The organism is Paraburkholderia unamae, from assembly GCF_003096875.1.
GTDB classification, from domain to species: Bacteria; Pseudomonadota; Gammaproteobacteria; order Burkholderiales; family Burkholderiaceae; genus Paraburkholderia; species Paraburkholderia unamae.
The window spans coordinates 57,672-113,653 of the sequence record NZ_QEOB01000024.1; the positions used below are offsets into that span (position 1 = coordinate 57,672).

Here is a 55,982-nt window from a genome sequence, read left to right on the forward strand (position 1 = left end):
AACTGTTCCACGGCTACACCTACTCGGCGCACCCGCTCGCCGCCGCCGCCGCGATCGCGACGCAGGACCTGTATCGCCGTGAAGGCCTGTTCGAGCGCGCCAACGCCCTCGCGCCGAAGTTCGAGGCCGCCGCGCACGCGCTGCGCGGCGAGAAGCACGTGAAGGACGTGCGCAACCTCGGCCTCGTGGCCGGCATCGAACTCGATTCGCGCGACGGCGCGCCCGGTGCACGCGCTTACGAAGTTTTCGTGAAGTGCTTCGAGGCGGGCGTGCTGATCCGCTTCACGGGCGACATCCTGGCGTTCTCGCCGCCGCTGATCGTGACCGAGGAAGAAATTGCGCGCCTGTTCGGCACGGTGCGCGACGTGCTCGCCACGGTGCAGTAAGCGGCGCCACGCGTGCAAGGGCGGCCCGGGTTCGGGCCGCTTTTTTTTTGCGGACGCCGATCGTGCGGCGGCGCTTCGTACGTGCGCCCTGTTTCGCGGCAACCGCGCCACTCGCCGCGCTGCGCCACTCATCAAGCACGGAACACGCCATCGGCGTATCGTTTCCCTATCTGCCAGGCGAGCGCGCCATTCACGCGCGCTTAGCCCATTGTGCGAGGAGGGAATCCCATGAAGATGCCAGTGCGCACCGGCGCCCATATCGAGGGCGTCCACTGGATCGCCGAATATTCGGAAGCGACCCAGCAGATCCGTGTTTTCCGCGACGGCCGCGAGGTCGATACGATCCCGGCGCCCGCGTCCATGTTCGGTGAGGAACGCGACGCGGGCTCGGCCAGCGACGCCGCGAGCCGCGCCGAGGAAGCCGCGCTGCTCGCCTGCCTGCGCCGTTACGTGGCCGACGTGCAGCCCGAAGAGTAGGAGTCTTGAACGTTTTCCCCTTCGTCTAGCAAGGAGAGCTCGCCGATGAACGAGCGCAACGCTCATCTTCCCCCGCCCACCGGAACGACCGAAGCCACCGAAACCATTGAAACCGATGCGCTCATTATTGGCGCGGGGCCGGTGGGCCTGTTCCAGGTGTTCGAGCTAGGCTTGCAGGACATTCACGCGCACGTGGTCGATTCGCTGCCCGTGGCGGGCGGCCAGTGCGCGGAGCTCTACCCCGACAAGCCGATCTACGACATTCCCGCCGTCACCATGTGCACGGGGCAGCAACTCGTCGACGCACTGATGAAGCAGATCGAGCCGTTTGGCGCAACGTTTCATCTTGGTCAGGAAGTGCAGGTCGTCGAGCGGCGCGGCGACGGCCGCTTTTTCGTGCAGACGAGCAAAGGCACGCGCTTTCTCGCGAAGACCGTATTCATCGCGGCGGGCGTGGGCTCGTTCCAGCCGCGCACGCTCAAGGTGAGCGGCATCGACCAGTATCGCGACACGCAGCTTTTCTATCGCGTGCGCGACCCCGAACGCTTTCGCGACAAGGATATCGTGGTGTGCGGCGGCGGCGATTCCGCGCTCGACTGGGCGTTGCAACTCGTGGACATCGCGCAGAGCGTGATTCTGCTGCACCGGCGCGAGTCGTTTCGCGCGGCCCCGGCAACGGTTGCGAAAATGCAGGCGTTATGCGAAGCGTGGCGCATGCAGTCGATCGTCGGCCAGGTCAGCGGGTTCGACGACGAAGGCGGCAAGCTCACGCGCATCAAGGTGACGGGCGGCGACGGCGTCACGCGCTCGCTGGAGCTCGATTGCCTGCTGGTGTTTTACGGCTTGTCGCCGCAGCTCGGGCCCATCGCGCAATGGGGCCTCGAAATCGAGCGCAAGCAGTTGCCCGTGGATACGGCGCGCTTCGAAACGAGCGTGCCCGGCATCTTCGCCGTGGGCGACATCAATACCTATCCCGGCAAGAAGAAACTGATTCTCTCGGGCTTTCACGAAGCCGCGCTCGCCGCATTCGGCGCGGCGCATCACGTCTTTCCCGAGAAGAAAATTCATCTGCAATACACGACAACCAGCACGCACCTGCACAAGGTGCTCGGCGTGGAGTCGCCGGTATTCGACTGAACGCGGAACCGTGGCCCCGCGTTCGGTCGCAGCGGGGTCAGCCCTGCTCTTCGTCCTGCTCGCGGAAAATGCGATCGGCGAGATGGAACGCCGAATTCGCCGCGGGCACGCCGCAATAGATGGCCGTTTGCAGCAGCACTTCCTTGATCTCGTCGCGCGTCACGCCATTGTTGCGGGCGGCGCGCAGATGCAGTGCAAGCTCCTCGCTGCGGTTGAGCGCGACCATCATCGAGATCGTCAGCAGGCTGCGCGTATGGCGCGGCAAGCCTTCGCGCGTCCAGATCTCGCCCCACGCGTAGCGCGTGATGAGGTTCTGGAATTCCTCGGTCACTTCCGTGCGGTTCGCGATCGAGCGATCGACGTGGGCGTCGCCCAGCACCGCGCGGCGCACCTTCATGCCCGCTTCGTAGCGATCTTCGTCGTTCATCACGCCCCCAGCAGGAAATCGACCACGAGCTTGTTGTACTCGTCGGCCAGTTCGACGTTCGAAATGTGCGACGCGTTGAGCTCGACATAGCGCGCGCCCGGCACCGACTCCGCCAGTTCGCGGCCTTGCGCGGGCGTGGCCGCGAGATCGTGCGTGCCCGAGATCACGAGCGTGGGCGCCTTGATCGAGGCCGCTTCGCCGCGCAGGTCGGCAGCGTTGATGGCGTCGCAGTTCGACGCGTAGCCTTCGTTGTCGGTATGCACGAGCACGTCGCGCGCCTGGGCGATCACGAGCGGGTTCTGCGTCATGAATTCGGCCGTGTACCAGCGCGGCAGCACGGCGTCGGCAAGCGCGAGCATGCCTTCGTTGCGCGCCTTCGCCGCACGCGGCACCCACACTTCGGGCGTGCCGATCTTCGCGGCCGTGTTGCACAGCACGAGGCGATCGATGCGATTGCCGAAACGCGCGCCCAGGCCCACGCCGGTCAGGCCGCCCATCGAAACGCCCGCGAAATGCGCGCGCTCGATGCCGAGATGATCCATCAGGCCGATCACGTCGCCCGTGAGCTGCTCGATCGTGTACGGGCCCTTCGGCGCCGCCGAGTGGCCGTGGCCGCGCGTGTCGTAGCGCAGCACGCGGAAGTGCTTCGCGAATTCGACGAGCTGCGGCGTCCACATCGACACGTCGCTACCGAGCGAATTCGACAGAACCAGCCACGGCGCCGTGGTGTTCGCCGCACCGTCGATGCGGTAAAACAATTGCGTGTCGTTGACGGCTGCGTAAGGCATGCGTGTTACTCCTCGTGTGTCTGCTTTGATCAATTGGACGCGCGTTGCTCATACGACGCGAGCACCGCGTCGACGAAAGCATGCGCCTCGCCCACGTAATTGGCCGGATCGAGCAGCGCCTTCAGGCGCGCTTCGTCCAGATGACGGGTGACGGCGGGATCCGCCGCCAGCACTTCGTAGAGCGTGCGGCCGCTTTGCACCGCCGATTTCGATGCGTGCTCAACGAGATGATGCGCGTCGAGCCGGCCGATCCGGTCGCCGAGCGCGAGCATGACCGCCTCGGCGAGAATCAGGCCGTGCGTGACGTCGAGATTCGCCGCGAGGCGCTCGGGCCGCACTTCGAGCCCGGCCGCGATTTGTTCGATCTGCGCGAGTGCGCCGCCGGCCAGGCGCGCGAGATCGGGCAGCGCGTCCCACTCGGCCTGCCAGCCGCCGAGCGCTCGCTCGTGTTCCTGGACCATGCCCGCGAATACGGTCGCGACGAGGCCCGGCGCGCGCGTCGCGGCCGTGAGGACAGCGGCGCAACCCACGGGGTTGCGCTTGTGCGGCATGGTCGAGGAGCCGCCCTTGCCCGCTGCGGCCGGTTCGGCCAGCTCGCCGATTTCGGTCTGCATTTGCAGCGAGATATCGCGCGCGATCTTGCCGAGCGTGCCGATCAGCATGCCGAAGAACGAGGCGGCTTCGGCAATGCGATCGCGCTGCGTGTGCCACGGCAAGGCGGGCTGCGCGAGGCCAAGTTCCTGTGCAAGCGCCGCGCTCACCTTGGGCGCGGCGTCGCGCAGGCTCGCGAGCGTGCCGGCCGCGCCGCCGAACTGGAGCACGAGCGCGCGCTCGCGCAGCGCGCCGAGGCGTTCGCGATGACGCAGCATCGCGTCGAGCCATTGTGCGAACTTCAGGCCGAGCGTGATGGGCAGCGCCTGCTGCAACCACGTGCGCCCCACGGCGGGCGTGGAGCGATGCGCGCGCGCGAGGTCGGCCAGCTTCGCACAGGTCGAATCGATGCCCTGCTCGACGAGCGCGAACGCGTCGCGCAATTGCAGCACGGTGGCCGTATCGATGATGTCCTGGCTCGTGGCGCCCCAGTGAACATACTTGGCGGCTTCAGGATCGGCGGCTTTCACGCGCGCCGTGAGCTGCTTGACGAGCGGGATCGCCAGATTGCCGCCGAGCGCGGCGTCGCGCGCAAGCGCGGGCGCGTCGAGCTGGTCCGCGGCGCACGCCGCGACGATCGCCGCCACCGCCGACTGCGGAATCACGCCATGCACGGCGCAGGCGCGCGCAAGCGCCGCCTCGACGTCGAGCATGCGTTGCAGCGTGGCGTCTGCCGACCACACGGCGTTCATCGGCTCGGTCCCGCAAATCAGGCTCGTCAGGCGTTCAATCATGGAATGTGGCGCGAAGAAAGTAGCAGGCGTTCAGCTGCGGATGGAACGAAGCGGGCGCGGCAACCGCAGGCGAATGCCGTTGGTTGCCGCGCCACGACCGTACGCTTGATGCGCACGCAGGCAGACAGTTTACGCCGCGCGGCGGTTTTGCGTCGCGTCGATCAGCGGCACGCCCGCGAGCTTCTGGAGCGCGTCGAAGTCGATGTCCGAGTAGATCTCGCGCACGGCGAGGCCTTCGGGCGTGACGTCGAACGCGGCGAGGTCCGTATAGATGCGGCCCACGCAGCCCACGCCCGTGACCGGGTACGAGCATTCGCTCACGAGCTTGCTTTCGCCCTGCTTCGTGAGCAGTTCCATCATGACGAACACCTGCTTCGCGCCGAGCGCGAGGTCCATTGCGCCGCCCACGGCCGGAATCGCGTCAGGCGCGCCGGTGTGCCAGTTCGCGAGGTCGCCCTTGACCGACACCTGGAATGCGCCGAGCACGCAATAGTCGAGGTGGCCGCCGCGCATCATCGCGAACGAATCCGCGTGATGGAAGAACGCGCCGCCGGTGAGCAGCGTGACGTGCTGCTTGCCTGCGTTGATGAGTTCGTCGTCTTCCTGGCCGGGCGCGGGCGCCGGGCCCATGCCGAGCAGGCCGTTCTCGCTGTGCAGGAAGATTTCCTTGCTGGGATCGAGGTGATTGGCCACCAGCGTCGGCACGCCGATGCCGAGATTCACATACGCGCCTTCGGGAATGTCCGCGGCCACGCGCTGGGCCATTTCGTCGCGATTCAGTCGTTTCATTGCCTCTCTCCGTTCCTTCAGGCTGCCTGGCCGCTTTGCTGCGTATGGGCTTGATGGGCCGCTTGCGGCACTTCCACGACGCGTTGCACGAAAATGCCGGGCGTCACGATGTTTTCCGGATCGAGCTGACCGAGTTCGACAACTTCCGAAACCTGCGCGATGGCGACCTTCGCCGCGCTCGCCATGATCGGGCCGAAGTTGCGCGCCGTCTTGCGATACACGAGATTGCCCCAGCGGTCGCCCTTGTACGCCTTGATGAGCGCGAAGTCGGCGTGCAGCGGCGCTTCGAGCACGTACTGGCGGCCGTCGATCAGGCGCGTTTCCTTGCCTTCGGCCAGCTTCGTGCCGTAGCCCGTGGGCGTGAAGAAGCCGCCGATGCCGGCGCCCGCGGCGCGGATGCGCTCGGCCAGATTGCCCTGCGGAACGAGTTCGAGCTCGATTTCGCCGGCGCGGTAGAGCGCGTCGAACACATACGAGTCGGTCTGGCGCGGGAACGAGCAGATGATCTTGCGCACGCGCTTCGCCTTGAGCAGCGCGGCCAGGCCGGTGTCGCCGTTGCCTGCGTTGTTGTTGACGATCGTGAGGTCGCGCGCGCCCTGCTCGATGAGCGCGTCGATCAGTTCGGCGGGCATACCGGCCGTGCCGAAGCCGCCGATCATGACCGTGGCGCCGTCATGCACATCGGCCACGGCGGCTTGAAGCGAGTCGAAAATCTTGTTGATCATGCCTGTTCCTGAAAGCGATGCGCATCGCGGAAGGTCCACGCCACTCAATCGCGAAAAAGTTCTATATACGAACACTGATTCGTTTAGCGAACGTCCAGCGCATTATCGGAGTGGATTCAAGCGCTTGTCAAGGCGGGTCTACCCACGGGTGTGCCAATACAAGCAATCTACTTCATGTTGGCGCGGGCAGAAATCCCTCTTCCCGATCAATGACTTAGCAACATTCCCAAAGTTTTCAATCTGGCGCTAATTACCCACTAGAATCTCAACTTTCCGTACGGATTCCGTACATCACTAGAAAGGAGAGAACGACGTGGGAACGATCAACCTCACGTCTAAGACCGCTCGCGCGGCCCTCACCCCTCGCAGGGAGCCGTATTGGGTCCGCGTGTCGGCTGGATGCTTCTTAGGTTACAGAAAAGGCGCGGCAGCGGACGGCAGCTTCATCGCCCGTACCCATCATCGATTTCAAGACCGCGTGGCGCATCTACATTCGCACCAAGACGCCTGAAGACCGAATGTCCGCCATTAAGGCGCTCAACCGGGCCACAGGTCTGGTTACGGACGAAGCGACCGCGAAGAAGCGCTGCGGCTCTTCAACGCCCCAAGTTCAAGGTCTTAATAGAGCACAAGCTGGAGAAAGGCGACACGCTGATCGTCACGAAAATCGACCGCTTGGGGCGCAACCTGCTAGACGTCAAGCAGACGATAGATGCCCTAATGTCGCGCGGCGTGAAGATTCACGTACTCCAGATGGGCGGCATGGACATTACGTCTCCAGCAGGCGCGCTGATGCTGAACATGCTTGCTATGTTCGCGGAGTTTGAGCGCGGCTTGCTCATCGAGCGCACGAAGTCCGGTTTGGAACGCGCGAAGGCTCAAGGCAAGACACTAGGCCGCAGGCCCAGCCTTACCGAAGAGCAGCAGAACGAGGTCATGGACCGTCTCACGCGTGGCGAGTCGATCAACGGTATCGCGCGGCTGTTCAAAACGACCGCACAAACGATTCTCCGTGTCCGAGAACGCCGCGCGGCTGCAATTACCAACGCGAACGAATAGCCCGCTATGACATTCGTGGACACAAGTTGAAGGGCTCTACTATTGCGCCGTCGCGCGGCGCGCCCAATCGCGTTTTTAACACATTCTTCGATTCGCTTTCCAAGTAAATACCCGCTATAGAGTGTTCGCACGGTATCGTTTCGCGCCCCTTCGACTTGCGAAGAATATCGCGCCGACAAAGATAGCCCCACCTACCCAATATGCAACTAATGCGTTGTGTACCGCTTGTTCTGAGTTTAGTGAAGCAAAAGCGCGCGACACAAAGGGGACAAAGGCGATTGCGGCGCACTCCAAAATCCACCCGCCAATAAGCGAAGCCGTAAGAAGCAACCACAGCCGCTGATTACGTGAGCAAAGATACCCTTTGCCCGTTAGCAGCAGTACGCCAAATAGCACGGACGAAACGAGCCAATACAAGAGCATGGCTAACACTTCCATATCGTCTGGATTCGCTAAATCGTTCAATCCAAATAACGACAAGAGCCCGCGCAAGAAAGAATCCACGCCATACGGCATATTCATCGGGATAAAGTCGTACAGATGGGCGATATACCACCCTGCGATCAGGCACAGAATGGAAAATATCGTCCAATGTAAGATTTTTCTCATTTAACTTCTAATGTTCCGTAGGCTTTTAAATCCGAACCGGGGACAGGAATGGATGGTTTCTGTGAGCGGATAAAATTCTGTAGCCGGTCAAACTCATAAGGACTGACGACAGTAATACACCCTTCGCTCAAACGGCGCGGCCCCATCGGATGCAAACGGAAATTGCCGCGTGTAATGCCATCGATATTTGTTTGATCGCCTGAGACTGGATTCCATAGCATGAACCATTTAGTTCTATCCGTGGTCCCATAACCGTGAGCGTCCCAAAAATCGCGAATTGGTCCGAGAATTCCGCCTGATTGCCGGTCCACAAGATAATATCGGCCTTTAGGCAATGGGCCAATATCCTCTTTAGCGGTATCGGCTGGATTGTCGCGGCCTTCTTTCTGCCCCGAAAATGCGGTAACTGGCGTTGTTCCGTCGCACGACAAAATTGACGTGGTTTTCCTATTTAGAATAAACGTACAACTTATCGGCATATCGCCCCCGCTTTAGGTTGTTTGATTGGACTTAACATCAATCAACGCCGTTACCGTTCCGCCCGTTCCACCAAGAGGATTTTGGAGGATATATTCATGCTTCATTCTAGCGAACGACAGTTTCACTTCTTCGCTGCAAAACTCTCCGCCAGCCACTGGCTCAACGTGAGAAATAATCACGTCATACATCGTGATTCGAATAAATTCGTGCGGCAAGCCACCTGATTTTCGCATCGTGAGTCTTGCTTCTGGAATGTGTTTTCCAGTAAAGCAATATTTCGCAAGATTTGGACTAGCCCGATCCATCATATGGGTGAATTCTAAATCCGACACTGAAGCTTTAGCCGCGCCACCGCCCGAACCTGAATGCATTCTAGATTGCTGCGTGACTCGCCAACGCCATGAGATGACGTCAATTTCATTCATGTGAGTCACATCTTGCGACTCGCCATCTATCCCATTAATCTTCATAAAGATATCTTGCGCCATATTTTATCCCAAATCATAAAATTAATTTAAAGATTATCGTGCCCGCTCAACTTTCGAGAAGGCATGATATGGCGCGGCAAAGGTAAAATGCAAGGAATTAATCAGATGATTTATTTTGAGATAATCGGTTTGTGTAATTTCGCGTCAAACAACCGCAGCGCGGCTGGCCATCTACCACGAGGAGGGATGAGCCTGTGTGTCGAGCGGTCGCCAGTCGCCACGCGTCCGCGCGGCCCATTTTCCGTACGTTTTCCGTACAGCCGCCCGCCCGCAAACGCCAAGCTGCGCTAACCATATGAAAACGCAAATTATTTAGCGTTGCTCACTCGCACACTGCAATTGATTAGTTGGCGTTGTCAAGGCGGGTCTACCCACGGGTTTGCCAATACAAGCAATCTACTTCATGTCTGCGCGGGTGCAGCGCGGTTTGCACGCGGGCGCGCTTTCCTGCCGCTCTTTCAAGCCAGGCGCGGCCGTGGGCACATACCCCAATATCCGGAATTTCAATTGATCGACTAGTCTTTATCTGAATTCGGCATAGTTCGCCTCCACGCCCTCCCTGTGCGCCGCTTCATGCAAGAGCTCGATCTCAATCTCATCCCCTATCTCGTGGCCATGGAGGAAACGCGCAACGTGAGCCGCGCCGCCGAGCGCCTCGGCGTGAGCCAGCCGCGCGTGAGTACGGCACTCGGCAAGCTGCGCGAGTTTTTCGGCGATCCGCTGTTCGTGCGCACCTCGCGCGGCATGGAGCCGACGCCGCGGGCGCTCGGCCTGATTCCCGCCGCGCGCGACGCGCTGGTGCGTATCGAGAAAGGCATGTTGCAGGCGCAGGACTTCGATCCCGCCACGAGCACGCACACCTTTTCCATCGCGCTTTCCGACGTGGGTGAAATCGTCTTCCTGCCGCGTCTCTTGCAGGTGTTCGCCGAGCGCGCGCCCAACGCGAACCTGCGCTCGGTGTCGCTGCCGCCAAGCCAGGTCGAACGCGGGCTCGAATCGGGCGATATCGATCTCGCGGTCGGCTATTTTCCCGACCTGGGCGGCAACAACTTCTTTCAGCAGCGCCTCTTCACGCACCGCTTCATCTGCATGATGCGCAGCGGCCATCCGCTCGCGGGCAAAACCATGACCACGGAGCAGTTCCTCGCCATGGGCCACGCCGTCGTGCGCGCCGAGGGGCGCAGCCAGGAGGTGCTGGAGCAGTATCTGGAGAAAAGGCGCATGCGCCGGCGCGCCGTGCTCGAAACGCCTCACTTCATGAGCCTGCCGTTCATTCTCACGCGCTCCGACCTCATCGCGACCGTGCCGCATGCAATCGGCTTCGCCTATGTGTCGGAGCACGCGTCGATCACGCTCGTCGAGCCGCCGCTGGCGTTGCCGCGCTTCGACCTCAAGCAGCACTGGCATCGCAAGTATCACAACACGCCGCGCGGCGAGTGGCTGCGCGGCGTGGTGGCGGAACTCTTCAACGACGCCATGGACGAGTGGCCGAAGTAACCCGCGACGCAGACAATTGCCCACGCAACGGCGGCGCTGCGCGTGGCGCGACAAAACATGAAACAATGCGCGTTCGTGGTGCGCGCCCCGGCGGCGCCCTGCCACATGACCGGAGCCCATGCATGAGCGAAATAAAAAAAGCGGGAAAAGCGAAGCAGCGCAAAAGCCAGACGAGCCAGGACGTACGCGCGTCGCGCCCCTCACGCGATGAAGCCGAGGACGCCGTGCGCGTGCTGCTACGCTGGGCCGGCGACGACCCTTCGCGCGAAGGACTGATCGATACGCCCTCGCGCGTCGTGCGCGCCTATGAAGAGTTCTTCGCGGGCTATGACGTCGATCCGCGCGACATCCTCTCGCGCACCTTCTCCGAGGTGGACGGCTACGACGAAATGATCGTGCTGAAGGACATCCGCTTCGAGAGCTACTGCGAGCATCACATGGTGCCCATCATCGGGCGCGCGCACGTGGCGTATCTGCCCGAGCATCGGGTGGTGGGGATCTCGAAGCTCGCGCGCCTCGTCGACGCCTTCGCGAAGCGCTTGCAGATTCAGGAGAAGATGACCGCGCAGATCGCCGACACGCTCAACGAGGTGCTGCAACCGAAGGGCGTGGGCGTGATACTCGAAGCGGCGCATCAATGCATGTCCACGCGCGGCGTGCACAAGGCGGGTGTGTCGATGGTCACGTCGCGCATGCTCGGCACCTTCCGCACCGACCCCTCCACGCGCCGCGAGTTTCTCGCCATCGTGGGCAATCCGGGTGCGATGAGCGTCGCGAACACCTGAGACGTCGGTCGCGCGCGATGAACGGGGCAGTACGCCCCGTTACCCCGTGTCGCGTTCGTTATGCGAGAGACTTCACGTGCTCTCGTCGCCGCGCTCGATCTCGCGAATCTTGCCCTGGCGCACGCTGCTGCCCGGCGGCACGCTGTGCGTGAGCCACACATTCCCGCCAATCACCGAGCCACGGCCGATCGTCACGCGGCCGAGAATGGTCGCGCCCGCGTAGATCACCACGTCGTCCTCGACGATCGGGTGGCGCGCATTGCCCTTCACGAGCGTGCCGTCGAGATCGGCCGCGAAACTCTTCGCGCCGAGCGTGACCGCCTGATACACGCGCACGCGCTCGCCGATGATCGCCGTTTCGCCGATCACGACGCCCGTGCCGTGATCGATGAAGAAGCTCGAACCGATCTGCGCGCCGGGGTGAATGTCGATGCCCGTTGCCGAATGGGCGATCTCGTTGATGAAGCGCGCGAGCAGCGGCACGCCGAGACGATGCAAGGCATGGGCGAGCCGATGATGCGTCATGGCCCACACGCCCGGATAGCACAGCAGGATTTCGGTGATGTGTTGCGCGGCCGGGTCGCCGGTGAACGCCGCCTGAATGTCGCTCACGAGCAGCGCGCGAATGCCGGGCAACTGCCGCCCGAACTCGCGCGCGACTTCGAAGGCGCGCGTGCGCAGCGCGTCATCGCTCAGCTTTGCGCTTTCGGGCAGGAAGCGCAGCGCGCGGCGAATCTGCTCCCCGAGCAATCGCAAGGTGCTGTCGAGGGTATGGCCGACGTAGTAGTCGATGCTCTCGTCGGTCAGGTCGGGCGCGCCGTAATGCGTGGGAAAGAGCGCGGCGCGCAGGCCGGCCACGATGTTGACGACTGCGTCGCGCGAAGGCAATTCGCGAATGCCGAGAGGATGGCGGGTGCGGTGCCGCTCTTCACGTGACGCACGCAGATCGGCGACGATCTGTTCGAGACCCCAATCGGGGGAAGCAGCATTGGACATGGTGATGCGGCAGCGGACGCACGGTCCGCGAAGGAATGGTTCGACCCCAGAGATTACCGCGTTTTGGGCGAGTTCGCCGAGGCGCCCGTGGAGCCGGCCGCGGCGTGGGATGCAGTTTTATGCAGGTTTGGGAGGGCGGAAAATCTGGCGGCCCGGCGGGCCCGTCAAAGCGTGACCGTGCTCGCGTCGATCCATCGCACAGCCCAGTCGCGGGCATGGGCGATGGCGGCCCCTTCGTCGGCAAAGCGCAGATCGGCGGGAAAAAACCGGTTGGCGACGAGCTCACCATCGCTCGATCGCGAAATCACGACATAAGGTTGATACATCCCGTCACCGGCGCGCGCCGGGGCGCAATTCAGCAAGTAGCCGCGATGCGTAAATGCAGCGTCGAAGTGCATGTGTGTCACCCGCCCCTGACTGCCTCGTCCGTTTTTTGTGGCGCGTGCATTCAGGATCGCGCGGCAAAGCCGCAGCGTGGGCCCTCGCCCGGCCCATTAATCGAAAGCGCGCCAACTCGTTGAAAGAGGATCATACTCCTGGGAAAAAGGCCGATCCAAAGAAAAAAATGCAAAATCGCTGGAGGCGTTCTCCTGGCGAACCGGCTTGCTTTTCAACCCGATTCAAGGGTCGCGGCGCCGTACCGGAACGGCGCTTGCTGATTTATCGATACCTGGTCTTCCAAGGAGGAAGCATCATGAATCGTACCGAGGACATGCCCAAAGCTGGCGCAGGCGACGTCAGCGCGCCGCACGCCCGGCCGCGCAGCGCCGAACTCCACAACGACCGCACGCACGACAGTTCGGTCGACACCGATGGCAAGAACCGCGAGGCAGCGCGCCTCGCCGGCGACGGCTACATCAGCCCCGACGAGGTGACGACATCCAACGCGACGCTCGTGAACAGCGTGGCCGAAGCCAATGACGGACTGGCGGGCTTCGACAGCCGCACGAGCGGGCACAGGCTGCCGTTCGCGCTCCAGTCGGGCTTCGAGGCGATCGACAAAGGCATGACCGCGCCCGAGGAGCCCTACGACTTCGAGAGCCAGTTCGCCGATGCGCGCGAGCCTGGCGTGCGGCGCAGCCCCGGGCGCCTCCACTTCGCGCTCAACCACATGCGCCCCACGCGCGTGATCGAGTTGCAGCGCAAGCCCTGAATCGCGTACGGCGCATCGGTGCGTGCGAAGCGAGGGACGGCATCCGGCGATGGGCGCGCAAGCGCCCTCGCCCTGCGCTCCAGCCGTTTTAGAACGGGTCCGCTTCCGATTATTCCGGCCAAATCATGTCAATCTGTCGGAATCAAACGGTATTCAGTCGAATGCCTATAAAAGCGAAATGAAAAGCCGCGTGGAAAATCGAAAGCCGATAAATCGACAGTCATATTCGCCAGCGTGCCGGGTGTTTTTTCCGCTTTTGAAATAGAGCGCGGCTTTATTACTGCTGGGTGACGCAGAACGAAATAGGCGCTCCCTCGACCTGCACTCCTGTTCAGGGTCTGCTGAACTTCTCTTCACTGTCGGTCAAATCTGACAGAAATGGCCCCAGCCAATCCATCGGATTGCGAACCTGGCGCTATCAAAGCGGGATTTAGTGATAAATTCTTACATCATAAGAAGCGAGGAGCGGATATCACAGGGTTTTGCCCCCGGATCTCGCCCAGCGCTGATGGAGAGTGTTGAACGTGCCTCTACATTTCATAGAGCAGATGTCGCCCGTGCTCGACGCGCCCGAAGAGGCCGCGTGGTTCGACGCGGTGACGAAGCTCGCCAGTTCGTGGGGATTCAGCCAGCTCATGCTGGCTATCCTGCCGCGCCCGGGCATGAGGCTCGAAGACGCGTTCATTCGCACGAACTATTCGGCCGCGTGGCGTCAGACGTACAACGACCACGGCATGGCCTACTTCGACCCAACCGTGACGCACTGCACAACGCGTTCGTCGCCGCTCATCTGGTCGCCGGAGTTGTTCGCGACCGAGCAGCAGCAGTCGATGTATGAGGAGGCCCGCGCGTACGGGTTGCGCGCCGGCATTACGTTGCCGATTCACGGGCCGCGCCAGGAAGTGGGCATGCTGTGCTTCGTCAACGACGCGAGCCCGAGCGACGGATTCTGGGACGATGTGAACCGCGCGCTGCCGAATCTCGTTCTGCTGCGCGATCTGGTGCTCGACACGAGCCACCGGCACCTGACCGACCACGCCCAGTCACTGATCCCGAAGCTCACGCCGCGCGAAAAGGAATGCCTCAAGTGGACTGCCCTCGGCAAGTCCACTTGGGAAATTTCTCACATCCTGAATTGCTCGGAAGCCGTCGTGAACTTCCACATGAAGAACATTCGCGGGAAGTTCGGCGTGAATTCACGGCGAGCGGCAGCCGTGATCGCAACCCAGATGGGTCTTATAGACCCGGGCTAAACACCATCGGTGCATCGGGACGGCGCAGCACGCGCTCGGCGCGGCCGAGATCCCCGTCCGAAATCGTCTTGTTGAAATACAGCCCGAGCAGGATCGACACCGGCGGCGGAATCTCCGCGCCCGACTCGAACCGGCTGCCGCGCGACTGCGTTACGCCAAAGCGCGCCCAGAAGCGGCGCTGGCTCTCCTTCTTCTTCTTCCGGTAAGCAATGATCAGGACGCGGTCGATGACCGAAGACAGATCCCCGGAAGACGAAATGGTACTCGCACCCGAGTGCCATTGATTTTCCATAAGTTCCATGATGACTCTCGCTGTCAGATATGCCTGATGAGTGACTGCCGCCGAAGTGATTCTCCTTAAGACACCCTCTCTGCGCACCTACCTATCTAGATAGGTGTTTTTTTATATTCATAACGCATAGCTTTCGAACCGTACTGCCGCGCTTCCACACAAATCGGGAGAGTTGTCATGCAAGCTGCGATACGGATCGGTCTGAGACAGGACTTCGACAACGAGGACATCAACGAGATGTACCGGCTACGCGCGCGGGTGTTCCGCGACCGCCTCGGCTGGGACATCCCCACCATTGCCGGCATGGAAATCGACGGTTACGACGCGCTCGGGCCCCATTACATGCTGATTCAGGACGGCGGCGGCCAGGTGCGCGGCTGCTGGCGCCTGATGCCCACCGAAGGCCCGAACATGTTGCGCGACACCTTCCCGCAACTGCTCCAGGGCAAGGCCGCGCCCACGGCCCGCAACATCTGGGAGCTGAGCCGCTTCGCGATCGAGTCGGGCAACGACCAGTCGTTTGGCTTCGCCGACCTGACCTTGAGCGCGATGCGCGCCGTCGTGACGTACGCCGACCGCGCGGGCATCAACAGCTACGTGACGGTGACCACGACGCCGATGGAGCGCCTGCTGCGACGCACGGGCATCGAGATGACGCGCCTGGGTGCGCCGATGCGCATTGGCGTGGAGAACGCCGTCGCGCTGGAAATCGCTATGAGCCAGCAGACCCACACGGCGCTGTTCGGGCCCATGGCACACGCGGCATGAAGGCGGCATGACGGCAGACTGAGGACGGCCGGAAGGCAGTCGAAGGAAGACAATCGCCGGCCGGGCGAACCATTGCGCGGCAGCCAGCCAGGCCTTAAGTTGTCTAACAAATTCAACCCAAAAAGGTGACTTGCCGGCCGCTGCCCCTTAGTCGGCCTTGGCTTCTTCCGCTTTTGGCTCGTCGCTTTTCGGCGTCGCGGCGCTGCGGCCGAAGCGAATATGAGAAATGCGCCCCACGCACAGCGCCGCCACGAGCGCCGCGCAACCCGTCAGGCCGATGCCCAGGTGGATCGCGTCGACCAGCACGTGGCGCACCGCATCGATCAGCGCGGCGCCGTCCAGCCCCGCCGCCTTCATCTGCGCGACGAGACCGTCGCGCAGCGCCGGGTCGATCAGCACCCGCGGATCGGCGAGCTGGGGGCGCCAGCGCTCCTGCAAAGGCGCGCCGAGCACCGCCAGCGCGTCGCCGACACCGGCCGCATAGCGGTGGTTGACGATGGTCGCGACGATACTGGTGCCGAGCATGCCGCCCACCATGCGCGTGGATTGCAGCAAGGCGGTCGTGATGCCGAAGCGCTCGCGCCCGGCGATCTCCTGGCCGAATACGTTGAGATTGTTCAGGATGAACCCGAGCCCGATGCCCACCGCCGACATCGCCAGTTCGAGCCACAGGTGGTCCGTGTTGCGGGACGCGAAGGCGAGGCCTGTCGAAGCCGCCACCAGCAGGCTGAAGCCCACCGTCAGGATCATCGTGGGCTTGCGCAACCGGATCACGATACGCGTGTTGATGAGGCTGCCGAGCGCGATGCACGCCGCGATGGGCGTGGCGAGCAGGCCCGCCTCCTGGGGTGACAGCCCGAAGCCGCCCTGTAGCAGGAGCGGCGCGAAGAAGATCAGCGAAAACATCACGAAGCCGGACAGCGTCGAGAGCATAAACAGCGTGACGAGCTGCCGGTCGCGGAACAGATCGAGCGGAATCATCGGGTGCGTCGCGCGCCGCTCGCACACCAGCAGCGCGACGGCACCCACCAGCACGGCCGCGGCGAGCACCAGGTTGCCGGTGGTCAGGCCGTCCTTCGGCACCGCCTCGATGAAGGTCTGGAAACCGCCCAGCACCAGCGCGACGAGTGCGGCGCCGGTCCAGTCAATGCGAACCTCGCCGGTCCGCGCAGGCTGGTAGCGCGGCAGGTGCGCCCAGATGAAATAAAGTGCAAGCGCGCCGACAGGCAAATTGACGAGAAAGGTCGAGCGCCAGCCGAAATGCTCGCTGAGCCAGCCGCCCAGCGACGGCCCCGCCGCCGTGCCGATGCCATAGGCGGCGGCCATCACGACCTGCCAGCGCACCCGCGCGCGCGGGTCCGGAAAGAGATCGGGGATCGAGGCAAACGCCGTGCCCACCATCATGCCGCCGCCCACCCCTTGCAGCGCGCGCGCCACCGCGAGAAAGCGCATGTCGGTCGCGAGCCCGCAGAGCACGGAGGCCACCGTGAACACGATGACCGCGGCGATCACGAAGCGCTTGCGCCCGAAGTAGTCGCCAAGCCGGCCGAACACGGGCACCGTCACGACCGAGGCCAGCAGGTAGGCGCTGGCGATCCAGGCGTAAAACTCGAAGCCGTGCAGTTCGGCGACGATCGAGGGCAAGGCGGTGCTGACGACGGTCTGATCGAGCGCGACGAGCATATTGACGAGGCCGATGCCGAGCATGGCCAGCAGCGCGTCGCGAAACGGCAGATTGGCGGAGGAAGGTTTCACGGGAGGGGGGCGACTGCGAGGGGCGAAAAAGACGCAACGATAGCGGGATGACGGTGTGGGCGCAACCAAACGAAAAAATCGGCGAAAGCGCCTGCGCAAGCGTGGGCGAAAAGCCGGGCGCCGGAGAGGACTACGCGATATTCCGACGCAGCCCCTTGATCTTCCCTTCGACTCCTTCCATCTTTCATACAGTCCGACTGCATATTCACTCGCGATCCATTAAGCTTCTCGCCAGTCACATACATGCCGCACGCGGCCCGGCAAGACATAACCAGAGGCCGCGCGAATCTCGATCCCACTTGAAGAGGAGGTCTTATGTACAAACGCATCCTTGTCGCCGTCGACGGCAGTGCAACGTCGCGCCGCGCTTTCGCCGCCGCGCTCGATCTGGCGAAGGCAATGGGCTCGACGCTCCAGCCGTACTACGTGATCGAGAACACGCCCATGTACTTCGACGCGCCGGGCTACGATCCGTCGATCCTGCGCAACCAGATGATCGCGCAGGGCAACGAACTCGCCGAAGAGATGAACAAGGCGATGAGCGAGCGCGGCGTCCAGGGCGCCATGCTCACGGGCGAGGCCTCCTCGCTCGACGACGTCCCGACGCTCGTGCTCAACGCCGCGAAGTCCGAAGGCGCCGACCTGATCGTGATGGGCACGCACGGCCGCCGCGGCTTCCAGCGCCTCATCCTCGGCAGCGTCGCCGAACGCTGCGTACGGCAATCCGCCCTCCCCGTGCTGCTGATCCCCTCCGCAGCCGGCAATGCCGCAGAAAACAGCCCGGAGTAAGGCCTCGACGACACGCCATTTTTGCGTGTTATTGAAAAGTCGCTTGCGCTCCGTCAGACGCCGCGCAAGCGGCCTCTGACAAGGCTCAACACTCTTCATCTCGAAAGCGCGTCACTTTGCCACCAATTCGAGATTCGACCCCGGTAGACAATGCTTAGACACAGATCAAAGGAGCATTGTCGATGCTGAACCCTACTGTCGTTTCCCACTCCACCGTGCGCCGCAGCAGCCGTACGCCCGTGGCGACGCCGCGCACGACCACACGCTGTTCGGTCTGCGCCATGCGCCACCTGTGCATGCCGCAGGGCCTCACGCTCGACGATCTGCCCAAACTCGAAGCGCTGATCTGCTCCGCGCGCAGCGTGCGGCGCGGCGAGGCCGTGTACCGCGCCGGCGACCCGTTCGACAACCTCTACGTCGCGCGCTCGGGCTCGCTCAAGACCGTCATGGCGCACCGTGACGGCCGCGAGCAGGTCACCGGCCTGCGGCTCGCGGGCGACCCGCTCGGCCTCGACGGCATCAGCACCGGCGCTCACACGTGCAGCGCCATCGCGCTCGAAGACAGCTCGGTCTGCATCATCCCCTACTCGGCGCTCAAGCACATGTGCCGCGAAACCGGCGCCATGCAGGACCGGCTGCACCGCCTCATGAGCGAACAGCTCATTCGCGAGTCGTCGCAAATGATGGTGCTCGGTTCGCTCTCCGCCGACGAGCGCGTGGCCGCATTCCTGCTCGACGTTTCCGAACGCAACGGCCAGCGCGGCTATTCGCACGCGGAATTCAACCTGCGCATGACGCGCGAGGACATGGGCAGCTATCTTGGCATGACGCTCGAAACGGTAAGCCGTACCCTGTCAAGATTTCAAAAGCGCGGCCTGATCGACGCACAGGGCAAGCTGATCCGCATCATCGACCTCGAAGGTCTGCGCCACCTGTAATCCGGGCGCGCCCCGGCTGGCCCGCCGGGTCCGCCCGCAGCAGCGCCCCCAGGCCCCACATAAGCCGCGCCTCGCCAGCGCGGCTTTTCCGTTGGCACAACTCCTGCGCAGGGATAGAGTTTCGTATTACGCCCTGGCAAGGAGAATCGCCGAAATGCCTCTCCCGCAACAACCCACGCTCGCCGCTCGCCTCGCCCAGGCGCGCGCCGCGAGCGACGCGCTTTTCGACGTCGTCAAGCCCGAGTTCCTGTACGAGCGGCCGATTCGCGAGCGTCACCGCATCGTGTTCTATATCGGCCACCTGGAGGCGTTCGACCGTAACCTCTTCGACAAGCGCTTGTTCGATCTGCCCTCGCCCGATCAGCGCCTCGACCAGTTGTTCGCATTCGGCATCGATCCCGTGGATGGCGGGTTGCCGACCGACATGCCCGCCGACTGGCCCGCGCTCGCGGAAGTCCACGGGTACGGACGCGAGGTGCGCGACCACATCGACGAGCGGCTCGCGGCCCTCGACCTGCCGCCCGAGACGCCGAATCACGACACGGTGGGCCAATTGCTGAACGTCGCCATCGAGCATCGCCTGATGCACGTCGAGACGCTCGCCTACATGCTCCATCAGCTGCCGTTCGCGCAGAAGCGCGCGCCCGACGCGCCACGCCTGCACGCCGATCACCTTTACGCCGTCGAGCCCGGCATGGTGCCGGTGCCCGCGGGCCGCACGGAACTCGGCATGACCGCCGAGCGCGGCGTGTTCGGCTGGGACAACGAATTCGGCGAGCAGCAGGTGGACGTGCCCGCGTTCGAGATCGACCGCTACATGGTCACGAACGGCGCGTTTCTCGAGTTCGTGGAGGACGGCGGCTACCGCAGGCGCGACCTCTGGAACGACGCCGACTGGGCATGGAAGGACAGCACACAGGTCGCGCACCCCGTTTTCTGGTCGCGCGACGCCGTGGGCTGGCGACTGCGCACGATGTTCGACGACATCCCGCTGCCGCTTGCCTGGCCCGTGTATGTGAGCCATGCCGAAGCGAGCGCCTTTGCGCGCTGGCGCGGCGCGAAACTGCCGAGCGAGGCGCAATGGCAGCGCGCGGCGCACGGCGCGCTGCCGGGCCCGACCGACAACTTCGACTTCCGCGACTGGAACCCGGTGGCCGTGGACGCGACGCCGGACAGCGCCAGCACCTGGGGTGTCGAGGGACTGTACGGCAACGGCTGGGAATGGACTTCGACGCTCTTCGCACCGCTACCGGGGTTCAAGGCCTTCCCGTTCTACGAAGGCTATTCGGCCAACTTTTTCGACGGCCAGCACTACGCAATGAAAGGCGGCTCGCCGCGCACGGCGCAATGCATGTTGCGGCCGACGTTTCGCAACTGGTTTCAACCGCGCTACCAGTATGTTTATGCGGGCTTTCGCTGCGTTCGGGATTGAGCGGATCAGGCGCGCGCCGGGCGGAGAACCCGGCTCGCGCGAGGCATCTCACGCCTCCAGCGTGGCGCGGGTAAACATTTCGACGTTGTCGATCAGGTTGTCCAGCCCGTCTCTCGCCGCTTCGACGTTGCCCGCGGCGATCGCGGTCGCGATGTCGGCGTGAAGCGACGCCGTTTGGGCGAGATTGGCGAAGCGCTGATAGTGCGCGTACCAGAAGCGGCGCGACAACCCGTACATCAGCTTCATGGTGGACGTGCCGTACTCGTTGTTGGCGCTATCGAGCAGGAGCTTGTTGAATTGCCGGTCGTAGGCGAGGAACTCCACGCCTTCGTTCGCCTTCCCGGCCGTCGTCATGAGGTCGGCCAGCAATCCGAACTGCGTTCGCTGGGCGGGCGTGGCATTCTTCGCCGCCGCGCCCACCAGCAAGCGCTCGACCTCGCGGCGCACTTCGAGCAGGCGCAACTGCTTGCGCACGTCGATTTCCGAGACCATGATGCCGAGCTTCGGCATGATGACGACGAGACCTTCGCGCGAAAGCTGCTGCAATGCTTCGCGCACCGGCGTGCGGCCGAGTCCGAGCAGCTTCGACAAGCCGTTCTCGGACACGATCTGCCCCGGACGCAGGCTCAACGTGGCAATCCGCTCCTCGATCTGCGAGTAAGCCTGATCGGCAAGCGTCTGCTCTGCCGAAGCATCGGGAGAAGGAAGCGGATTGGGTCCATTCATAGCTACATCCAGTCAATTACATTCGGCAGTGCTTGCTCATTCAAGCACGCTCAGCCTCGTTCGCCCAGCACGGCGCCCTTCGAAAGCGGCTGCACCAGTTGCCGGTACATCGCGAGCCAGCCCTTCTCGTGCGTGGGCGGGAGCGCAGGCAATCGGGCGATCCGTTCCTCAAGCTGCGCCTGCGGCAACTCCAGATCGATCGTTTTGCGGTTCAGGTCGATCACGATCGTGTCGCCGGCCTCGATCGCCGCGAGCGGGCCGCCTTCGGCCGCTTCGGGCATGACCTGACCGATCGTGATGCCGCTGTTCAACCCGGACAGTTCGCCGTCGGTCACGACCGCGACGTACTCGCCAAGCCCCGCACCCACCAGCGCCGCCATGAAGCTCGCGGCGAACACCGTGCCGGGGCCGCCCTTCGGACCGAGCATGCGCAGCACGACGACCGAGCCTCGTGCGATTTTACCTTGCTCGATCGCGTTGATCGCGTCGTTTTCGTTTTCGAACACGATTGCCGGGCCGATGAAGCGCCGCACGCTGGCCGGCACCGCCGAGAGCTTGACGACCGCGCCGTCGGGCGCGACGTTGCCGCGAATGACGACGAGGCCCGGCTCCGCGCGCATGGGTTGCGCGAGCGGCGCAATCACGCGCTCGTCCGGCGCGGGCCGGCCAGCGAGATTGTCGGCGAGCGTCTTGCCCGTGACGGTCAGCACCGACGTGTCGAGCACGCTGGCGAGTTGCGTCATCGCCCCCGCGCAACCGCCCGCCGCCGCGAAGTCCTCGATACGGTCCGGGCCGTTCGGGCGCACCTGCGTGATCTGCGGAACGATATCGGCGGCAAGTTCGAATTCGCGAATGATGTCGACGTCGCATTCGCTCTCGATCGCCGCCGCGATCAGGTGGCGCATCACGTTGACCGATGCGCCGATCGCAACCGCCGTGCGCACGGCGTTGCGAAACGCGGCGGCCGTCATGATCTGGCGCGGCCGCAGATCCTGTTCGACGAGCGCCATGATCGCCTCGCCCGCGCGCGCCGCGTAGCCGTTGAGTTCGTCGCTGCCGGCGCGGATCGGCGCGTTGCCCGTGAGCGCCATGCCAAGCGCTTCGGCCATGCAATGCATGGAGTTGGCCGTGGCCAGGCCCGCGCACACGCCGGGCCCCTTGATCGCGTGGCACGTCATGTCGGTGAGCGTTTCGAGCGTGATCATGCGCGCCTTGTACGCGCCCACCGACTTGTAGACCTCCTCGATGTCCACGTGATGGTCGCCGCATTGCGAACCGAGCTGAAAGCCGCACGTCACGATGAGCGAGGGCACGTTCAGGCGTCCCGCCGCCATCAACTGCGCGGGCGTGGTCTTGTCGCACGACGCGAGCAGCACCATGCCGTCGAGCTCGGCGCCTTCGACCTGCACTTCGACGTCGTTGACGAGCAGATCGCGCGTGGGCATCAGATAGCGGCCCTGCTTGCCCGCGCTCGTCACGAAGTCCGAGGGTGCTACCGTGCGGATTTCGAGCGGCACGCCGCCTGCGGCGCGCACGGCGTCCTGCACGACCTGCGAGACGCCGTCGAGATGCTGGTAGCAGACCGAAAGTTTGCTCGACGAATTGACGATCGCGATCTTCGGCTTGTCGAAGTCCTCTTCGGAGAGGCCCATGGCGAGCCACTGCGCGCGGCGCACGGCCCAGCGCGTGGTGCCCGGCGTGAATTGGCTGCGAAGTTTCGGCTTGTTCATCTGGAATCCTTAGTTATGACTCAAGTATCACTTAATTATCGAGTTGGGCGCCGTCGCGATTCAGTTGCAGGCGGACATCGGCGCCGTCGATACGGCGCACGTCGATACGTTCCTTCACCGCGAGCGTCGCGGCATGGCCAATGGCGTGGCCGTACGAAAAGCACTGGGCGGTCACGCGCGCCGAAGCCACCGCCTCGTGCTCGGCCGACAGGCAGCGTCCGGCCACGAGCAGGTTCTCGCCCGCCTCCGGCACGAAGCAGCCGAACGGAACCTCGTAGTAGTCGTTGAGCAGCCACTCCACGCGCGGCTTGCTGCCGCTATGCAGTTCGATGGGCCACGGCGATCGCGCGATGCCGTCGCGAAACTTGCTGCCCGCGAGAATATCCGCATTGCGCAGCGTGCTCACGCCCGCCGCCTGACGCGTTTGCCGCACGCCCACCTGCATGCCGGTATCGATCACGAAGCTCGCTTCGCAGCCGCTCAGATGTTCGCGGAAAAAGCGCGCATAGTCGCGCACCTGGCGGCGGCCTTCGAATTCCGCCTCGGTGAAATCGCGGTGAATCACGGGATTGAGCTCGCGGCCGTCGGCGCCCGTCACGCGCGTGCAGTTGCACAACAACTCGTTGGGCTGCGGCGTCGGGAACATCCAGATCTTGGCGCGCGGCAAGCGGTAGCCCGCTTCGTTCGCCTGCGCGATCTGCGCGGAAACGGCGGGCGGCATGATGGTGTCCTCGCCATGCGCGGCGAGAAATCTTGCGACGTCCACACCCCCGAGCCGGAAGATCATCGTCGGGTTCTGCACGCGGCCGTGGTCGCCGACAACGGTGCGCCACCCCGCCATCGTCACGAGATCGGCGTCGCCGCTCGCGTCGATCGTCACGGGCGCGAGCACGCGCACCTTGCCCTGCTTCGTATAGAGCTGCGCGCCGCGAATCGCTTCGCCCTCCTTGAGCACCTCCGTGACGAGCGCGTGGTAGATGACGGTGACGCCCGCCTCCCGCAGCATGCCGTCGGCGACTTCGCGCCATACCAGCGGGTCGTGCACGAGCGTCCACGTCTTGCCGTATTTGACCGGCGCGCCCAGGCCGTTGCGCGCATTCATCCGCGCGATGAAGTCATCGACGAAACCATGCACGACCTGATTCGGCCCCACACCGGAATCGGTCGCCTCGTAAAGCCCGCAAACCGTGCCCGACAGTCCGGCCACGGCGCCGCCGCCGCAGAATCCGTAGCGCTCGGCAAGCACCACGCGCAAGCCCTGCCGCGCGGCGGTCACGGCCGCCGCGAGGCCCGCCGCGCCGCCGCCCGCCACGAACACATCGGCGTCCAGCGTTTCCATTGCGCGGTCGTCCACGACCGCGATTCCACCCTGATTCATGTCCCCTCCACGTCGAAATCCGTGGTTGACACTTTATATATACGACCGATACTCTGTCAACATGCCGCTGACATACTAGAAAGATACAACACCGGTTCAACCAGGAGACTCAGATGAAGCAACGCGTGGCCTACCGCTGGATCATCGCGATCGTTCTATTCGTCGCGTACAGCATCCAGTACCTCGATCGCGTGAAAAGCAGTGTGCTCAACCCCGCCATCGCCCACGACCTCGGGCTCAGCACGGCCGACATCGGTACGGGCGCGTTCCTGATGCTGCTGTTCTACGGTCCTTCGCAATACGTGTCGGGGCTGCTCACCGACCGCTTCGGCGCGAAGAAAATGCTGATCTTTTCGGTGATCGCATGGTCAGTCATGACGATGTTCATGGGCCTGATCCAGACGCGAGAGGAATACTTGTGGCGAATGGCCATCTTCGGCGTACTGGTCGGCACCGAATACGTGCCGTCCGCGCGCGTGCTGATGCGCTGGTTCAACAAGGAAGGCCGCGCCCGCGCGCAATCGCTGCTCGCATGGGCCTGGATTCTCACGCCCGCATGGGCGAGCGTGCTGGCCACGCAATTCGCCGCTCACGCCAATAGCTGGCGCATTGTGTTCTTCGTGACGGGCGCGCTGGGCGTCGTGCCGCTGCTCATGATCGTGCTGCTCGTGTTCGATCGCCCCGAGCAATACCGGCATGCGACCGAGGCCGATCTGGAGTACGCGTATCGCGACGAAATCGAGGCGGGCACCCTGAAACGCGGTCAATACGCGCAGGCGCAAAGCGTGATCCTCAAGAACGGCGGCGTTCGCTTTCTCGATCTGTTCAAGAACCAGACGTATGTGGCAGTGGTGTTCGTCGATATCGTCATGCAGATCACGCTTTATGGCGCGCTGACCTGGATTCCGCTTTATCTCTCCGACGCTTTCGGATTCAAGCTGCAAACCATGGGCTGGTGGAGCGGCCTTTATTTCGCGGCGGGCGCGATCGGCAGTTTCATTTCGTCGTATATGTCGGACAAGGTATTCAACGGCAACCGCAAGATCATGATTCTCGTGTGCTTTATCGGTCTCGCGCCGTTCGTCGTGATGCTCGGCACGCTCCAGCATGCGAGCCACGCGCTGCTCGCCGTTGCGCTCTGCGGCATGGGCTTCTTCGGCAATATGGCATGGGGGCCGTTCCTTGCGCTGCCCGCCGAGATTTTCTCGCCCGAGGTGTACGGCAAGGCAATGGGATTCGTGAACGGCGCCGGTTATTTCGTGGCGGCATTCTCGGCCAAGATTTTCGCCGCGCTGGTTACGGTGGATGCACTCGGCCACAAGAACTACACGAACGGCTGGTACTTCATCGCGTTCTGCGTGGTTGCCGGCATTTTCGCGGCGAGCAGAATCAGGAGTCCGAATAACCCGGAATCCGGAGCGATCCGGCAGGCGACGCCTGGCTAGCCGAGCCATGGAAGGCGCCGTGCGCAAAGAGCACGGCGCCGGTTTCACGCGCCATGCCGGTATCCTCGAGTATACCTACGCACTTCGCGGTGCGTAATTGACCGTAGATAGCCAGCGTATACCATTCGTTTCAGGCCAATGGCTTCGAGCCCGAACTCGCAGCGAAACAGATCGACGGGCTCGATCATCACGGAGAATACCGAATGGCAGCAGGCACGAAAACGACACAGCCCAACCTGGACGTTCTATTTCGTCCTTATCGTCTGAATACACTCGATTTGCCGAACCGCGTGGTCATGGCGCCGATGACACGGTCCTTGTCGCCGGCCGGCGTGCCCACCGCCGAAACGGCCGCCTATTACCGCCGCCGCGCCGGGCACGGCGTGGGTCTCATCATCACGGAGGCCGCGGGCATCGGCCGCCCTGCCGCGCGCAACGAGCCGGACATGCCGCAGCTTCATGGTGAGGCGGCGCTGGCAAGCTGGAAAACGATCGTCGACGAGGTCCACGCAGCGGGCGGACGTATCGCGCCGCAACTGATACACGTGGGGCAGAAACGCTCGATGCTGGGTGCCGACTGGACGCCACCCGCGCCCTACGAGAGTCCTTCGGGTCTTGCCTTGACGGGCCAGCCGGCAGGCCGCCCGATGAGCGATGCCGAGGTGGCGGCGACCATCGACGCCTTCGCGCGCGCGGCGGCCGACGCCGAAAGAACCGGTTTCGACGGCATCGAATTGCACGGTGCGCACAACTACCTGATCAACCAGTTTTTCTCCGAGGATTTGAATCAGCGCAGCGACCGCTATGGCGGTTCGACACTGCTCGATCGCTCGCGCTTTGCGATCGAGATCCTGCAAGCGATTCGCGCCGTGGTGAGCCCCGGCTTTCCCGTCATTCTTCGCCTGTCGCAATGGAAGCCCAAGGATTTCAATGCGCGCCTCGCGCCCACGCCTCAAGTGCTCGAAACGTGGCTCGGCGCGCTCGTCGATGCCGGTGCGGATGCGTTCCATCTCTCCCAACAGCGATTCTCGCAAGCGGCCTTCCCCGAGTTCGATGCGCAATTGAATCTGGCGGGCTGGGCGAAGAAGCTCACCGGCGTCACCGCCATCACGGTGGGCTCCGTTGGCCTGATCGGTGACGTCTACGAGTCGATGGCGGGCAAGAACGCGCAAGCGACTTCGCTGGACGACATGCTGGCGCGACTGGAGCGCGACGAATTCGACCTGGTCGCAGTCGGCCGTCCGTTGCTTCAGGACCCTGCGTGGCTGGACAAGATTCGCAATAATCGCGTGGATACGATTGCCGATTTCACGCCCGCGGCCTTCGCCACGCTGAGCTAGTCGCCCCCCCCGAGCGGCGGCCCGACCCTCCCCACAGGGTCGAACACGGCCGCCCTCGCGTCTGCCGGCCGTCGATCCCCCATCGACACGCGCCCATCCCTGCCTCTGAGAGGCCGCCCCCCCTGCCTTGCCCCCGTTTCTGGTAATGTCACGCACATGCAAACGATCCTATCCGTCGAGAATCTCTCGAAAGTCTATGCATCGGGATTCCGCGCGCTCACGCGCATCAGCCTGGACATCCAGCGCGGCGAGATTTTCGCGCTGCTGGGCCCGAATGGCGCCGGCAAGACCACGCTGATCAGCATCATCTGCGGCATCGTCAACGCGAGCGAAGGCAGTGTGCGCGTGGCCGGTCACGATATCGTCACCGACTATCGCGCCGCGCGCTCGCTGATCGGCCTCGTGCCTCAGGAACTGACAACGGACGCGTTCGAAACGGTCTGGGCCACCGTCTCGTTCAGCCGCGGCCTGTTCGGCAAGCCCGCCAACCCCGCCTATGTCGAACGCGTGCTGCGCGACCTCTCGCTGTGGGAGAAGCGCAACAACAAGATCATCACCTTGTCCGGCGGCATGAAGCGCCGCGTGCTGATTGCGAAGGCGCTCGCGCACGAACCGCAGGTCCTGTTTCTGGACGAGCCGACCGCGGGCGTGGACGTGGAGCTGCGCCGCGACATGTGGGAACTCGTGCGCGGGCTCAAGGCAAACGGCGTGACGATCATCCTGACGACGCACTACATCGACGAAGCGGAAGAAATGGCCGACCGCATCGGCGTCATCAACGCGGGCGAAATCATGCTCGTCGAGCACAAGGACGCGCTCATGCGCAAGCTCGGCCGCAAGCAGTTGACGTTGCAACTCGAAACGCCGTTGAGCGCGATTCCGGCGGCGCTCGACAACTGGCGCCTGGAACTGGCCGACGGCGGCGCCGAGCTGACCTACACCTACGACGCCGAAAACGAACGCAACGACATCATCGCGCTGCTCAAGAGCCTGAGCGAGGCCGGCATTGGCTTCAGCGACCTGCAAACGAAGCAGAGTTCGCTCGAGGACATTTTCGTGAGTCTCGTCAGCAAAGACCCGGCAGCCGCTGCGCGATCAGCCGCGCCGTCGGTCGCGGAAAACGGAAAGGACAGGTGAGCAACCGATGAACGTCTACGCAATTCGCGCCATCTACCGCTTCGAAATGGCGCGCACGCGGCGCACGCTGATGCAGAGCATCGTCGCGCCGGTGATCTCGACTTCGCTCTACTTCATCGTGTTCGGCTCCGCGATCGGTTCGCGCATCCAGGAGGTGAACGGCGTGAGCTACGGCGCGTTCATCGTGCCTGGCCTGATCATGCTGTCGCTGCTGTCGCAAAGCATCTCGAACGCGTCATTCGGCATCTACTTTCCGCGCTTCACGGGCACGATCTACGAACTGCTGTCGGCGCCCGTGTCCTACTTCGAAATCGTCATCAGCTATGTCGGCGCGGCGGCGACCAAGTCGGTGCTGCTCGGGGTCATCATCCTCGCGACGGCGGCGCTGTTCGTGCCGATCCAGATCCAGCATCCGTTGTGGATGGTGCTGTTCCTGCTGCTCACGGCCATCACGTTCAGCCTGCTCGGCTTCATCATCGGCATCTGGGCGGACAACTTCGAGAAGCTGCAAATCGTGCCGCTCCTCATCATCACGCCGCTCACGTTCCTTGGCGGCAGCTTCTACTCGATCGACATGCTGCCGCCGGCCTGGCGCGTGATCACGCTGTTCAACCCGATCGTCTACCTCATCAGCGGTTTTCGCTGGAGCTTCTACGGGCTCGCGGACGTAAACGTCGGCGTGAGCCTCGGCATGACGGCCGCCTTTCTCGCCCTGTTCCTCGGCATCACCGCCTGGATCTTCAAGACCGGTTACCGCCTGAAGACCTGAAGCGGGCCTGAAGCGGGCCTGAAGCGGGCCTGAAGCGGGTCATAAGCCGCATGCCCGTGACACACGTCAGGCCTGCGGCTCCCCCAACGCACCGCCCTGGGTGCGCTCCAGGATCTGAAGCTTCTCGGCCACGTCGGGCGCGCTGTGGCCTGCCGCGCGAAGCTCGCTCACGAGCCGATGAGCGGCAGCCCGGCAGTGCGCCAGCATCTCGTGCAAGCGCGGTTCCGCCTGCAAGCCGGCCACCGCCTTCTCCAGCTCGGCCGGCGATTCGCTCAGCAAGGCGGGAACGACTTCCTCCGGCGGTATCAGGGAGCCATGACTGAGCAGTTGAGCGGTCCAGTCGCATCCGTACAGCAGCGTGCGCCGTTCGGCCCTTCGCGTTTCGTCCTGGTCGAGCGTGGCGAGGCTCTGCCGGCTGTTCTGGATCTCGCCGCGCCACGTCGCCAGGATATCGGCACGCAGCGCCGCCATGGCGTCGCCGAGCGCGGCGTTCTGCCCGCCTGCCGCGAGTCGGCGTTCATCGAGCCTGTCCAGATGATCCCGATAGCCTTCGAGGTACGGCAGCCAGTTCAACGGCAGCTCCGGCTTTTCGAAGAACGCGCGGCTCACCTCGTTGAGTTCGTTGCGCACATCCTGAAGCGCCTGATTGTCGGCAAGGCGCGCTTCATGAACGTCGTGCGCCGTCACCATCTGCCGATGCAGCGGGAACAGCGGATTGTTGTAACGCCGCTGGAGATGGCGTTCGGCCGCGCCCGGCCGCACGCTCCATTTCCAGTTGGGCAGCGATTTCGCGTTGAACTCGACCGCCTCTATCATCGGCCGGAAAAGAGACAACGCCTCGTCCGTGGCGTGGCGAAAGCAGTCCGCCAGCTTGTAGTCATTGCCTTGCAGGGAGGCGTCTGCGCTGCCCGCGTAAGGTGAGTCGGGCCTGAACCTGAGCGTGCCTGTGGCCAGAAAGAATTCCATGGGCAGTTCCACCAGCAGGCCTTCCTGCCTGAAGGTGCGCTGTTCGGCCGAAATCGCCTCGACCGAGCGCGCCAGGCGGTTTTCCGTGTCGAGGAGCGCGTCGATGGCGTCGCCCGACGCGGGCTGGGCCGCATCGGCAAGCAGACAGAATGTTTCCCGCGCCATGCGCGCGGCGATGGTGCCGTGCTTCTCGGCGAACAGCCAGAACCAGAGCGCGAGCTGGTAGCCCTTGACCCCGTTTTGGGCGATCGCTTCGACCTCGGGCGTGAAAGCAATGCCGGGTGCGGCCCAGTTTGCAAACGGCGCGGCTCCCACATTCTGATACATGGCGAGGAGTTGCCGTATCGATTCATGCGTATCGGTGGGCCAGTTGCGCGCCTCCTCGGGGCGCTTTTCCGTCTTCCAGAACCTCCAGTCCATTCTGTCCCTCGCAAGAGAGCAAGCGTAACGGCGCTACGCGCTGCGAGGGATACTTGCACACTCCGCCGAGGGCGTAAACCGGTGATCTCCACCCTTGCCCGCCGTGCCGCCCGCCGAAAGGCCGCGCGCGCGCCGCCGAAGCGTGCGCCGCGCGCGGCATTCTTGACTTCAAATCAAAACAATTTGACGAATAGACGAGTTTTTAATCAAAAGTAAAGGGCGCACACTCCGTCCCGTCTTCATCGAAGCCAGGACCGCAAACCATGCCCCTCGCCCTCCTCGCGCTCACCATCAGCGCGTTCGCCATCGGCACGACCGAGTTCGTGATCGTCGGCCTGATACCGACGATTTCGTCCGACCTCGGCATCAGCCTGCCCTCGGCGGGCCTCCTCGTGAGCCTTTACGCACTGAGCGTCGCAGTCGGCGCGCCCTTGCTCACCGCCCTGACCGGGCGGATGCCGCGCAAGCTCCTGCTCGCGGGGCTGATGGCGCTTTTCACCATCGGCAACCTCGTCGCCTGGCGCGCGCCCAGTTACGAATCGTTGATCGTCGCGCGCATACTCACCGGTCTCGCCCACGGCGTGTTCTTCTCCGTAGGCACGATCATCGCAACGACGCTCGTGCCCAAGGACAAGGCCGCCAGCGCGATCGCCACCATGTTCAGCGGCATGACGGTCGCCTTCGTCGCGGGCATTCCGCTCGGCACCTTTATCGGCCAGCACTTCGGCTGGCGAGCCACGTTCTTCGTCGTCGCCCTGTTTGGCCTGATCGCGTTTCTCGGGGCCGTGGCCTTCGTGCCGCGCCACCTCGCGCATACGCGACCTGCCGGTCTGCTCAAGCAATTTCGCGTGCTCGCGGAGCCGCGTCTCGCGCTGGTCTATGCCATGACCGCGGTGGGTTACGGCGGCTCGCTCATCGCCTTCACGTTCATGGCGCCATTGCTCGAGCAGATTACGGGCTTCACGCCTTCCGAGGTCAGCATCGTGCTCGTCGCCTATGGCGTGTCCGTCGCGGCCGGCAATGTGTGGGGCGGCAAGCTCGCCGACCGCGTGGGCCCGGTGAAGGCGCTCAAGCGCATCTTCCTGCTGCTCGCCGCCGTGCTGTTCGCTCTCACGTTCACGATCCACACCCCGTGGCTCGCCGTGATCACCATGCTGTGCTGGGGCGCGGTCGCGTTCGGCAACGTGCCGGGCTTGCAGGTGTATGTCGTCAAGCAGGCGCGTCATTTCGCCCCCGAATCCGCCGATGTCGCATCGGGCTTCAATATCGCCGCGTTCAACCTCGGCGTGGCGGGCGGCTCGTCGCTCGGCGGGCTGATCGTCGCGCATATCGGTCTCGGCCACACGCCCTGGATCGCCGCCGCCGTCACGCTCGGCGCCTTCGCCCTCACCGCGCTGAGCGGCCGTCTCGACCGCCGCGAAGGTCTGCCCGAGCGCACGGCCGAGCCCGTGGAAGCCGCGCACTGAACCGCTTCCTCCTCTTTCACAGAAACCTGTCAGCAGGAACCCATGAGCATGAACGCACCGACCCGACGCCCTCCGTTCGCGGGCAAGACCTTTGAAGTTCGTTACGACGGCCTCACGGCGATCAACGCCTATGCAGAAGACGGCATGCACATGCGCTACGAAATCGTCGAAGGCGATTTCACGGGCGCGAAAGGCGAAGTCGCTTATACCTGGCAGCACATCGCAGGCGAGACCTACGCGATTTCGTGGCAGGAAGCCAGCCGCGCAACCGTCGTGCACATCGACGACTTCGCGGCCGGTACGTCGCGATCGTTCTTTACCGCCCCTTCGCTCGACTTCTACCGTCTCGAAGGCAGCCTGCGCGCGCAACCCTGAACGCGAGCCGATCATGTCCACTTCCCTCGAAAAACTGACCGGCGGCGGCTTCAGCATCGGCATCGAACTGCCGCTCGACCACGACTGGTCGCCGGCCGGCGATGCAAAGCGCCAGCACGACGGACGCCGCCCCGGCGTGCCCGATCTGGCCGTGCACGCGGAACTCGCGCAACTCGCGGATACGCTCGGCTTTCGCGCGCTCTGGGTCCGCGACGTGCCGCTCTACGACCCTTCGTTCGGCGACGCTGCTCAGGTGTTCGAAGCATTTTCCTATCTCGGCTACCTCGCGGGGATCACGCGCCACATTCTGCTCGGCACGGCGGCCGTGGTGTTGCCGCTGCGCGAGCCGCTCCTTACGCTGAAGTCGGCCGCCTCGATCCAGGAACTGAGCCGGGGCCGCCTGTTGCTTGGCGTCGCGACCGGCGATCGCCCGGTGGAATACCCGTTGTTCGGCCGCGACTTCGAATCCCGAGGCGCGAACTTTCGTGAGCAGATTGCGCTGCTGCGCAGCGGCGCGCGCGGCTATCTGCCCCCGGGCCTCGAAGTGCTGCCGCAGCCGCGCACGCCGCTGCCCCTCTTTGCGGCCGGTCTCGCGCAACAAACGCCGCAATGGCTCGGCAGCAACATGGACGGATGCCTTGCCTACCCCGGCGCGCCCGCGGACCACCAGCGCCGCGCTGCCGCATGGCGGGAGGTTGCCGGCGCGAAGCCGTATGTCAGCTTCATCCATCTCGACCTCGCCGAAGATCCCGACGAACCGTTGCAGCGCCATCGTTTCGGCGCACGCACCGGGCGCCGCGCGCTCATCGACGAGCTCGATGCGCTGCGCAACGTGGGCGTCGATCACATCGCCCTGCATTTCCGGCGCAACCGCCGGCCGCTCGACGAAACGTTCGCCGAAATCGCGAGCGAGGTGCTTCCGCATTTCCATCAGACCACGACTGAGCAATCGGCATAACGCTTCCGGTTGCGTTTCTTTCCATCACCCTCAGAGAGAAAACTCATGAGCACTATTCCCGCATTCGGCCTCGGCACGTTCCGCCTGCAAGGCCAGGTCGTCATCGATTCGGTGCGCAACGGTCTCGAAGTCGGCTACCGCGCGATCGACACCGCGCAGATCTACGGCAACGAAGCCGAGGTGGGCGAAGCGATCGCCGCTTCCGGCGTCGCGCGCAAGGATCTTTTCCTCACCACCAAGATCTGGGTGGACAACTACGCCCGCGAAAAGCTGGTGCCGAGCCTCAAGGACAGCCTCAAAAAGCTGCGCACCGACGAAGTCGACCTCACGCTCATTCACTGGCCCGCGCCGAACAACGGCGTGTCGCTCGAAGAATTCATGAGCGCGCTCGCGGAGGCGAAGTCGCAGGGCCTCACGAAGCAGATCGGCGTGTCCAACTTCAATATCGAACTGACGAAGCAGGCCATCGCCGTTGTCGGCAAGGAGAATGTCGCGACCAACCAGATCGAACTGAGCCCGTATTTGCAGAGCCGCAAGCTCGTGAGCTACCTCCAGCAGGAAGGCATTCACGTGACGTCGTACATGACGCTTGCCTACGGCAAGGTGCTCGGCGACCCGGTCATTCGCGCCATCGCCGAACGTCGCAACGCCACGCCCGCCCAGGTCACGCTCGCGTGGGCGCTGCGCCTGGGCTACTCCGTCATTCCCTCTTCGACCAAGCGCGAAAATCTCGCCAGCAATCTGCTCGCGCAAACGCTGGAACTGGACGACGAAGAGATGGCGCAGATCGCCGCGCTCGAACGCAACGGCCGCGAAGTGAGCCCTGAAGGTCTCGCCGCGCAGTGGGACTAAAACAAGTTCTATAAGTAAGCTATCCGAAATACACTTCGGAGCCCCAACTGAAGTCCCTCTCAAACACGGCCTGACATGTCAGGCCGTGTTTCGTCGCTCTCCTTTCACGTGCATCGAGTCTCCTCGCTTGCGCGCCGACGCACGGCCGCCATACCGCGAGATTCGTGACTCAGGCGTACATATTCTTATGCCGCCACGCGGCTTTATACGCCGGGCTTCAAAACCGATACTGCGCACCATCCGGCCATTGCCGAACCATTCATCAAGCGCGCATCAACATGAAAGTCCTCCCGGAAAAAATCGTCTTGCCCAAGGCGCTCGCCCTGGCCGCCCTCCCGCTCGCGGCATGTCTGGCGCTGTCCGCCTGCCATCCGGACGAGCAGGCTCCGCCCGCACCGCCAAGCGTCGTGGTCAGCCGTCCCGTCGTTCAGAACGTGAAGGATGTCGATGTCTACGCCGGCCGCTTCGAAGCGATCGACACCGTTGACGTGCGCCCGCGCGTGAGCGGCTACCTGGAGAAAGTCGCGTTCCGCGACGGCGCGCTCGTCAACAAAGGGGATCTGCTGTTCGTGATCGATCCGCGTCCGTATCAGGCGTCGGTCACCGCCGCGCAAGGCGCGATGGAGCGCGCGCGCTCGCAGCTCGCGCTGAGCCAGCAGGAGTTCGATCGCGCCAGCGTGCTGATCAAGACCGACACCATCGCGCAAAGCCTTTACGACCAGCGCCGGGAAGCGGTACGCAGCGCACAGGCCGAAGTCACGAGCGCGCAAGGCGCACTGGAGCGCGCGCAACTCGACCTCTCGTTCACGCGTATCGTCGCGCCGATGTCCGGCCGCATCAGCCGCAAACGGGTGAGCGAGGGCAATCTCGTGAAGGGCGGCGACAGCGACGCCACCGTGCTCACGACCATTGTTTCGCAGGACCCGATCGACTTTTATTTCGACATCGACGAGCAAAGCTACCTGCGCTATACGCGCGAAGCCGCGAAGGGCCAAGGCAATGCCGTGTCCCTCGACGTCGGGATCGCGCTACCCGGCGAGACGCAGCCTTCCCTGCGCGGCCGGCTGGATTTCACCGACAACCGCCTCGACAACTCGACGGGGACGCTGCGCGAACGCGCGCGCATAGCGAACCCGGATAGCCGGCTCAACCCAGGGCAGTTCGGCCGCGTGTACCTCTCGAGCAGCGCGGCGCACCCCGCCTTGCTCGTGCCGGACTCGGCCGTCGCCACCGACGCCACGCGGCGAGTTCTCTATCTGGTGGACGGCAACGACAAGGTGGCCGTGCGCCCTGTCGTTCCCGGACGCCTCTTCGGCAACCTGCGTGAAGTCGCCTCCGGGCTGCAAGCGGGCGACGCGGTCATCGTCGACGGCTTCCAGCGCGTGCGTGTCGGCGACAAGGTCAAGCCTATCGCGCGTCCCATCGAAGCACGCCAGGCACCCGTGGCCGCGAGCGGCGCGCAGGAGGATTCGCAATGAACCTCGGCCGTCTGTCCGTCCAGCAGCCCGTGCTCGCCATCGTGCTGTCGATCGTCATCACGATCGCGGGCGCGCTCGCGTATTTTTCTCTGGTGGTTTCCGAATATCCGGAGATCGCGCCGCCCACCGTCGTCATCCAGGCGAGCTATCCGGGCGCTTCCGCCGAGACCGTTTCCGATACCGTCTCGACGCCGATCGAACTCGAAGTCAACGGCGTGGAAGACATGCTCTACATGTACAGCCAGGCGACCTCGGATGGCGGCCTGAACATCACGGTGACGTTCAAGCCCGGCACCGACGTCGACAAGGCGCAGGTGCTCGTGCAGAACCGCGTGGCGCTCGCCACGCCGCGCCTGCCCGAAGCCGTGCAGCGCAGCGGCGTATCGGTGCGCAAGTCGTCGCCCACGCAGCTCGGCACCATCTTCATCTATTCGCCCGACAACAGCTACGACCCGCTCTATGTGTCGAACTACGCCATCCGCAACGTGGCGGACGCGCTCAAGCGCATCGACGGCGTAGGCGACATCAATCCGCTGGGCGCACGCGAATACGCCATGCGCATCTGGCTCGACCCGGAGCGTGCCGCGTCGTTCGACCTGAGCCCCGGCGACGTGATCGCGGCCGTGCGCGCGCAAAACACCCAGCTCGCAGGCGGCGTGGTCGCACAGGCGCCGATCACGAATCAGGCGTTCCAGCCCAACCTGATCTTCGAAGGCCGCCTCAAGCGTCCCGAAGATTTCAGCGACATCGTCATCAAGCAGGGGCAGGACGGCCGCCTCGTGCGCCTGAAAGACGTCGCACGCGTCGAGGTCGGCGCGCTCAACTACTCGACAGACAGCTACATGTTGCGTCATCCGACCGTCGCCTTGCAGGTGCTCCAGCAGCCCGGCGCCAATGCGGTCGCGACGATGGCCGCCGTCGAAAAGAAAATGGCCGCGCTGGGCAAGGACTTCCCCAAGGGCATCGTCTACAACATCGGCTACAACCCGACTGCGTTCATCGGCGACAGCATTCACGAACTGGTCAAGACCATCTATGAAGCGGTGGTGCTCGTCGTGTTCGTCGTGCTGCTATTTCTCCAAGGCTGGCGTCCGTCGATCATTCCGATTCTGTCGATACCTGTCTCGCTCGTCGGCACCTTCGCGGTCATGGCGCTGCTGGGTTATTCCATCAACAACCTCACGCTGTTCGGCCTCGTGCTGGCCGTGGGGATCGTCGTGGACAATGCGATCGTGGTGGTGGAGAACGTCGAGCGCCATCTCGCCTCGGGCTCCGGCCCACGTGACGCCACGCTCGCCACGATGCGCGAGGTGGGAGGCGCGCTCTTCGCGATCACCCTGGTGCTGTGCGCGGTGTTCATTCCCACCTCGTTCATTCCGGGCATCTCCGGCCAGTTCTTCCGGCAATTCGGCGTCACGATCGCCGTATCGACCGCGATCTCGTTCTTCACGTCGATCACGCTCGCGCCCGCCCTCTCCGCGACGATCCTCAAGGCGCATGGCGGTACGCACGCGGCCGGCCAAGGCGGTGTGCTCGCGCCCGTGGCGCACTATGTCCAGCGTTTCGCGCACGGATTCAACCGCTTGTTTCAGCGTCTTTCCGACGCTTACGGCGCACTCGTGCGACGTATCGTCAACGTCATTCCCCTGATGTCGGTGCTCTACGTCGTGCTGATCGGCGCGACGGCCTGGCTGCTCGTCTCCAGCCCCAAGGGGTTCATTCCCGCGCAGGATCGCGGCTATCTGGTCGTGCTCGTCCACCTGCCCGATGGCGCGACGCTCGAACGCACGAGCGCGGTGGCCCGCAAGATCGAGGACATTGCGCTCTCCGTGCCGGGCGTGGCGCGCGTGCCCGTTTTCTCGGGCGTCAATGCGGCAACCGGCACGAACTCGGCCAACGACGCCGGCTTGTTCCCGGTGTTCGAGCCGTGGCCGGAGCGCAAGAAGCATGGCCTGACCATCGACAGGATTGCTGACGAAATGCGCAAGCGCCTCGCCGCCGTGACCGAAGCGTCGATCGTGGTCGCCATGCCCCCGCCCGTGCAAGGCCTTGGCAGCACGGGGGGCTTCGCCATGCGGCTGGAAGACCGCAACAGCCTCGGCACAGCGACGCTCGCGAAGGCAACCGCCGATCTCGTGGCCGCGGCCAACAAGACACCCGGCATGGTGGGCGTCTATACGCCGTACTCGGCAACGAGTCCGCAGGTATTCGCCGCGCTCGACCGCGAGAAAGCGGAAATGCTCGGCGTATCGAGCCAGGAGATCAACGACGCCGTTAATCTGTACTTCGGCTCGGCCTATATCAACGACTTCAATATCGTCGGCCGCACCTATCGTGTCACCGCGCAAGCCGATCTGCCGTTTCGCGTCACCGCCGACGACTTCGCACGCCTGAAGGTTCGCAACCGCGACGGCGAGATGGTGCCGATCGGCAATGTGACGCGCATCAGCAACACGCTCGGCGTGGATCGCGTGCCGCGCTACAACCTCTATCCGGCCACCGAGATCAATGGCGACACGCTGCCGGGCCTCGGCTCGGGCTACGCGATCCAAACGATGGAAACGCTGGCGAAGCAGGTCCTGCCGCCGGGCATCGCCTTCGAATGGACCGACCTGTCGTATCAGCAGACCACCGCAGGCAACGCCGGACTGCTGGTGTTCCCGCTGTGCGTGCTGCTCGTCTATCTCGTGCTGGCTGCGCAGTACGGTAGCTGGAGCCTGCCCGTCTCGATCCTGCTGATTGTGCCGATGTGCCTGCTCGCGGCCTCGCTCGGCGTGAAGGCACTAGGCCAGGACGTGAACATCCTCACGCAGATCGGCTTCATCGTGCTCATCGGGCTCGCCGCGAAAAACGCGATCCTGATCGTGGAGGTGGCGAGACAACTCGAAGCCGAAGGCAAGGAACTGATCGAGGCAGTGGTCGAAGCGTGCGTGCAGCGTCTGCGCCCGATTGTGATGACGTCGCTCGCCTTCATTCTTGGTGTGCTGCCGCTTGTCATTTCCGAAGGCGCGGGCGCCGAAATGCGCCAGGCCGTGGGCGCGGCGGTCTTCTTCGGCATGATCGGCGTGACGACGTTTGGCCTGCTCTTTACCCCCGTGTTCTATGTCATGGTCCGCCGCTTCGCGACCCGCAAATCGCGCAGCGCAGAGGTGGCAGTGGAGATTACCCAATGAACGTCCGTCGGCTCCTTGCCGCTCTCATCACCGTCACGGCCGTGGGCAGCCTCGCCGCGTGCTCGAACGCGCCGGTCGCGGCCGTCACGCCGCCACCGCTCGCCACGGCCTATGCAAACGAAGCGCTCGCACCCAGCGGCCCCATTCCCGATCTCACCGACTGGTGGCGCGGTTTTCACGATCCGATCCTCGACCGGCTGGTCGACACCGCGCTCGCCAACAACCTGGATCTGCAAGCCGCCGTCGCACGCATCGACGCTGCGCGCGCGGTCCAGGCCGGCACGGCCTCGCAGTGGTTTCCGTCGCTCGATCTGAACGCGGGCGCATCGCGCCAGCGGCTTTCGGCATCCCAGGCATTCCCGACCGACACGCCGACGACCGGCAATGCATTCGGGCTCAACGCCACCCTTGCCTGGGAGCCCGATCTGTTCGGACGCGTGCGCCAGGGTGTATCGGCGGCAAACGCCGATGTCGTATCGGCCGGCAACGAGGCCCTGGCCGTGCGTATCGCGACCATCGAAGAAACCGTGCTGACCTACGTGAACGTGCGCGGACTCGAACAGCGCATCGACATCGTTCAGGAAAATGCGCTGAGCCAGCGCAATACCGAACAATCCACGCGCCGCATGTTCGATGCGGGCGTGGTTCCGGCCGCCGACGTCGACCGGGCCACGGCGCAGACCGAAACGACGCTCGCCGAGTTGCCCGCACTGGAGCTACAGCGGCAAACAGCGATCCATCGGCTGTCGATCATCACCGCCTCCACGCCGCAGGACATCTACGCGCAACTTGATCCGCCCGCGCCGATGCCCGCGTGGACGCCGCCCGTATCCGGCGTCGGCACACCGGCGGACGTGCTGAGCCGCCGCCCGGACGTGCGCGCCGCCCAGGCGCGCGTCGTTGCCGCTTATGCGCGTATCGGCGTGGCCGAGGCGGATCTGAAGCCGCAACTCCAGTTGCTCGGCGTAATCGGCTTGGCAATCGACGGCTTCTCAGGCGTCACGTTCGCCCGTTCGATTGCCTGGATGGCGGGCGCCAGCGCGAGCGCGCCGATCTTCGACGGCGGGCTGCGGCGCAGCGTCGTCGCATTGCGCCGCGCGCAAGCGCAACAGGCGCTCGATGCGTACCGCGCAACCGTGCTTGCCGCCGTGACCGATGTCGAAACATCGATGGCCGCGACCGACCGGGACCAGAGCCGTGCACAACGCCTGGCGCGCGCGACATCGAGCGCGCGCGCCGCCTATGAGCAGATCAACCGTTCGTGGCGCAGCGGCGAGTCGGCCTTTATCGACACGCTCGACGCACAACGCTCCGTGCTTCTCGCCGAAGACGCCATGGTGCAGGCGCAAACCGAAACGTTGCGCAGCCAGGTGAGGCTGGTCAGCGTGCTCGGTCAGTGATCGGCCCGCAACGCTCGCGCGATTGAAAATACAAACGAAAGCGCCGCATTCGTTGATCGCGAATGCGGCGCTACATAGATTGCGGGTGAATGGTTTCAGCAAATATCGTCCGCTTGTTTCAATTGCGCGCTGACGTAATCGAGGAAACTCAGGATACGCAGCGACAAGGTCGTATTCCGGTAGTACACCGCATGAATCGGCTGAAGAAATTCCACGGTCTCCCCGGCGAGCACCTCCACGAGATCGCCGTTGCGGCGATGCGCACCGGTCATGAAGTCGGCGAGGCAAACGATGCCTGCGCCATTCGTTGCGAGTGCGAGCAAAGTCTCGCCGCTCGAAGCCTGCAACGCAGGCCGAATGCGCAAGGAGTCGCCATGCGCCGAACGCAACGGCCACTGATTCAGGACTTCCGGTTGCGAAAATCCCAACAACGTATGCGATTCGAGGTCGTCAACGGTCTTCGGCGTGCCTTTCTTCGCGAGGTAAGCCGGGCTCGCGAGGATACGCAGGCGACTGCTGCCGAGCCTGCGCGCATGCAGCGTGGAATCGCGCAACTCGCCAATGCGCACCGCGATGTCCGTGCGATGCTCCAGCAAGTCGATAATCTCGTCGCTCGTATGCAGTTCGAGATCGATGTCCGGCCACGTTTCGTGAAAGCCCGGCATGAGCGGCACGATCACGTGCTGCATGAAGGGTGCTGCGGCATTCACCCGCAATTTTCCGGCGAGCGCGTCGCGCTTCAGCACGATCTGCTCTTCGGCAAGCTCCACGGAAGCGATAATGCCTCGGGCGTGTTCGAGAAACACCCGTCCTTCTTCGGTCAATTCGAGCCGGCGAGTCGTCCGCCGGATCAGCGTCGTGTCGAGCTTCTCTTCCAGGCGGCGCAGCACACGGCTCATCACCGAGGTCGGTTGAGCGAGCCGGTCCGCAGCGCCGGTGAGCGAGCCCACGTCCGCTATCGTTACGAACGCCATCATCTCGTCAAGGGTAGTCTTCATACGTATCGGCGGTGATTCATGATTGCCGCCTACGATAGAACGGATTCGCGCCGCTGATAAGCTCACGCTGCCGGGAATCATTTTCGATTCAAATTCAAGAATCGGGCCGTTGCGCTAGCCACGCGAGGAAAGATTCCTTTTAGGGCTGATGTGACTCCACTCGGGCCTGGCCCGGCTTTTCAGGAAGTCGACAAGCGCGCGCGTCTTTGCCGGAAGCAGCGTTCGATTGGGGTACAGCAACCACGCTGCACCATCGAAGTCGCTCGGCGTCGCCGTGTGATCCGGCAACAGGTCGACCAGCCGGCCGGCCGCGAGGTCGGTTGCAGCCAGCCAGGCCGGCAGCAGCGCGGGCCCCGTGCCCGCAAGCGCAAGCTCGCGTTGCGCGAGCCCATTGGAAACGCATACGCGGGGTTTGATGCTCACGTGCACGACGTTCCCGGCGCTGTCGCGCAGCAACCAGTCTGCCTGCGGATTGGGTAGTCCGAAAAGCACGCACGGGTGGTGGCTCAAATCGGCAGGCGAGCGAATGGGGCCGTGACTGGCGAGGTAATGCGGGCTGGCGCAAACCTTGTACGCCGAGTCGAACCACTTCACGCGCACGAAGTTCCTGTCCATGCGCGGACTCAACCGCAATGCCAGGTCGATGCGCTCGGCCACGATGTCGAGGTTCGCATCTGCGAGAATCAGCTCAAGTTGAATATCCGGCCAGGATTCGAGGAATTCGGGCAACAGCGGCACAAGGCAAGCTTGCCCGAACGCGACCGACGCCGTGACTCTCAGCATGCCGCCCACGTTCGTGCCGAGTTCCTTGATCCGGTCTCCCGCCGCGTCGATGGCATCGAGAAGGTCGGACACCTGGGTCAGATACGCAGCACCGGCTTCGGTGAGCGTGACATGCCGCGTCGTGCGATGAAAGAGGCGCACGCCCAGCTCGCTCTCCACCGTTCGCACCACGCGCGAGATCGACGACGGGTCCATGTTGCGTTGTTTGGCGACGCCCGAGAAATTGCCGTGCCGGGCGATCTCAAGAAGGATGCGAAGATGGTCGTGGTTCATTGATGCAGGATTTACACAATGACTGTGATCGCGATGCGATGAATGGCACCGCACTCCGACGTTACGATCCTTCCCAAGCTACTCAGCCCTGGCGGCCACGCGGAACATGAGCAACATACCGTACGCGCGGCCACATGAACGATCGAACTGATGGAGTCTACAATGAATGCAAACGCATCGAGCATCGCGCTCGTCACCGGCGCTTCGCGCGGCATCGGCCGTGCGGCATCGTATGAACTGGCGCGGTTGGGATATTTCGTCGTTGTGCACTACAACGCGAATCATGACGCCGCCGAACACACGCTTGCCGGTATCCGCGAACGCGGTTCGGACGGTTTCGCGGTCGCGGCGGACCTGAGCAGGATGGAGGGCATCGACGCCCTGTTCGACGCCGTGGATAAGGGTCTTGCCCAGCGCGGCAAACCAGTGCGGCTCGATGTGCTGGTGAACAACGCCGGTGTGGCGGACGGCGCCACGCTGGCCGACACCACGCCCGATCTGTTCGACCGGCAGTTCACGCTGAACGTCAAGGCCGCATTCTTCACGGCGCAACAGGCCGTCAAGCGCATGGCGGCCGGCGGCCGCATCGTCAATCTGTCGAGCGTGCTGTCGAGCCGCGTGTTCGAGGCAGGGGGCAACTTCAACGCCTTGTCAGCGTATTCCGCCTCGAAAGGCGCAATCGACACGCTCACGCGCCACTGGGCGGTCGAACTCGGTCCGCGCGGCATTCTGGTCAACGCCGTGGCGCCCGGCGCGGTCGACACCGACATGAACGCCGACTGGCTGCGCACCGATGGCGGTCAGGCCGCCATGCGCGCAGCGAGCCCGTTGGGACGCGTCGGCACGGCGAACGACGTCGCGAACGTCATCGCCTTTCTCGCGAGTCCCGCTGCGCAGTGGACCACCGGACAGGTCATCGACGCGAGCGGCGGCTATCGTCTCTGAGTCCGGAAGGCCGGAGTGAGCGTGACCCGGCCACCGCGAAAGCGGGAGCCGGGTCCCGCGCCATGACGCGTGCAACGACGATCAGGCGCGCTGCGCGAGCTCCACATGCCCGTCGAAGAGACGGTTGATCTTCCAGGGGTTCGCCGTTTTCAGGGCTTCGGGCAGCAGCGCCTCAGGCATATCCTGGTAGCTCACCGGCCGCAGAAAACGGCGGATCGCGAGGCTGCCCACCGACGTCGAACGCCCGTCGGCCGTCGAAGGATACGGGCCGCCGTGAACCATCGCGTGCGCGACTTCAACGCCCGTGCCGAAGCCGTTGACGAGAACGCGCCCCACGCGACGCTCCAGCGCGGGCAGGAAGCTGCGCACCGCCGCGTAGTCCGCTTCATCGATCTGCAAAGCCGCCGTCAGCTGCCCTTCCAGCGATTCGATCAGCGCAAGCATCGCTGGAAGATCCGGACAACGAACGATCAGCGATGCCGCACCGAAAATCTCCTCCTGCAACGCCGTGTTCTCGCGGAATGCGGCAGCACTCGTCGAAAAGAGCGCGCCCTGCCCGTCGTTCGCGCCGGCCGCGGGTTGCGCGCGCGCCACCGTTTGCACCTGCGCATGTTCTTCGAACTTCGCGACGGCCGCGTCGAACGCGCGATGAATGCCCGGCGTGAGCATCGTCGCAGCCGGCATGCGCGCCAGCGCTTCCGACGCAGCCGCGACGAAGCGGTCGAGCGCGGGGCCTTCCACCGCGAGGATCAAACCGGGGTTCGTGCAAAACTGGCCCGCGCCCAGCGTCAACGACTGCACGAACGCCTGGGCGATCGTTTCGGCGCGCTGCTCCAGCGCATGAGGAAACAGCAGCACTGGATTAATGCTGCTCATTTCCGCATAAACCGGCACCGGCTCGGGGCGCGCTGCGGCGATGGCCATCAATTCCGTTCCCGCGTGGCGCGAGCCGGTAAAGCCCACCGCCTTGATGCGAGGATCGCGCACGAGCCCCTGGCCGATTTCTCGACCGCTCCCGAACAGCAGCGAGAACGTTCCCTCGGGCATGCCGCAGTCCTTCACGGCCTTGCGCACCGCCATGCCGACCAGTTCCGACGTGCCGGGATGGGCCGCGTGCGCCTTGACGATCACCGGACATCCCGCAGCGAGCGCGGAAGCGGTATCGCCCCCCGCCACCGAAAAGGCCAGCGGGAAATTGCTGGCGCCGAACACCACGACCGGCCCGAGCCCGATATGCCGCAAACGCAAATCGACGCGCGGCATCGGCTTGCGCTCGGGTTGCGCCGGATCGAGACGCACTTCGAGAAAGTCGCCCGCCCGCACGACGCCGGCGAACATGCGCAACTGCCCGACCGTGCGGGCGCGCTCGCCTTCGATTCTCGCGCGCGGCAATCCGGACTCCGCCACACAGCGCTCGATGAGCGCATCGCCAATGGCAAGGATGTTGGCCGCGATCGTTTCCAGAAACTCGGCCCGGGCTTCGAGACTCGTTTCGCGGAAGCGGTCGAAAGCCGACCACGCCAGTGCGCACGCTGCGTCGACGTCCGCCATCGTGGCGCCGCCGAAGCCGGGTTCCAGACGTTCGCCGCTCGCGGCGTCGAGTGCATACGACACCCCGTTCGTCCCGCGCCGCACGCTCTCGCCAATCAACAAATTCCCTGCGATGTTCATTTCCAATTCCTCAATGGGATAAATCGCGCGCCCGGATTCCGACGCCGATATTCACGCGAGTAAAACCGCTTCGCTGCGATTTCAACGTCGCAGCACCTTCACGCCATGATTTCAAACCGCTCGCCGAGCGTCAACGGTTTCGACATGACAGCTATTCATAGCCCTATAAGAAGCTCTCAATTTCAACGCCTCGCGGCGATTTTTATACTGGCCTTTTAATTCTGGCCGACGTGCGGCCGGCTCAATCGGAAAGTACACGTTCATGTTTTATGAAATGCGGACCTATACGGTTCAACCCGGAAAGTTGAAAGAATATCTTCAGCACTTCGAAACGGAAGGTTTGCCGATCATCTCGCGCCACGCGAAGCTGATTGGCTGGTGGTACACGGAAATCGGCGCACTGAATCAGGTCGTGCATATCTGGGCCTGGGAGAGTCTCGACGAACGCGTCAAGCGCCGCGCCGCCCTCCTCGAAGACCGGGACTGGCTCGACAGATTCATTGCCAGGGCAACGCCGCTGCTCATCGACCAGGAGTCCAGGATCATGCTGCCGGCCGCCTTTTCGCCCATTCGCTAAGCATCGCCTCACAGGCAGACGCGATCGCGCATGACTCTCGTACCTGAATCGCGCCTGCCACAACAACCAGGAGACAACCATGTGTGTGCCAAACCCCAAGGGAAACCCGGACGTCAAGCAACTGCTCGAAGGCCTGCCCACGAATTGGGGCAAGTGGGGGCCGGACGACGAGGTCGGCGCGCTGAACTATCTACAGTCGGCGGAGATCCTGCGCGGCATCGCCGCCGTGCGCCAAGGAAAAACTTTCACGTTGCAGGTGGATATCGGTCACGCGAAGGGTGAACCGCTCTTTCCCGGCCGGCGGCCGTCGATGCGCATGAACGTGCTGGACAAAGGCCACTATCTCGCGGGCAAGGCGCATTTCGACGGCAACGTCGAATACGCCGACGACGTGATCTTCATGCACGTGCAGGGATCGACGCAATGCGACGCCCTGGGGCATGTCTGGTACGACGACCAGCTCTGGAACGGCTACGACGCGATGAGCACCGTGGGCGGTCTGGATCGCGCGAGCATCCTGCCGATCGCCGAGCGCGGCATTGCGGGCCGCGCAGTGCTGATCGACATGGCGCGTTACCGCAACAAGCCCGTGCTCGACAAAGGGGAGACGTTCGACCATCGCGATCTGCTCAACGCCGCACGCTCGCAGGGCGTGACGATCGAGCCGCGCGACATCCTTGTGATCCGCACCGGCTGGATAGGCTCGTTCTACGAACGCGATGCGGACGAGTTCTACCAGGACTATATCGAACCGGGCCTCACATTCAGCCGCGAACTCGTCCAGTGGTTTCGCGAGATGGAAATCCCCTGTCTCGTGACCGACACGATGGGCAACGAAGTCACCGTCGATCCTGTCTCGGGCGTCATGATTCCGCTGCATAACGCGCTCATGCGCAACCTGGGCGTCGTCTTCACCGAGGTCGTGCTGCTGGACGAACTTGCGAAAGACTGCGAGCGCGACGGCCAGTGGCAATTTCTCTATACCGCCGCACCGCTTAAGATCGTTGGCGGGACCGGCGCACCGGTCAATCCGCTCGTCATCAAGTAACGCGTAAAGCCGTTCGCGCACGCCGGGGTGACCCGGCATGCGCGAACGTTGTGACCACCCGCTATGACACGGGCAGCCCGTGCATCAGAAGGTGCCGGGGTAAGCGCCGCCGTCCAGCAACAGGTTCTGGCCCGTGAAATAGCCCGCCTGCGCGCTGCAAAGAAACGCGCAGAACGACCCGAACTCCTCAGGAGTCCCGAATCGCCCCGCAGGCACGATCTGGCGCTTCGCTTCCAGCGCCGTGTCATAGCTTTGGCCATGAGCGTCGGCCGCCGCACGCGTCGACTGGCGCAGCCGGTCGGTTTCGAACAGCCCCGGCAGCAGATTGTTGATGGTCACGTTTGCCTGCGCAATACGCTTTTGCCGCGAGAGCCCCGCGATAAAGCCGGTCAAGCCGGAACGCGCGCCGTTCGACAAACCCAGCACGTCGATCGGCGCTTTCACCGCACCCGAAGTGATGTTGACGATGCGCCCGAAGCCGCGCTCGGCCATGGCATCCACCGTCGCCTTGATCAGTTCGATCGGCGTGAGCATGTTCGCATCCACCGCGGCCACCCAATCCTCGCGCGACCAGTTGCGGAAATCGCCGGGCGGCGGCCCGCCCGCGTTGTTCACGAGAATATCGATGTGCGGCGCGGCCGCCAGGGCGGCGGCGCGCCCCTCGCTCGTCGTGATGTCGCCCGCCACGGCCTTGACCGTGACAGCGGGATTGAGCGCTCGCAACGCTTGCGCGGTCGCCTCCAGCGCCTCACTGCCGCGTGCCGTGATGACCACGTTCACGCCCTCGGCAACCAGCGCTTGCGCGCAGCCTTTTCCGAGACCCTTGCTCGCCGCGCACACCAGCGCCCAGCGTCCCTTGATATTCAGATCCATCCAACTTGCTCCTTGAGTCAAACGATTGCTGTTTCAGCGCGGACCGGCGGCGCACGATGAATGCCGCCCGGCGTCATGCCATGGCCACGTTGAAAGAGATTGTGCAGGCCGATTTCGCCGATCGTACGCACGCCCGACAACGCCATGCTGACGTCGAGTTCGCTTTGCAGTATGTGCAACATGCGCGTGACGCCGGCCTCGCCCATTGCGCCCAGTGCGTACATGAAAGCCCGGCCGACCATGGTGCCTTTCGCGCCCAGCGCAAGGGCTTTCATGACGTCCTGCCCGGTACGAATGCCGCCGTCCACCCAGACTTCGACCTGGTCGCCCACCGCCTCGACGATGGCCGGCAGTGCATCGATACTGGATGGCGCGCCGTCGAGTTGCCGCCCGCCATGATTGCTCACGACGATGGCATCCGCGCCGATCGATGCGGCCATGCGCGCATCTTCCGCACTCAGGATGCCTTTGAGGACGAGCTTGCGGTCCCAGGCGCGCCGAATGGCGGCGAGATCGTCCCAGCAAAGCGTCGGGTCGAACTGTTGCGCCACCCATTTGCTGATGGCAATAACGTCTTCGCCGCCTTTGATATGGCCGGCCAGATTGCCGAACGTCTTCGCACCGCGCAGCGCCCGTAGCATCCAGCCCGGCTTCGAAGCGAAATCGAGCAGATTGGACGGCGTGAGGCGCGGCGGCACGGTCATGCCGTTCTTCAGATCCTTGTGCCGCTGGCCATTGATTTGCAGGTCGAGCGTGACGACGAGCGCGGAGCACCCGGCCAGTTTCGCGCGCTCGATGAGCGACGCATTGAAGCCGCGGTCGCGCATCACATAAAGCTGAAACCAGAACGGCGCGCCGGTATGCCGCGCGACGTCCTCGATCGAGCAGATGCTGACCGTCGACAACGTGAACGGCACGCCAAAGCGCTTCGCGGCAAGCGCACCGAGCATCTCGCCATTCGGCCATTGCATGCCGGCGAGGCCTGTGGGCGCAATGGCCACCGGCATCGCCACGGGCTGGCCGATCATCGTGCTCGACGTGCTGCGCCCTTCCACGTTCACGGCCACGCGCTGCTGCAACTTCAGATTATCGAACGCGCGGCTATTCTCGCGGTAAGTCGATTCGGAATACGAACCGCTATCGACATAATCGTAAAACGCCTTTGGCACGCGCTTCTTCGCCATCAGACGCAAATCTTCAACACACGTAATGACTGACATTCGATCCTTGCATCCTGACTGTTAATCGGGCTCGAATGCGAGTCAAACGCGCACTCAATCCCGACCTCGACACCAATCCAAAACCTGTCCGGGTTCGACCCGGCGCATTCACTCGGCCGGCTGCACCGTTGCGAGTTCCGCGCCTTGCTCGTGCCGCTGCGCGACGCTCACGGGCCGCCGCACCAGAATGATGTAGGCACCCGCGGAGAGCACGGCGACCGCGGCGCTCACGATCAGCGCGTTCACGAACGAATGCGTGCGGTCCACGACGAGGCCTGTGACGATCGGCGCCGCCGATCCGGCCAGGAAGCCGCCGAAGTTCTGAATCCCGCCGAGCGAGGCGACGGCCTGACGGGGTGCGGCCACGCTCACGAGCGACCATGCGCCGCCGGATGCCATGTTGAGGAAGAACATCGCGATCGAGATATACACAATCGCCATCCAGGCCGAAGGCGTCAGCGCGGCAGGCACCGTGGCCGCGGCGGCGCCCACAAGACCCACGCAGATCGGCCACTTGCGACTCGTGATCGGCGCCATCCCCTTGCGGTACAGCCAGTCGGCGATATAGCCGCTGCCCACCATGCCGAGCGTACCCACGAAATACGGAATCGCCACCACCCAGCCCGCGCGCGCGATGCTCATGCCCCGCTCGTGCTCCAGGTAGGCGGGCAGCCACGTGAGATACAACCAGACCATGTAGATGACGCCCATGAAGCCGAACAGCATGCCCCACGTCGTACGTTGTCCGAAGAGATTGCGCCACTGCGCGCCAGTGAGCGGTGCGGCATTGGGTTCCTCTTGCGAACCTTCGGCAAGATGCGCGAGTTCCTCGGGCGTGAGATCGACTTCGCTGCGGTTGCGATACACCACGTACCAGCCGAGCGCCACCAGCACGCCGAACACGCCGGTGACCACGAACATCTCGCGCCAGCTCAGGGCCAGCATGAGCCCGGTGAGGATAGGCGGCGCGATGGCGGGACCGATCGTCGTCGAGGCCACGAAAATCCCCGTCGGCGCGCCGCGATCGCGCAGCGCGAACCATTCGCCAATCACCTTCGCCCCGGCGGGAAACTGCGGCGCCTCACCAATGCCAAGACACACCCGCGCGAAGAAAAACTGCTGGATACCGTGCACGAAGCCCGTGCAAAGCTGCGCGACCGACCAGAGCAGCATGCCCACGCCGAGCATGAACCGCGCGCCGAGCCGATCGAGCAACACCCCGACCGGCAGCTGCGCGAATGCATAGGACATCGAAAAGGCCGACAGCAGCAGGCCCATTTGCGCGGCCGTGAGACCCATTTCGCCGCTGATCGTACTGTTGGCGACCGACAGCGCGCTGCGGTCCAGATAGTTGATACAGCCCGCCAGCGTCAAAAAGAAAATAGAAATGCGCTGGATTCGACGCAGCTTCCTGCTCGCCTGCATGGTGAGTGTCTCCGGTTGGTCTTGTAGGGCGCCGTCTGTGCGGCGTTCATTGCGGCATTTATCGTGGTGCTGATCGCGTCAATCCACTGCATTGCGTCACAGCGACGCTTGCAGCATGGCGCGGTAATCGGCTTCGGACGCCTCGCGTGGATTGGTCTTGTGGCTGTGGTCCTTGAGCGCGCCTTTGATGATGTCCGGGAACATTTCAGGCGTCACGCCCAGTTGCGCGAGGCCTGTCGGCAAGCCAAGCCGTTGCGTCATCGTTTGCACCGAGGGCGCGACCTCCGCCCCGCTGCCCAGCCCCATTGCCGTGGCGAGACGGTTGAGCTTGTCCTCGTCGCGCACCGAAGGCGCGGCCTCGTTGAATGCGAGCACGGCAGGCAGAAAGATCGCATTGAGCGTGCCGTGATGCAGACGCGGATTGATGCCGCCGAGCGAATGGCTCAGGCTATGCACGCAACCCAAACCCTTCTGGAATGCAAGCGCGCCCTGCATCGATGCGCTCATCATGTTCAACCGCGCCGCGCGGTCGCCCGGCTCGCGCGTCGCGCGTTCGATATGACGCCATGCGCGCCACAGACCGTCGAGCGCAATGCCGTCCGCGGGCGGATTGAATGCGGGCGCGAGGAACGTCTCGATGCAATGCGCGATGGCGTCCATGCCCGTCGCGGCCGTCAACGCGGGCGGCAGTCCCAGCGTCAGGTCCGGGTCGCAGATCGCCACGCGCGGCACCACGAACGGCGAGATCACGCCCACCTTGCGGCCGTCGTCGAGAATCAGAATGGCGCCACGGCCCACTTCGCTGCCGGTGCCCGCCGTCGTGGGCACGGCGATCACCGGCGCGGTTCTGGCCGTGATGTTCGCCACCCCGCCTTCGATCACGGCAAAGCGTTGCAGCGGCCCCTCATGCGTCGCGCAAACGGCGACGCCCTTGGCCAGATCAATCGACGAACCGCCGCCCACGGCGACGATGCCGTCGCAATCGCCTGCCCGGTAGGCCGCCACGGCTTCGCGCACCGCGGCCTCATTCGGGTTCGGCGGCGTGCCGTCATAGATCGTTGCGGGCGCAACGGCACCCAGTGCGTCGAGCACCGTATCGATGATGCCCGCCGCGCGCACGCCCTTGTCCGTAACGATCAGCGGCCGTCGAATGCCAACCCGTTCGCATTCGCTTTTGAGCAAACGGATGGCGCCATAGTCGAACTGAATCTGCGTGATGTAGTTGATGAGAGACATGGGAATGAGCTTCAGTTATAGTGGGTGCGGGCACTGAGGCGCCGGACGAGTCGGCGCCGGATATCGCCTCTTTCAGCCAGTATAGGGAGATGCCCATTGCGCGGTAATTGAGAACATTTGATACAGATATAACTTTCCCTCAACCCCATGACACCCCCGCTCAATTCCATCATCTCCCGCCTGCACCTGAAGCAACTGCGCCTGTTGATCGCCCTCGGCGATCACGGCTCGCTGCTCAAGGCCGCGCAGCAGGTCGCGCTCACGCAGCCCGGCGCAAGCAAGGCCTTGCAGGAAATCGAAACGACGTTTGGCACCTCCCTGTTCAATCGCACCAACCGTGGGCTCGAGCCCAATGAAGCCGGCCGCTGCGTGATCCGCTACGCGCGGCTGATCCACACGGATCTGTCGCATCTGCGCGAGGAGATGGTCGGGATCATGCGCGGCCAGGGGGGACGTGTGGCCGTCGGGGTCATCATGGGAGCGGTGCCGCTCCTGACCGACGCGATCAGCTCGCTGATCGTCCGGAACCCGGAAATCTCGGTGGAAATCGTCGAGGACACGAGTACGGCGCTGCTCAGCCAGATCGACGAAGGCAGGCTCGATCTCGCGATCTGCCGCACTACGGTCAGTCAAACGCCGCAGCATTACGAGTCCGCGAAGCTTCAGGAAGAAACGCTCGCCGTCGTCGCCAACGTGCACCATCCACTGCGTCGCGCGAAGCGCGTCACGCTCCAGGACCTGGCGGAATATCGCTGGGTGGTGTATCGGGCGAACATGCCCATGCGGCTATTGCTGGAACGCGAGTTCCGCGAAGCCGAAATCCGCTTTCCCATGCACCTGCTCGAAACGACCTCCGCGTTCGCCACGCTCGCGCTGCTGCAAGGCAATCCGTCGTTCGTCGCGCTTGTCTCGATCGACGTGGCGCAGTTTTTCGCGCGTCACGAGATGACGTGCATCCTGCCGCTGCACCTGGGTTCGCGCAGCGAGCCCTATGAACTGGTCACGCGAAAAGGTTCGCAACTCTCGCCCGGTGCGAGACAGTTGATCGAGGAATTGACCCGCGAAGAGGAAGCCCGGAACTGAACTTGCGCGAGCCCGGCTGACGCATGACCGCCGCCGGCCGGGCTCGAACGCATCCCGGCTCAGGCGCGGCCCTTGTCGGCAAACGAGGCGGCCAGAGCCTGCAAGCCGTCCCGATAGATGCCTTCGAATAGGCGCGATGCTTCCTCGTCGCTCACGCCCTGCGGCGTGAATTCGCCGCTCCAGTCAACCTGCGCTGCCCCGCCCCCCTCGATCTCGCGCACTTGCAACGTAGAGCGATAGCCGGTCACGGGAAACGGCGCTTCGAGGATCGAGTAGGTATAGCTGCGCGCACGGTGATCGAACGCTTCCAGACGCTCGACGATCACGTCGCCGCCCGGATTGGCGAGTCGCCGCACACGGCCGCCTTCGCTCAATTCGCTCGACGGAATGTAGGGCAGCCAGTCCGGCAGCGAGTTGAAGCCGCCGATCAGCCCCCACACCTCGTCGGGCGAAACGGGAATGCGAATGGATGCATTGGCCTGAGCCATCTCGATCTCCTTATGCGTTGGCCGGCAGCGGTGCGTTCGGGGCCACGAGGCCCTGCTCGCGCAGCTCGCGCCAGAAGTCCGCCGGAATCGCTTCCTTGACGGCGGCGTGGTCTTCGGCAATGCGCTCCGGCTTGCTCGCGCCGGGGATCACCGCCGCCACTACCGGGTTGGCGAGCACGAACTGCAACGCGGCAGCCTTCACGCTCACGTTGTGTCGCGCGGCAACGGCCTTGATGCGCTCGACCTTCGCGAGAATTTCGGGCGACGCCTTCTGGTATTCGAAGTTCGCACCGCCCGCGAGCACGCCCGAGCTGTACGGACCGCCGGCCACGATCTCCACGTTTTTCGCGGCGGCGGCAGGCATCAGGCGCTGCAATGCGCGCTCGTGATCGAGCAGCGAATAGCGGCCTGCGAGCAGGAAGCCGTCCGGCTTCGTTTCCGAGAGATCGAGCAGCAGTTCGCACGGCTCGACGCGGTTCACGCCCAGGCCCCACGCCTTGATGACGCCTTCGTCGCGCAAGCGGTCGAGCACACGGAACGCACCCTTGCGCGCCGTTTCGAACACGGAAAGCCACTCGTCTCCGTAGAAGTCCTGAGCGACATCGTGCACCCAGACGATATCGAGGCGGTCCATCTTCAGGCGCTTGAGGCTGTCCTCGATCGAACGCAGCGTCGCGTCGGCCGAATAGTCGTTGATAATTTTATTAGGACGACCAAATGCGAACACGCCGCCTTTTTCGCCCAGGTCGCGTGCACCGGCGTCCTCGATTTCATCGAGAATCACGCGGCCCACTTTCGTGCTCAGCACGTAGTCGTCGCGCCGATAGCCGGCGAGTGCTTCGCCAAGACGCATTTCGGACAGACCGGCGCCGTACAGCGGGGCCGTATCGAAATAACGCACACCCTGGTCCCACGCGGCCTTCACGGTCGCCAGCGCTTCGGCTTCGGGGATGTTACGGAACATGTTGCCAAGCGGCGCGGCGCCAAAACCCAGCTGAGTGCCAGCGGGCAATTTATCCTTGATACTCATCGACTTGCTCCTTTGGTTGAGTCGGTAGCGAAAGTCTAGGGTGGCAACTTAAGTCTGTCCAAGACATAATGTGACAAACTTGAGTCCCGAGAGGTCTTATATGCTCGACATCCGCCAGTTGCACTATTTCGTGGCCGTCGCCGAAGAAGAACATGTCGGCCGGGCCGCCGAACGGCTTCATATTTCGCAGTCGCCGCTGAGCCGCCAGATCGCCCAGCTCGAGGAAAGCCTCGGGCTGACGCTGTTCGAGCGTTCGCAGCAGCGTATTCGTCTGACAAGGGACGGGCGCACGTTTCTCGCGGAAACGCAGGCGTTTCTCACGCACGCGAAGCGCCTGGAATCGCTTGCGCGGCGTCTGGGCCGCGGCGACGAAGGCGGGCTGTGCATCGGCTATCTGGAGAACGCGATGCACTCCGGCGTGCTGCCTGGCGCGCTGCGCCAACTGCGCGCCGAAAAGCCCGATGTGCACATCGCGCTCTACAGCCACGGGTCCACGGACCAGCTGACGGGCCTGCGCCAGCGCAGCCTCGACATCGCGCTCGTTTGCGAGCCGCCGCAGGCCGACGATCCGGAACTCGAAGCCGCGCTGGTGCTCGACGATCCCATGCTGCTCGCGATTCCCGAGGACCATCCGCTCGCCCACGCGCAGCACTTCACGCCCGAAGACCTGGCGGCGCAGAAGTGGATTGCGGTGATGCACGAAGAAGGTGTCCTGCGCCACGACAATTTCATCGCGGCCTGCGCGAAGGCCGGCTTCACGCCCGATATCGCGATGGAGGCGACCGAGCCGCTCGCGGCCCTGGGGCTCGTCGCGGCGGGCCTCGGGCTCACCATGGTCCAGCAAAGCCTGCGACGCCAGGCGCCGGCCGGCGTGGTGCTGCACGAGCTCTCGTGGTTCAGCTATCGCACGCCGCTATGGGCCGCGTGGCACCGGGTCAACCTGAGGCCGCTGGTGGGACATTTCCGGCAGACGCTGTTGCAGTCGAGCCTTGCGCTGCACACTGCGAGCGGCAACTGATCTTCCACGCAAACCGACTCACGCCCACGCCCACCCGCGGCTGCACCCGAATCAAGCCTTTCCCTCCAGGAAAGCTTGCTTGAAGCTTGCTCAATTTTCGCGCTGGCGAAAATCTCCCACACTTGCCATCACGCCCCGTCCGCCTGCCCGGCGCGGGGCGCATCCGAAGCGCGACCCATCGCGCGGCACACAGAACATACCCAAGGGTATGGGAGACTGGAGACAGCATGAACACGCAATCCCTGGACCTCGGCGGCACGCCGGACGAGGCCGCGCGCCAGCGGGCCGCCGACGCCGCGCACCGAAGCCCGCACGACGTCACCCTCGGCAACTTCATGGACGACATGCCCGTGGGCGCGTTGCACCGGTTCGTGGTGTGGGTCGTCGGCATCGGCCTCTTCTTCGACATGTACGAGATCTTCCTCGTCAGCTCGATAGGCGCCGCGCTGCAAAACGAATACGGGCTCGACGCGCACAGCCTCGCGTTCAAGCTCCTGCTCGCGTCGGCTTTCGTCGGCATGTTCTTCGGCTCGCTCTTCCTCGGCAGTCTCGCCGACCGCATCGGGCGGCGGCGCGCCTTCCTGCTCACGCTCGTCTGGTATAGCGCGTTCTCGCTGCTCGCGGCGTTCTCGGTGAACGCCACCATGCTCGTGATCTGCCGCTTTCTCACCGGCGTGGGCGTTGGCGCGATCTACCCCGTGGCCGACAGTTTCCTTTCGGAAATCCTGCCGAAAGACCGGCGCGGGCGACTCGCCGCATGGGCTTACACCACCTCGTATGTCGCGGTGCCCCTCGTCGGCTTTCTCGCGGTGTGGCTCAATCCGCTGCACCTGGGTGGCATTGCGGGATGGCGCATCATTCTCGCCATCGGCAGCCTTGGCGCGGTGTTCGTGCTGGCCGTTCAGCATCGCCTGCCCGAGAGCCCGCGCTGGCTGCTCGCGCAAGGCCGCGCCGAAGAAGCCTATGCCACGCTGAGCCGTTTCGCTCAGAGCGCGGGCGCGCACATGCCGCAGCGTTTCGCCGAGCCCCGCGAGCCCCAGCGCCCGCTGCGCCTGGCCGATCGCATCGCCCTGCTGCGCCGTGCGCCCTATGACAAGCGTTATCTCATGCTGGTCGTCTTCCACCTGTTCCAGGGCTTCGGCTACTACGGCTTCGGCACGCTCGCAGGCGTGGTCGTGAAAAGCCGCGGCATCGACGTGACGGGCAGCACGCTCTTCGTCGCGCTCTCGTTCCTCGGCTATCCGATCGGCTCGCTGCTCTCGATTCCGCTCCTCAACTGGATCGAGCGCCGCA

Annotated in this window: 54 protein-coding genes (2 of these 54 cut by a window edge); 29 read left to right on the forward strand and 25 right to left on the reverse strand. The window is 64.0% G+C overall.

The genetic code is table 11. The features are described from left to right. The 3 genes from aptA to C7402_RS36610 form a co-directional block, all read left to right on the forward strand. Positions 1-386, forward strand: the final stretch of a protein-coding gene (gene aptA / locus C7402_RS36600) for an omega-aminotransferase AptA (protein ID WP_112175920.1). Its footprint begins 943 nt before the window's first position; 386 of the gene's 1,329 nt are visible here — the last part of the coding sequence; its start codon lies off the left edge, out of view; the stop codon is at positions 384-386. Between the two features lie 228 nt (positions 387-614). After that, positions 615-863: a hypothetical protein gene (locus tag C7402_RS36605; RefSeq protein ID WP_112175919.1), complete on the forward strand. Its 249-nt coding sequence runs from the start codon at positions 615-617 to the stop codon at positions 861-863. Between the two features lie 45 nt (positions 864-908). Next, positions 909-2,000, forward strand: coding sequence for an NAD(P)/FAD-dependent oxidoreductase (locus C7402_RS36610; protein WP_112175917.1), 1,092 nt, complete (start codon positions 909-911; stop codon positions 1,998-2,000). A 37-nt stretch (positions 2,001-2,037) separates the two neighbouring features. Here the strand turns inward: C7402_RS36610 and pcaC are convergent, their stop codons facing one another. From pcaC to C7402_RS36635, 5 genes are all read right to left on the reverse strand, one after another. Continuing rightward, positions 2,038-2,427, reverse strand: coding sequence for a 4-carboxymuconolactone decarboxylase (gene pcaC / locus C7402_RS36615; RefSeq protein WP_112175915.1), 390 nt, complete (start codon positions 2,425-2,427; stop codon positions 2,038-2,040). Continuing rightward, positions 2,427-3,215: a 3-oxoadipate enol-lactonase gene (gene pcaD / locus C7402_RS36620; RefSeq protein WP_112175913.1), complete on the reverse strand. Its 789-nt coding sequence runs from the start codon at positions 3,213-3,215 to the stop codon at positions 2,427-2,429. Before pcaD ends, pcaC begins: the two co-directional genes overlap by 1 nt. A gap of 29 nt (positions 3,216-3,244) precedes the next feature. Further along, positions 3,245-4,600, reverse strand: coding sequence for a 3-carboxy-cis,cis-muconate cycloisomerase (locus C7402_RS36625; RefSeq protein ID WP_116614046.1), 1,356 nt, complete (start codon positions 4,598-4,600; stop codon positions 3,245-3,247). A gap of 129 nt (positions 4,601-4,729) precedes the next feature. Then, on the reverse strand, positions 4,730-5,389 hold the full coding sequence (locus C7402_RS36630) for a 3-oxoacid CoA-transferase subunit B (RefSeq protein ID WP_116614047.1): 660 nt from the start codon (positions 5,387-5,389) through the stop codon (positions 4,730-4,732). A 17-nt stretch (positions 5,390-5,406) separates the two neighbouring features. After that, a complete protein-coding gene (locus tag C7402_RS36635; RefSeq protein ID WP_116614048.1) occupies positions 5,407-6,114 on the reverse strand; it encodes a 3-oxoacid CoA-transferase subunit A in 708 nt (235 codons plus the stop codon). Positions 6,115-6,513: 399 nt separating this feature from the next. Between C7402_RS36635 and C7402_RS48080 the strand changes: the two genes are divergently transcribed. Beyond that, complete coding sequence (locus C7402_RS48080; protein ID WP_116614049.1) at positions 6,514-7,173, forward strand: recombinase family protein; 660 nt, start codon at positions 6,514-6,516, stop codon at positions 7,171-7,173. Between the two features lie 114 nt (positions 7,174-7,287). On the opposite strand, the gene C7402_RS36645 is transcribed toward C7402_RS48080, so the two are convergent. The 3 genes from C7402_RS36645 to C7402_RS36655 are packed head-to-tail and all read right to left on the reverse strand — an operon-like array spanning position 7,288 to position 8,750. Beyond that, entirely contained in the window at positions 7,288-7,782 is a 495-nt protein-coding gene (locus C7402_RS36645) for a hypothetical protein (RefSeq protein ID WP_116614050.1), read from the reverse strand. After that, positions 7,779-8,261 (reverse strand): DUF2778 domain-containing protein, encoded by a 483-nt coding sequence (locus C7402_RS36650; protein ID WP_116614051.1) that lies wholly within the window; start codon positions 8,259-8,261, stop codon positions 7,779-7,781. The genes C7402_RS36645 and C7402_RS36650 overlap by 4 nt, the downstream gene beginning before the upstream one ends. Before the next feature lie 12 nt (positions 8,262-8,273). Continuing rightward, a complete protein-coding gene (locus C7402_RS36655) occupies positions 8,274-8,750 on the reverse strand; it encodes an Hcp family type VI secretion system effector (RefSeq protein ID WP_116614052.1) in 477 nt (158 codons plus the stop codon). 573 nt (positions 8,751-9,323) lie between these two features. Between C7402_RS36655 and C7402_RS36660 the strand changes: the two genes are divergently transcribed. Both C7402_RS36660 and folE read left to right on the forward strand, forming a co-directional pair. After that, positions 9,324-10,247 (forward strand): LysR family transcriptional regulator, encoded by a 924-nt coding sequence (locus C7402_RS36660; protein ID WP_116614083.1) that lies wholly within the window; start codon positions 9,324-9,326, stop codon positions 10,245-10,247. Between the two features lie 122 nt (positions 10,248-10,369). Next, the gene (folE, locus tag C7402_RS36665; protein WP_244315019.1) at positions 10,370-11,032 is read left to right on the forward strand and encodes a GTP cyclohydrolase I FolE; all 663 of its coding nucleotides are present in this window, start codon (positions 10,370-10,372) and stop codon (positions 11,030-11,032) included. A gap of 72 nt (positions 11,033-11,104) precedes the next feature. On the opposite strand, the gene epsC is transcribed toward folE, so the two are convergent. Together epsC and C7402_RS36675 are read right to left on the reverse strand one after the other, a co-directional pair. Next, positions 11,105-12,028 (reverse strand): serine O-acetyltransferase EpsC, encoded by a 924-nt coding sequence (gene epsC / locus C7402_RS36670; RefSeq protein ID WP_112175907.1) that lies wholly within the window; start codon positions 12,026-12,028, stop codon positions 11,105-11,107. Positions 12,029-12,192: 164 nt separating this feature from the next. Continuing rightward, positions 12,193-12,426: a hypothetical protein gene (locus tag C7402_RS36675; RefSeq protein ID WP_112175905.1), complete on the reverse strand. Its 234-nt coding sequence runs from the start codon at positions 12,424-12,426 to the stop codon at positions 12,193-12,195. 296 nt (positions 12,427-12,722) lie between these two features. On the opposite strand from C7402_RS36675, the gene C7402_RS36680 reads away from it, so the two are divergent. Both C7402_RS36680 and C7402_RS36685 read left to right on the forward strand, forming a co-directional pair. Continuing rightward, positions 12,723-13,181: a DUF3005 domain-containing protein gene (locus C7402_RS36680; RefSeq protein WP_116614053.1), complete on the forward strand. Its 459-nt coding sequence runs from the start codon at positions 12,723-12,725 to the stop codon at positions 13,179-13,181. A 548-nt stretch (positions 13,182-13,729) separates the two neighbouring features. Further along, on the forward strand, positions 13,730-14,434 hold the full coding sequence (locus tag C7402_RS36685) for a helix-turn-helix transcriptional regulator (protein WP_116614054.1): 705 nt from the start codon (positions 13,730-13,732) through the stop codon (positions 14,432-14,434). Here the strand turns inward: C7402_RS36685 and C7402_RS36690 are convergent. Beyond that, the gene (locus tag C7402_RS36690) at positions 14,418-14,735 is read right to left on the reverse strand and encodes a helix-turn-helix domain-containing protein (RefSeq protein ID WP_165842086.1); all 318 of its coding nucleotides are present in this window, start codon (positions 14,733-14,735) and stop codon (positions 14,418-14,420) included. The genes C7402_RS36685 and C7402_RS36690 overlap by 17 nt on opposite strands. Before the next feature lie 168 nt (positions 14,736-14,903). Here C7402_RS36690 and C7402_RS36695 point away from each other — a divergent pair, with 168 nt between their 5' ends. Then, positions 14,904-15,494, forward strand: a complete 591-nt coding sequence (locus C7402_RS36695; RefSeq protein WP_112175899.1) for an acyl-homoserine-lactone synthase — start codon at positions 14,904-14,906, stop codon at positions 15,492-15,494. Positions 15,495-15,641: 147 nt separating this feature from the next. On the opposite strand, the gene C7402_RS36700 is transcribed toward C7402_RS36695, so the two are convergent. Then, on the reverse strand, positions 15,642-17,201 hold the full coding sequence (locus C7402_RS36700; RefSeq protein WP_116614085.1) for an MFS transporter: 1,560 nt from the start codon (positions 17,199-17,201) through the stop codon (positions 15,642-15,644). 363 nt (positions 17,202-17,564) lie between these two features. On the opposite strand from C7402_RS36700, the gene C7402_RS36705 reads away from it, so the two are divergent. The 3 genes from C7402_RS36705 to C7402_RS36715 all read left to right on the forward strand — a co-directional run bounded on the left by C7402_RS36705 (position 17,565) and on the right by C7402_RS36715 (position 20,408). Further along, the gene (locus C7402_RS36705) at positions 17,565-18,038 is read left to right on the forward strand and encodes a universal stress protein (RefSeq protein WP_112175897.1); all 474 of its coding nucleotides are present in this window, start codon (positions 17,565-17,567) and stop codon (positions 18,036-18,038) included. Positions 18,039-18,220: 182 nt separating this feature from the next. Next, a complete protein-coding gene (locus C7402_RS36710) occupies positions 18,221-18,976 on the forward strand; it encodes a helix-turn-helix domain-containing protein (RefSeq protein WP_112175896.1) in 756 nt (251 codons plus the stop codon). A 154-nt stretch (positions 18,977-19,130) separates the two neighbouring features. Then, the gene (locus C7402_RS36715) at positions 19,131-20,408 is read left to right on the forward strand and encodes an SUMF1/EgtB/PvdO family nonheme iron enzyme (protein ID WP_116614055.1); all 1,278 of its coding nucleotides are present in this window, start codon (positions 19,131-19,133) and stop codon (positions 20,406-20,408) included. A 48-nt stretch (positions 20,409-20,456) separates the two neighbouring features. On the opposite strand, the gene C7402_RS36720 is transcribed toward C7402_RS36715, so the two are convergent. From C7402_RS36720 to C7402_RS36730, 3 genes are read right to left on the reverse strand one after another with little or no spacing between them, the layout of a single operon-like run. Continuing rightward, a complete protein-coding gene (locus C7402_RS36720; protein ID WP_112175892.1) occupies positions 20,457-21,134 on the reverse strand; it encodes a GntR family transcriptional regulator in 678 nt (225 codons plus the stop codon). Positions 21,135-21,184: 50 nt separating this feature from the next. After that, positions 21,185-22,864: a dihydroxy-acid dehydratase gene (gene ilvD, locus C7402_RS36725; protein WP_165842087.1), complete on the reverse strand. Its 1,680-nt coding sequence runs from the start codon at positions 22,862-22,864 to the stop codon at positions 21,185-21,187. Between the two features lie 31 nt (positions 22,865-22,895). Further along, entirely contained in the window at positions 22,896-24,242 is a 1,347-nt protein-coding gene (locus C7402_RS36730; protein ID WP_116614056.1) for an FAD-dependent oxidoreductase, read from the reverse strand. Between the two features lie 113 nt (positions 24,243-24,355). On the opposite strand from C7402_RS36730, the gene C7402_RS36735 reads away from it, so the two are divergent. The 4 genes from C7402_RS36735 to C7402_RS36750 all read left to right on the forward strand — a co-directional run bounded on the left by C7402_RS36735 (position 24,356) and on the right by C7402_RS36750 (position 28,933). After that, complete coding sequence (locus C7402_RS36735; protein ID WP_112175889.1) at positions 24,356-25,687, forward strand: MFS transporter; 1,332 nt, start codon at positions 24,356-24,358, stop codon at positions 25,685-25,687. Between the two features lie 203 nt (positions 25,688-25,890). After that, positions 25,891-27,027, forward strand: coding sequence for an NADH:flavin oxidoreductase (locus tag C7402_RS36740; protein ID WP_116614057.1), 1,137 nt, complete (start codon positions 25,891-25,893; stop codon positions 27,025-27,027). A gap of 156 nt (positions 27,028-27,183) precedes the next feature. Further along, the gene (locus C7402_RS36745; protein WP_116614058.1) at positions 27,184-28,164 is read left to right on the forward strand and encodes an ABC transporter ATP-binding protein; all 981 of its coding nucleotides are present in this window, start codon (positions 27,184-27,186) and stop codon (positions 28,162-28,164) included. Between the two features lie 7 nt (positions 28,165-28,171). Continuing rightward, positions 28,172-28,933: an ABC transporter permease gene (locus C7402_RS36750; protein WP_112175883.1), complete on the forward strand. Its 762-nt coding sequence runs from the start codon at positions 28,172-28,174 to the stop codon at positions 28,931-28,933. A 66-nt stretch (positions 28,934-28,999) separates the two neighbouring features. Here the strand turns inward: C7402_RS36750 and C7402_RS36755 are convergent, their stop codons facing one another. Beyond that, the gene (locus C7402_RS36755; protein ID WP_116614059.1) at positions 29,000-30,319 is read right to left on the reverse strand and encodes a tryptophan leader peptide; all 1,320 of its coding nucleotides are present in this window, start codon (positions 30,317-30,319) and stop codon (positions 29,000-29,002) included. Between the two features lie 263 nt (positions 30,320-30,582). Between C7402_RS36755 and C7402_RS36760 the strand changes: the two genes are divergently transcribed. The 7 genes from C7402_RS36760 to C7402_RS36790 all read left to right on the forward strand — a co-directional run bounded on the left by C7402_RS36760 (position 30,583) and on the right by C7402_RS36790 (position 40,021). Continuing rightward, positions 30,583-31,785 (forward strand): MFS transporter, encoded by a 1,203-nt coding sequence (locus C7402_RS36760; RefSeq protein WP_112175879.1) that lies wholly within the window; start codon positions 30,583-30,585, stop codon positions 31,783-31,785. Between the two features lie 48 nt (positions 31,786-31,833). Further along, on the forward strand, positions 31,834-32,160 hold the full coding sequence (locus C7402_RS36765) for a MoaF-related domain-containing protein (RefSeq protein WP_112175877.1): 327 nt from the start codon (positions 31,834-31,836) through the stop codon (positions 32,158-32,160). A 13-nt stretch (positions 32,161-32,173) separates the two neighbouring features. After that, entirely contained in the window at positions 32,174-33,118 is a 945-nt protein-coding gene (locus C7402_RS36770; protein WP_116614060.1) for an LLM class oxidoreductase, read from the forward strand. Between the two features lie 45 nt (positions 33,119-33,163). Further along, positions 33,164-33,970: a 2,5-didehydrogluconate reductase DkgB gene (gene dkgB, locus C7402_RS36775; RefSeq protein ID WP_116614061.1), complete on the forward strand. Its 807-nt coding sequence runs from the start codon at positions 33,164-33,166 to the stop codon at positions 33,968-33,970. A 278-nt stretch (positions 33,971-34,248) separates the two neighbouring features. Further along, positions 34,249-35,448, forward strand: coding sequence for an efflux RND transporter periplasmic adaptor subunit (locus C7402_RS36780; RefSeq protein WP_116614062.1), 1,200 nt, complete (start codon positions 34,249-34,251; stop codon positions 35,446-35,448). After that, positions 35,445-38,621, forward strand: a complete 3,177-nt coding sequence (locus C7402_RS36785; RefSeq protein ID WP_116614063.1) for an efflux RND transporter permease subunit — start codon at positions 35,445-35,447, stop codon at positions 38,619-38,621. The genes C7402_RS36780 and C7402_RS36785 overlap by 4 nt, the downstream gene beginning before the upstream one ends. Then, complete coding sequence (locus C7402_RS36790; RefSeq protein ID WP_116614064.1) at positions 38,618-40,021, forward strand: efflux transporter outer membrane subunit; 1,404 nt, start codon at positions 38,618-38,620, stop codon at positions 40,019-40,021. Before C7402_RS36785 ends, C7402_RS36790 begins: the two co-directional genes overlap by 4 nt. A gap of 95 nt (positions 40,022-40,116) precedes the next feature. Here C7402_RS36790 and C7402_RS36795 read toward each other — a convergent pair whose 3' ends face one another. After that, positions 40,117-41,019: a LysR substrate-binding domain-containing protein gene (locus C7402_RS36795; protein ID WP_112175867.1), complete on the reverse strand. Its 903-nt coding sequence runs from the start codon at positions 41,017-41,019 to the stop codon at positions 40,117-40,119. A 114-nt stretch (positions 41,020-41,133) separates the two neighbouring features. After that, positions 41,134-42,075, reverse strand: a complete 942-nt coding sequence (locus C7402_RS36800; RefSeq protein ID WP_116614065.1) for a LysR family transcriptional regulator — start codon at positions 42,073-42,075, stop codon at positions 41,134-41,136. Between the two features lie 162 nt (positions 42,076-42,237). Between C7402_RS36800 and C7402_RS36805 the strand changes: the two genes are divergently transcribed. Continuing rightward, positions 42,238-43,020 carry an SDR family oxidoreductase gene (locus C7402_RS36805; protein ID WP_112175863.1) on the forward strand — a complete coding sequence of 261 codons (783 nt, stop codon included), beginning with the start codon at positions 42,238-42,240 and terminating at the stop codon, positions 43,018-43,020. Between the two features lie 81 nt (positions 43,021-43,101). Here C7402_RS36805 and C7402_RS36810 read toward each other — a convergent pair whose 3' ends face one another. Then, entirely contained in the window at positions 43,102-44,691 is a 1,590-nt protein-coding gene (locus C7402_RS36810) for an aldehyde dehydrogenase (NADP(+)) (RefSeq protein ID WP_116614066.1), read from the reverse strand. Positions 44,692-44,965: 274 nt separating this feature from the next. Between C7402_RS36810 and C7402_RS36815 the strand changes: the two genes are divergently transcribed. Both C7402_RS36815 and C7402_RS36820 read left to right on the forward strand, forming a co-directional pair. Then, the gene (locus C7402_RS36815) at positions 44,966-45,268 is read left to right on the forward strand and encodes an NIPSNAP family protein (protein ID WP_279635595.1); all 303 of its coding nucleotides are present in this window, start codon (positions 44,966-44,968) and stop codon (positions 45,266-45,268) included. Positions 45,269-45,347: 79 nt separating this feature from the next. Then, positions 45,348-46,316, forward strand: a complete 969-nt coding sequence (locus C7402_RS36820; protein WP_112175858.1) for a cyclase family protein — start codon at positions 45,348-45,350, stop codon at positions 46,314-46,316. Positions 46,317-46,400: 84 nt separating this feature from the next. Here the strand turns inward: C7402_RS36820 and C7402_RS36825 are convergent, their stop codons facing one another. From C7402_RS36825 to C7402_RS36840, 4 genes are all read right to left on the reverse strand, one after another. After that, positions 46,401-47,189 carry an SDR family oxidoreductase gene (locus tag C7402_RS36825; protein WP_112175856.1) on the reverse strand — a complete coding sequence of 263 codons (789 nt, stop codon included), beginning with the start codon at positions 47,187-47,189 and terminating at the stop codon, positions 46,401-46,403. Between the two features lie 17 nt (positions 47,190-47,206). After that, positions 47,207-48,409, reverse strand: a complete 1,203-nt coding sequence (locus tag C7402_RS36830; protein ID WP_244315021.1) for an alpha-hydroxy acid oxidase — start codon at positions 48,407-48,409, stop codon at positions 47,207-47,209. A gap of 108 nt (positions 48,410-48,517) precedes the next feature. After that, positions 48,518-49,834 (reverse strand): MFS transporter, encoded by a 1,317-nt coding sequence (locus C7402_RS36835; RefSeq protein WP_116614067.1) that lies wholly within the window; start codon positions 49,832-49,834, stop codon positions 48,518-48,520. Positions 49,835-49,930: 96 nt separating this feature from the next. Continuing rightward, positions 49,931-51,070 carry an iron-containing alcohol dehydrogenase gene (locus C7402_RS36840; RefSeq protein ID WP_116614068.1) on the reverse strand — a complete coding sequence of 380 codons (1,140 nt, stop codon included), beginning with the start codon at positions 51,068-51,070 and terminating at the stop codon, positions 49,931-49,933. Positions 51,071-51,217: 147 nt separating this feature from the next. On the opposite strand from C7402_RS36840, the gene C7402_RS36845 reads away from it, so the two are divergent. Next, the gene (locus tag C7402_RS36845) at positions 51,218-52,153 is read left to right on the forward strand and encodes a LysR family transcriptional regulator (protein ID WP_112175851.1); all 936 of its coding nucleotides are present in this window, start codon (positions 51,218-51,220) and stop codon (positions 52,151-52,153) included. Between the two features lie 59 nt (positions 52,154-52,212). On the opposite strand, the gene C7402_RS36850 is transcribed toward C7402_RS36845, so the two are convergent. Together C7402_RS36850 and C7402_RS36855 are read right to left on the reverse strand one after the other, a co-directional pair. Continuing rightward, complete coding sequence (locus tag C7402_RS36850; RefSeq protein ID WP_116614069.1) at positions 52,213-52,641, reverse strand: SRPBCC family protein; 429 nt, start codon at positions 52,639-52,641, stop codon at positions 52,213-52,215. A 10-nt stretch (positions 52,642-52,651) separates the two neighbouring features. After that, positions 52,652-53,671, reverse strand: coding sequence for an aldo/keto reductase (locus tag C7402_RS36855; RefSeq protein WP_116614070.1), 1,020 nt, complete (start codon positions 53,669-53,671; stop codon positions 52,652-52,654). Positions 53,672-53,771: 100 nt separating this feature from the next. On the opposite strand from C7402_RS36855, the gene C7402_RS36860 reads away from it, so the two are divergent. Next, positions 53,772-54,689: a LysR family transcriptional regulator gene (locus C7402_RS36860; protein ID WP_116614071.1), complete on the forward strand. Its 918-nt coding sequence runs from the start codon at positions 53,772-53,774 to the stop codon at positions 54,687-54,689. Between the two features lie 227 nt (positions 54,690-54,916). After that, positions 54,917-55,982, forward strand: the 5' portion of a protein-coding gene (locus tag C7402_RS36865) for an MFS transporter (RefSeq protein ID WP_116614072.1). The gene runs 374 nt beyond the window's last position; the window shows 1,066 of its 1,440 coding nt (coding positions 1-1,066); the start codon lies at positions 54,917-54,919; its stop codon lies off the right edge, out of view.

Coding starts and splice junctions, on each gene's coding strand:
- C7402_RS36810 (WP_116614066.1), bottom strand. CDS start 44,691: ATGAACATCGCAGGGAATTTGTTGATTGGCGAGAGCGTGCGGCGCGGG.
- folE (WP_244315019.1), top strand. CDS start 10,370: ATGAGCGAAATAAAAAAAGCGGGAAAAGCGAAGCAGCGCAAAAGCCAG.
- C7402_RS36840 (WP_116614068.1), bottom strand. CDS start 51,070: ATGTCTCTCATCAACTACATCACGCAGATTCAGTTCGACTATGGCGCC.
- C7402_RS36625 (WP_116614046.1), bottom strand. CDS start 4,600: ATGATTGAACGCCTGACGAGCCTGATTTGCGGGACCGAGCCGATGAAC.
- C7402_RS36700 (WP_116614085.1), bottom strand. CDS start 17,201: ATGCTCGGCATCGGCCTCGTCAATATGCTCGTCGCGCTCGATCAGACC.
- C7402_RS36745 (WP_116614058.1), top strand. CDS start 27,184: ATGCAAACGATCCTATCCGTCGAGAATCTCTCGAAAGTCTATGCATCG.
- C7402_RS36765 (WP_112175877.1), top strand. CDS start 31,834: ATGAACGCACCGACCCGACGCCCTCCGTTCGCGGGCAAGACCTTTGAA.
- C7402_RS36795 (WP_112175867.1), bottom strand. CDS start 41,019: ATGAAGACTACCCTTGACGAGATGATGGCGTTCGTAACGATAGCGGAC.
- C7402_RS36790 (WP_116614064.1), top strand. CDS start 38,618: ATGAACGTCCGTCGGCTCCTTGCCGCTCTCATCACCGTCACGGCCGTG.
- C7402_RS36730 (WP_116614056.1), bottom strand. CDS start 24,242: ATGAATCAGGGTGGAATCGCGGTCGTGGACGACCGCGCAATGGAAACG.
- C7402_RS36740 (WP_116614057.1), top strand. CDS start 25,891: ATGGCAGCAGGCACGAAAACGACACAGCCCAACCTGGACGTTCTATTT.
- C7402_RS36710 (WP_112175896.1), top strand. CDS start 18,221: ATGCTGAACCCTACTGTCGTTTCCCACTCCACCGTGCGCCGCAGCAGC.
- C7402_RS36645 (WP_116614050.1), bottom strand. CDS start 7,782: ATGAGAAAAATCTTACATTGGACGATATTTTCCATTCTGTGCCTGATC.
- C7402_RS36850 (WP_116614069.1), bottom strand. CDS start 52,641: ATGGCTCAGGCCAATGCATCCATTCGCATTCCCGTTTCGCCCGACGAG.
- C7402_RS36685 (WP_116614054.1), top strand. CDS start 13,730: ATGTCGCCCGTGCTCGACGCGCCCGAAGAGGCCGCGTGGTTCGACGCG.
- C7402_RS36715 (WP_116614055.1), top strand. CDS start 19,131: ATGCCTCTCCCGCAACAACCCACGCTCGCCGCTCGCCTCGCCCAGGCG.
- C7402_RS36630 (WP_116614047.1), bottom strand. CDS start 5,389: ATGAAACGACTGAATCGCGACGAAATGGCCCAGCGCGTGGCCGCGGAC.
- C7402_RS36800 (WP_116614065.1), bottom strand. CDS start 42,075: ATGAACCACGACCATCTTCGCATCCTTCTTGAGATCGCCCGGCACGGC.
- pcaD (WP_112175913.1), bottom strand. CDS start 3,215: ATGCCTTACGCAGCCGTCAACGACACGCAATTGTTTTACCGCATCGAC.
- C7402_RS36760 (WP_112175879.1), top strand. CDS start 30,583: ATGCCCCTCGCCCTCCTCGCGCTCACCATCAGCGCGTTCGCCATCGGC.
- C7402_RS36755 (WP_116614059.1), bottom strand. CDS start 30,319: ATGGACTGGAGGTTCTGGAAGACGGAAAAGCGCCCCGAGGAGGCGCGC.
- C7402_RS48080 (WP_116614049.1), top strand. CDS start 6,514: ATGCTTCTTAGGTTACAGAAAAGGCGCGGCAGCGGACGGCAGCTTCAT.
- C7402_RS36825 (WP_112175856.1), bottom strand. CDS start 47,189: ATGGATCTGAATATCAAGGGACGCTGGGCGCTGGTGTGCGCGGCGAGC.
- C7402_RS36770 (WP_116614060.1), top strand. CDS start 32,174: ATGTCCACTTCCCTCGAAAAACTGACCGGCGGCGGCTTCAGCATCGGC.
- C7402_RS36820 (WP_112175858.1), top strand. CDS start 45,348: ATGTGTGTGCCAAACCCCAAGGGAAACCCGGACGTCAAGCAACTGCTC.
- C7402_RS36690 (WP_165842086.1), bottom strand. CDS start 14,735: ATGGAACTTATGGAAAATCAATGGCACTCGGGTGCGAGTACCATTTCG.
- C7402_RS36815 (WP_279635595.1), top strand. CDS start 44,966: ATGCGGACCTATACGGTTCAACCCGGAAAGTTGAAAGAATATCTTCAG.
- C7402_RS36735 (WP_112175889.1), top strand. CDS start 24,356: ATGAAGCAACGCGTGGCCTACCGCTGGATCATCGCGATCGTTCTATTC.
- dkgB (WP_116614061.1), top strand. CDS start 33,164: ATGAGCACTATTCCCGCATTCGGCCTCGGCACGTTCCGCCTGCAAGGC.
- pcaC (WP_112175915.1), bottom strand. CDS start 2,427: ATGAACGACGAAGATCGCTACGAAGCGGGCATGAAGGTGCGCCGCGCG.
- C7402_RS36785 (WP_116614063.1), top strand. CDS start 35,445: ATGAACCTCGGCCGTCTGTCCGTCCAGCAGCCCGTGCTCGCCATCGTG.
- C7402_RS36660 (WP_116614083.1), top strand. CDS start 9,324: ATGCAAGAGCTCGATCTCAATCTCATCCCCTATCTCGTGGCCATGGAG.
- C7402_RS36635 (WP_116614048.1), bottom strand. CDS start 6,114: ATGATCAACAAGATTTTCGACTCGCTTCAAGCCGCCGTGGCCGATGTG.
- C7402_RS36855 (WP_116614070.1), bottom strand. CDS start 53,671: ATGAGTATCAAGGATAAATTGCCCGCTGGCACTCAGCTGGGTTTTGGC.
- C7402_RS36695 (WP_112175899.1), top strand. CDS start 14,904: ATGCAAGCTGCGATACGGATCGGTCTGAGACAGGACTTCGACAACGAG.
- C7402_RS36655 (WP_116614052.1), bottom strand. CDS start 8,750: ATGGCGCAAGATATCTTTATGAAGATTAATGGGATAGATGGCGAGTCG.
- C7402_RS36805 (WP_112175863.1), top strand. CDS start 42,238: ATGAATGCAAACGCATCGAGCATCGCGCTCGTCACCGGCGCTTCGCGC.
- C7402_RS36835 (WP_116614067.1), bottom strand. CDS start 49,834: ATGCAGGCGAGCAGGAAGCTGCGTCGAATCCAGCGCATTTCTATTTTC.
- C7402_RS36650 (WP_116614051.1), bottom strand. CDS start 8,261: ATGCCGATAAGTTGTACGTTTATTCTAAATAGGAAAACCACGTCAATT.
- epsC (WP_112175907.1), bottom strand. CDS start 12,028: ATGTCCAATGCTGCTTCCCCCGATTGGGGTCTCGAACAGATCGTCGCC.
- C7402_RS36605 (WP_112175919.1), top strand. CDS start 615: ATGAAGATGCCAGTGCGCACCGGCGCCCATATCGAGGGCGTCCACTGG.
- C7402_RS36830 (WP_244315021.1), bottom strand. CDS start 48,409: ATGTCAGTCATTACGTGTGTTGAAGATTTGCGTCTGATGGCGAAGAAG.
- C7402_RS36845 (WP_112175851.1), top strand. CDS start 51,218: ATGACACCCCCGCTCAATTCCATCATCTCCCGCCTGCACCTGAAGCAA.
- ilvD (WP_165842087.1), bottom strand. CDS start 22,864: ATGAACAAGCCGAAACTTCGCAGCCAATTCACGCCGGGCACCACGCGC.
- C7402_RS36860 (WP_116614071.1), top strand. CDS start 53,772: ATGCTCGACATCCGCCAGTTGCACTATTTCGTGGCCGTCGCCGAAGAA.
- C7402_RS36680 (WP_116614053.1), top strand. CDS start 12,723: ATGAATCGTACCGAGGACATGCCCAAAGCTGGCGCAGGCGACGTCAGC.
- C7402_RS36675 (WP_112175905.1), bottom strand. CDS start 12,426: ATGCACTTCGACGCTGCATTTACGCATCGCGGCTACTTGCTGAATTGC.
- C7402_RS36720 (WP_112175892.1), bottom strand. CDS start 21,134: ATGAATGGACCCAATCCGCTTCCTTCTCCCGATGCTTCGGCAGAGCAG.
- C7402_RS36705 (WP_112175897.1), top strand. CDS start 17,565: ATGTACAAACGCATCCTTGTCGCCGTCGACGGCAGTGCAACGTCGCGC.
- C7402_RS36750 (WP_112175883.1), top strand. CDS start 28,172: ATGAACGTCTACGCAATTCGCGCCATCTACCGCTTCGAAATGGCGCGC.
- C7402_RS36610 (WP_112175917.1), top strand. CDS start 909: ATGAACGAGCGCAACGCTCATCTTCCCCCGCCCACCGGAACGACCGAA.
- C7402_RS36780 (WP_116614062.1), top strand. CDS start 34,249: ATGAAAGTCCTCCCGGAAAAAATCGTCTTGCCCAAGGCGCTCGCCCTG.